The sequence below is a fragment of the Oribacterium sp. FC2011 genome (genome assembly GCF_000701645.1).
Classification (GTDB): domain Bacteria; phylum Bacillota; class Clostridia; order Lachnospirales; family Lachnospiraceae; genus Oribacterium.
In genome coordinates this window covers 4,402-62,072 of sequence record NZ_JNJM01000007.1, presented here as the reverse complement: position 1 = coordinate 62,072, position 57,671 = coordinate 4,402, and the positions used below count along the sequence as shown (strand labels likewise).

Genomic DNA, 57,671 nt, shown 5'->3' with positions numbered 1-57,671 from the left:
CATTCCAAGTAATGAAACTTCAGTTTTTCGCTCATTTGTCGGGAAAAAGAATTATGAAGTTCTTATATCCGAAACTATGTCCGAGATCAAAAGCAGCATTAATGGTCCGATAGTTGATGCGGTACAGGAATATATCCGGACACAGGCGGATGCTTCAGCTAAACTTGATACAAAGTCAAAGCTTGTAGAAGAGTGGCTCGCCCTTAGTATTTACCGGGTTGCGGTAAGTCTTTCCGAGGGAGGAAGCAGAGTATATGTTATGTACTGGGATGAGAAACCGGTACTCGAAAAGCTGGGTTCGGGGTCGGTTGATGCAGTGGCGACACTCCTGGGAAACAGTGAGGCTTTACGTATGTATGGCAGTGTGATGAACAAAGATTTGTCATTGATACTTCAGACATTTTTACTCAAATTTATAAAAGGAGAGTCCATGCAGCTGTATACTAACGAGATCAAGGGGGTTGATGCGCTTAAATGGAAGGCATTTCCCGGGGATCTTACCGTATCGGACGGAAAGATCATGTGTGATTAAGCCCACAACAACGTAGGCAGTCAGGGAATTAAGGTACCAGGTTTTATAAATCAGTGATTATAAAAAGGAAATACGTTAACAATGATCGATGTATCAATTCCATATCTGATTGTGATAAATGTCATTGCCTTCCTGTTGTACGGTATCGATAAGGAAAAGGCACGAAAAGGAAGATGGCGTATCAGTGAGAAAGAGCTTATTCTTGTGGCGGTAATCGGAGGCAGTGTCGGAGCATTTTTCGGGATGCATTTTTTCCATCATAAAACCAGGCATTGGTATTTCCGATATGGTATACCAGCGATAGTTATTCTGCAGATTATATTGGTTACAGTTCTAAAGAAAAAATACTTTTAACCGTTGGAGCATGTCGTAAGGAGGATGATTATGGAATTTAAAAAAGGATTAGGTTGGAAAGCCTGCTATGATGAAGAAAGAAATCTTTATACAGCCGAACGTGGTGGACCGGGCGCCTACAATTTATATGAAATCACAAAGGAAATATATGATCAGCTGGAAGATGGCGCAAGAGAAATTGATGTTTATAAGCTGATCACTGAGGGAAGGCATCTGTATATGGATGTGGATGACAGATGCGGCCCACCATATACGGTAGTATTCGATCACGATTACGAGAAACTATGTCCATGGGCAAATGTTATCTCGAGCGGTAAAGTATGGCCGGATGAACTCACGGATGCGGCGGTAGAGATTTTTGAATCTGAGAAAAACAACCGGGAACAGAGGCGCAAAAGGAGAGAAAATAATACGCCAGAATCCTGAGAGCGAGAATAGTTAGTGGAGGTAATCAACATAATGCAATTAAGCATTTTAAGTAAAACAATTAGTGATACAGCAACAAATATTTCAGATGCTACAGGTATGGGAATCGCACCAGCGCTTATCTGTATGTTGTTATGTTGCTTTGTAGTTTATAAAATCACCAAAAAAGTCATTCACATTATTTTCACGATAATTGTGATTGCCATCCTGTTCACGCTGCTTAAAGGTATGATTTAAAATTTAATTAAAAGTGAATAGAATATGAGAAAGGCGGTTCCCGAAAGGGAACCGCCTTTTTGAACTGAGGTAGGAGAAATTGCAAAAAGATGGAATTGTTTCACGGATTAATTCTTTGAAGAACTATCTTGAGCTGCTTTATCACTGTTAGCTGATGACTGATCTCCGGACTCAGCTGATGATCCGGGCTTTCTGTCGGGTTTACCTGAAGGTTTTTTTCCGTTTTCAGGTTTCGCATGATCGCCGTCAGGTTTTGAACCGGTTTTACCGCTTTCGGATTTTGAGTTGTTACCATCAGGTTTTCCGGATGGCTTTCCTGAAGGTTTTTCACTATTGCCTGACTTCGCATGATCGCCATCAGGCTTGGATCCTTTTTCGCCCTTGCCGGATTTATCTTTCATGTCGGGTTTTTCAGCCTTGCCTGACTTGCCGTTCCTGTCGGAAGAAGAACTCTTGTAAGCTTCAACAGCTGTTCCGGTTGAACTTGTTCCTTCTTCATATGCAGTTCCGTTAACATAAAGTGTAAAGCCGTTAAGGTCGATGGCATCCTCATCACAGGAAAGACTTGTGATATATGAATCACCTGTCAGCTTCCAAGTGGAGTCCTCGGAAATCTCTACGTAAACCGCACCTGCGGCACCGTCGGTATTGATAGCACCTGAGTAAAGAGTGCCGTCATTAAGGTACATATTGAGGGTGGAAATGCTGTCGACAACAGTATTACCTTCGAATTCCTGCTTTGCTGCAGTGAATGTAACCTGTCCGCCGTTTGAGCCTTCTGAACCCCAGCCGGCTTTTTCGATGCGAAGGAAGTCATCACTTGCATAAGTGAAGTCAACATTTTCGATATCTATCTCGGCAGTTGTGTTGTTAACATAGAATATTCCGCCATTCTTGTTAACGAGGGAACCGCCGGTCATCTTAAATACAGCAGTGCCTTCATCGGCATCACCGGACATTGACTGATAGAGCATTACAGCCTGATAAACATCGGATTTCTTACTGTTCTTCTTTGTGTTGTTTGCAGTCATGTTGACATTTTCAAGGGTGACAGAGTTTTTACCCTCCACAACAACACCCTGTGCCACATTTGAAACAAGTTCAGCATTTTTTACTGTGATATCAGCTGTTGAATAAATAGCCGGAGAACCGGAGCCGTTGGTTTCATAGTAACCGCCGTACACGTTTACAGTTCCGCCGCCTCTGTCAGAACGTATTGCCGCCGATGATCCACCCTGGGTGATGATGTCGAGGTTCTCGGCATTCATGGTTCCGCCACCGGTTGTCATGAGTCCTCCGGAGTTGTTGGAGTTGGTTCTTATGGTAGAATCGGAAATATTGACCGTGGTGCCTTCACCGTAACTGAAGACAGCATTGGCATGCCCGCCATCGGTTGTGATCTCGGCATTCTTAATGTTTAAGGTTGCGCCGTTTTCAGCAAATACGGCAGCATTGTCACCATAGAAATCAGCTTCCTCACTTCCGGATTCGCCAGTCTTATTTACTTTGATGTTTTCGTAGCTAATGTCTTTGCCGTCTGCATGTATGGCATGGCCTCCATCTTCAGTGTTTTCGTAGCTTGTCTTTTCAGCTGAATCTTCTGCAGCCTCTTCAGCTTCTGTAGTTTCGGCTTCAGCCGTTGTTTCATTGCTTTCAGTAGTATCTTCGGATGAAGCAACAGGAATTTCTGTCCCTGCACTACAGCCAACAACATTTGTGGCAAGCATAGATGCTGCCATAAGCATAAGTATTTTCTTCTTCATAGTAGTATCCTCGTTTCTTTCGGGAGTGTATCCCATATAGATGTTGTGTGATATGATCCATAACGATTTAAGTGTTTGTAGGATCTGATATTCACTTCCTACATGACGCATAATACCCCTAAAAGCTTAAATGAGTCTGAAATTTATCTGATCGTTTAATAAAGCGGTTCCCTTTCGAAGATGTTCTTTTTCTGTTGGTATTTTTGAGTATGCAATTATTCAATGCAACATTTGAAAAAAATCAAATTCAATATCTATTATCCTTTGAAAAAAATCAAAAATATCACTGTATATCCTTTGAAAAATGTAAATGTATTGATTATACTTTAATACAAGAGAGGTGGTTTCATGCTGAAAAGAGATATTTATAACTTATTAAAAGAATGGAAAAACCGTGAACATCATCCCCTTGTTATCAAGGGATTACGTCAGACAGGTAAGACATACATAGTAAAACAGTTTGGAGCGGAATTCTACGAGAATTGTATATACATAGATTTAAGAGCCAATCAAACGATACATAGTGCCTTTGAAGGTGATTTCAATGTGGACAGGATGGTAATGTCTATAACCGCTGTAGATACCACCGCCAGATTTGTGGCCGGAAAAACTCTTCTGATATTGGATGAGATCCAGGACTGCCCGAATGCCAGAAGTTCACTAAAGTATTGGGATATAGATGGAAGGTATGATGTTATCGCTACCGGAAGCTTTTTGGGTGTTAAAGGATTTCGAGAACCCTATGTGAGGGGAATTCCTGTGGGCTACGAAGAGCAGTTGGATATGTATCCACTCACATTTAAAGAATTTCTCTTCAATACCGGCATTAGTCCCGAGATCATGGAATATGTTTCCAAATGCTTTAAGAAACATGAGAGTGTTGAAAAGACCATACACGAAAGTCTGCGATCACTGTATTTACAGTATCTTATCGTCGGTGGTATGCCTGAAGCAGTGAATTCTTTCTTTGAGACTCATGACTTAAATTTAGTGAAAAGCATTCAAAAAAGAATTCTAAGCTCAATAAGAGATGATTTTGGAAGATATAAAAACTCAGACGGCAATGACAAGATAAACGAAGTATTAAAGCTTAGAGCGGAAGCCTGTCTCGATTCCTTGCCATCACAACTGTCAAAAGAATATAAGAAGTTTAAATATAGTCTTGTTAATGTTAAAGGAAACTCTCCTGAGAAAGCTGATGGATTGCAATATCTGGTGGATGTAGGTTTGGTTGTTCGTTCTTTTAATACCCTGGAGATTTCATATCCTCTTGAAGGGGTTAAGATAGCTAAAGAATTTAAGGCTTTCTTCATAGATACCGGATTATTGGTGTCACAGCTCGGTGATGAGTTGCCTCAGAAAATTCTCGCCGGGGACATCAGCTCCTATAAAGGTGCAATAGCGGAAAATATGGTTGCTTCAGCCTTCGCCGCAAATAGTATAGGGTTGTATTATTATCATGCTCCCAGTGGTTCTCCGGAATTAGATTTCCTGTTCGAAAAGGAAGGTGAAACCACCATAGTTGAATGCAAAGCAACCAATAATAGAGCAACAAGCATGAAATTTGTTCTTGAGCATCAAAAAAAATATGGTGTTCATCCGGCCATAAAATTTGCAGACACCAATGTTGGTGAAGGTAAGGGGTTCTGCACATATCCTTTGTATGCGATAGGATTTATCGAACGAAATATTAAAGACAATATTATTTCACCGGTCGAGGTCAAAAATCTGCAAGTTCCTGAAGACTGAAATTTAAAAAAGTGTCTTCAGGCTGAAAAAACCTGAGGACACTTTTTTATAATACAGGGTCAAATACACTCCTATACTCATATATGAGCTTGTCATATTTTCTATCGCCAACCGTGAGACCATCTTTCTCAGTGAGAACAAGATGCATTCCTGCCTTTTCAAGCACCTGGCACGATCCGATGTTCTCAGATGCGGACCAGGCTGTCACACAGGGAATTCCTTCATTTTCCGTCAGATACTCCAGTACTTTTCTCAAAGCCTCCGTCGCAAGGCCTTTCCCCTGCCAGTCCTTTACAATACTGAAGCCGATTTCGATCCGGTCATCCTGATAATCGTAGGCTCCGATGGTTCCCACCACGACATCGTCAATATCCATCACCCACGAATAGGTGTGTTCATCATCATAATCGGCGATAAACCGTCGCACTGTTTCCTGCGTCATTTCCAACGTAGCATAAGGATTCCATCCTGAGTATTGGGACATCGCCGGATCTTTTCCCAGATACTGGTGCAGCTGCCCGGCGTCTTCCGGATGGTATCTGCGCAAGGTAAGCCGTTCTGTCCACAATTCAACAGTACCATGTACCTCAATTTCATCTATAGCGGCAATCTGCGAATTGTAAATAAGATTGTCCTCTATGAAAAGTCCGTCTTCATCTCCACCGTACTCGTGCATCAGGAACTCATACCCGCCGTATCCCGCTATGCCTGTATAGGTTTCACCATATAAGTCCGTAAGGCGTACGTGCTTTCCATCGTAATTCAACAGCTCCATTGTTCTACTCCTTTTATATTCGCCATCAGCGCTATTTCCCGTTTTTTATGCCATCCGACATTTCCTTTGAACCATCGGTCCTGAACCCTTTTTTAATAATTATACATCAAAGCTGCAAGTATAAAATCTTCCGCTACTATATGGTCTGAATTCAGACCATATGAAAATCTGTTGAGCTATGTTATGATTCTTACGGCTTAGAATAATAGGCTAATTCAGTACTACCTTTTGATTAGGTTGTACTGATTTTATTCAATAACTGGAGAACATATCGGATGAATGACAGAGACATAAATGATTCACAATGGAATAGTTTGTTTGAAATGGCGAAAGATTATGAAGAGCAGGATGACTATGAGGATTATTACGAGGCATCCTCAAATATCACTGAACCTCCGGCCATAAGGGAATTCAAAACTCCCGAAGAGGCGCTGAAAGCATTGTTTGGTTATGATGATTTCAGACCGGGCCAGAAGGGAATCATAGATTCCATTCTTAAGGGGCAGGATGTATTTGCGGTTATGCCCACAGGTGCCGGTAAATCCGTTTGCTATCAGATTCCGGCCATGCTTCTGCCGGGAATAACACTGGTCATCTCTCCGCTCATTTCTCTCATGCAGGATCAGGTGAAGTCATTGAACGAAGCCGGGATACCTTCTGCTTTTATAAACAGTTCCCTTTCCAGAGGTGACTTTTATGAAACCTTACGCAGTGTAAGAGAAGGAGCCTACAAGATCATATATGTGGCACCGGAACGTCTCATGACAGATGAATTTGTGGATCTTGCAAGATCGATCCGGATTTCAATGCTTACAGTAGATGAAGCCCATTGTATCTCTCAATGGGGACAGGATTTCCGTCCAAGCTACATGAAGATCGTAGAGTTCGTAAAGCTTCTTGATGAGAGACCGATCATCAGTGCATTTACGGCAACTGCCACAAAGAACGTCAGGGAAGATATAGTATGCATCCTGGGGCTCAGAAATCCCTATACCCTGGTTTTGGGATTTGACAGAGAGAATCTTTTCTTCCAGGTGGATAAGCCCAAAGACAAAGATAAATATCTTTTGGATTTCATTGCAGACCATCCCGGTGAGAGCGGAATCATTTACTGTTCTACAAGAAAGAATGTAGACAGTGTTTTTGAGATGCTGTTCAAAAGAGGGATATCCGTTGGCAAATATCATGCCGGTATGAATCCAACAGACAGAAAGAAAATGCAGGATGATTTTGTTTATGATTATACAAGTATCATTGTTGCCACCAATGCTTTCGGAATGGGCATAGACAAGTCCAATGTAAGATTCGTCATCCATTACAATATGCCCCAAAGCATGGAGAACTACTATCAGGAAGCCGGAAGAGCGGGAAGAGACGGACTTGAGTCAAAGTGTATCCTTTTGTATTCGGCGCAGGATGTAGTCATTAACAAATTTTTGCTGGAGAAAAAGGAAACAGCCGACATTGATCCCATGGATCTTGAAAACATAAGAGAGCGGGACAACCAGAGACTGCAGTCCATGGAAAGGTACTGCTATACCACGGAGTGCCTTCGTAATTATATACTCAAATACTTCGGGGAGCAGCCAAAGGAGCCCTGCGGTGATTGTGGAAACTGTCTTAGGGAATTTGAAACCATAGATATGACCGAGGCCGCAAAAAAGGTCATCAATTGTGTTTATGAGGCAAAGGAAAGATTCGGAAGAACCATTATCGTTGATGCCGTATTGGGGGCAAAGACCGCAAGATTAAAGCAGATAGGTGCAGATGAATATAAATCCTACGGAGCTCTTTCATCGTCAAACAAAAGCCTTCTCCTGAGACTGGTGGAGCAGCTTATCCTCGAAGGTTATCTTCAGGTCGGTGCATATCAGGTTCTGAAAATGGGAGATATCAGAGGTCTCAAAAATCCCGAGAACAGGGTTCTTGTAAAGATCACAGATGAAGATAAGCGTCCGGCTGTCAAGACAAAGACAGAGAAGAAATCTGTCGGAATCAATTCGCTTACATCCTCAGGATTCAAGCTGTTCGACAAACTTCGCGAGCTTAGACTTGAGATTGCACGTGAAGAAAACATGCCGCCTTATATCATTTTTAATGACAAGACATTGATCGAAATGTCAGTAAAGGTACCGATGTCAGAGATGGAAATGCTGAGAGTTTCGGGTGTCGGTGATCATAAATTCGGAAAGTACGGTGAGAGGTTCCTCGAGACTATCAGGGAATATACTGAATTATATCCAGATCTTCTTACCGACAGGGTTTTACCGGAACAGGAAACAACGGTTTCTGTTTCGAAAGTCAGAAAAAAGGAAACCAAGCAGGAATTCAGTCTCTTTCCGGAGGAAGCTGAAAACTACAATTACGACGGATATAAAACGGTATCGGAAATTCGCGATGAGATGAACCGGATATGTGAGCGGGAAAATGTCAAACGGCTTCCTGCTACCAGACTCACAGAGATTTTGCTGGAGGAAGGCATCATATCAGATGATTTCGAGTCCGACGACACATATTCAAAAATACCGACAGAAAAAGGGAAAAAACTTGGTGTGATCGTTGAAGACCGTATCAGTCAAAAAGGAAATGAGTACCATGTTCTGAAATATTCGACGGATATACAAAGTATTTTGGTTCAGCATTATGTTGAGTGAAAATGATGAAAAAACTCTCGACCGGTTACAATCTGTAACCGGTCGAGAGTTTTTTATTCTAATCTTGAGTAGTAGTCCGCTGCTTCTTCGTATTCCCTGTCATCCTCAATGTAAACCACAACAGGGTTATGTTCAGCATCTTCCTGCACTTCATAAAGGACGCATTTTTTTGAATGATCAAGTTCTTTTTTTTCATTTACCGGAAGCATGGCAAAGTACTCTTTTTCTTTAAATGTAAAATACTTATGTACACCATAATCTGTCGAAGTTCCGTCCTGAAACGAAAGTGTAACAACAAGATCCTCTAAATTCTTTCCTCTGAATTTCATATATTATATCTCCTTTGCCAATGCTTATAATTCTACACGAGAGTAATCAGGGTGCGGGTTTTTCCTTGTTGATAATTCAACAAATCCATTATAATACTATTTGAGCAGAAATCATGGATATAATAACATTTGTAGATTCCGAATATGCAGCTGATTCTGCATCCGGAGCCACAGAACATAATGGTTATGAGGATGTTGGATAAACTATGATATATCAGGATTCGATGAGTGGATGGAGGAAAAACAATGGAATTATTTGACGGAAGGCCGGAGAATGTTGAGGGGCGGCTGCCAAGAGAGGTACGCACTTATGAGTTTCTGGATTCTTTGGGAATAAAATATAAAAGAATGGATCACGAGCATGCGGAAACAATGGAGGCTTGCGAGGAGATAGATAAAATCATGGATGTTGTGATGTGCAAGAATCTGTTTTTGTGCAATCGACAGAAGACAGCATTTTATCTTTTGATGATGCCCGGAGATAAGAAGTTTAAGACAAAGGAATTGTCTTCTCAGATAAATTCTGCAAGACTTTCTTTCGCGGAATCGGAGGACATGCTGAAGTATCTTGACATAGAACCGGGGGCTGTCAGCGTTATGGGTCTGATGAATGATAAAGATCATGCAGTACAGCTTCTGATAGACGAGGATGTGCTGAAGGACGAGTATATCGGATGTCATCCATGTGTGAACACGGCCAGTCTGAAGATGCGCACTGATGATGTGATAAAGAAGTTTCTTCCTGCTGTAGAGCATGAATACATGACGGTTCATTTGGTGGGGGAATAAAACTGAATCGTAATTACAAAAAATTGAACCCGGTTCATTTTTTTCGGTGACTTCAGTAAATGGTAACGGTTCATTCGGTGGCTCTGAATGGTTATATTGTAGTGCTGGATTTATCAGATGTGAAAGAGGCAGTAAGGCTTTTACGTATTAACTCAAACAATCTGAATCAGTATGCCCATAAAGCCAATGCAACTCCTTGATTTAGGGAGTCAAGCTCTTGATATGCAAAACGAAATAATGCAGCTACGCAATGAAAATAAAGAATTGAAAGATGAATTGAATCAAAAGAAGAGAGTTATTCGCCACAAAAATGCATTATATATAACTCTTGGAGGGAAGAAAGTATGACAATGGAAGAATTGGTGGAGAATTTTAATACAACCCCCTTTTTATTTGTGGGTTCCGGAATGTCTAGAAGATATCTAAATCTTCCAGATTGGAAAGGACTTTTAAAGCATTTTGTTAATCAGCTAGGAAAGGACGAATTTGCATATAATGCTTTTGAAAATAAAGCAAAATCTGATGAATGCAAGGCTGGAATTATGCCAAAGATTGCTGAGTTAATTCAAAAGGATTACGATGCAAAATGGTTTGCAGAACCTGCTATTAGAACATCTGATGAACACGCATTAGAAGCGATACATAGAGGGGTATCTCCATTTAAGGTTGAAATCGCAGAGTATATAAGAAACAATTGTCTGAGGCAAGATAGTTATAAAGAGGAGTTAGATGAACTCAGGCAATTGTCTGAAAGGAGTATATCAGGGGTTATTACTACAAATTATGATAAACTTCTTGAACAAATTTTTGGTGGATATTCCACTTTTGTAGGACAAAATGAGCTTATTTTTTCTGCATTACAAGGTGTGGCTGAAATATATAAAATACATGGGGATATAGATAAGCCTGATAGTATAGTAATCAATGAGGATGACTATGTTGAGTTTGAATCTAAAAGCGCATATCTTGCAGCAAAGCTTCTTACGATTTTTATGGAATATCCAATAATATTTATGGGCTATTCTATAAGTGATTCAAATATTATCAATATCATAAAAGCTATAGTTGAATGCTTAAATGATGAGCAGCTTAAAATGTTGGAAGATAGATTTATATTTGTAGAATATAGGGAAAATTTTGTTGGAACTGAAATCACGCCTTATGTGATTATGGCAGGAGATAAGCCTCTTTCAATGAAAAGAGTAATACTGTCAGATTTTATGCTATTATATAAGGCTTTAGAGAACAAAAGAGCAAAATTGCCTGTTAAGATTTTACGAAGATTTAAACAGGAGATTTATGACTATACTATCACAAGTGTACCAACGGGACATTTGAGAGTGGCAGCATTGGACGATAAAAGGGTAGGAGATGAGGAATTAGTTTTATCAATTGGAAAAATGTCGGATTACGGACTCAAGGGACTTAGTGGAATAAGACCAAATGAGTGGTATAGAAATGTCATATTAAACGATCTTGATTTTGCAGCTGATGATCTTTTAGAATATGCATTTCCTTCGTTGATAAAGCAGAACTCAGGCCGATTACCAATAAATAAATACTTAAATGAGGCTACTAAGAAATTCGAGGAATGTGAAAAAGTTGCTGCAGCATTGGACTTTGAACACATCATATCCAATACAATAAAGAGAAATAGGAGATGTTTAGGTCAATATACATCAGTGATGCAAATATGGAATCAAGAGAAATCATCGTTAGAAAGAGCGACAAGATTGATTTCACATCTGCCTGAAGACAAGATAGATGTATCTGAACTAGAAAAAGTATTACAAGAAATTTTTTCTAATGATGCTAATGTATTAGAAACTGCTCCAGATGGAACAAGAAGCCATATTAGAAGACTGATATTGGTGTATGACTATTTAAAGTGGCGGAAATAAAAAGAACTTCACGACTAAAGCATTTGTAAACAAACACCGCTCGTGAAGCCCTTGTAATTCCGTCATCAACGCTTTTGAATTAAGCATCTATAAATAGACACCGAACGCAAAAACGCTATGTAATCTAGTTCTTGTTAATTATACAATTAGGATATGATTATGTAAATATGTTTTTGATATTTGGAGCAGCTTTGTATTCTCAGTAACTTGAATAATGTCTACGGTAAATAAATTGCTTTACATGAACGAAATAATGGTATATGATTCCAAAAGAAACAGATGATTAAATCATCTTTAAAAATGAATATGATCTTCGGGGAAGGTGAAATTCCTTATCGGCGGTAAAGCCCGCGAGCCTTATGGCAGGATCCGGTTAGATTCCGGGGCCGACAGTATAGTCTGGATGGAAGAAGATAGAGAAATCGAAATATCGGTTTTCTTTTTGCTAGGTATATCAACCCCGAAACAGTTATGTTTCGGGGTTTTTTTATGAAAAAACGATTTACTTTAGCTCTTATAAATGAATGTTCAAATAATATTGAAATGTTTCAGGATTTCAATATTTCTTCTTCCTTCTCATCACCTCTTAATGCTGTTTTTCGAGTCTTAATATTTGACATTCAGATGTAAGCTTATTGGCTAATAAAAAATATTTTATGTCTTAAGAATAGGCAGTTCCCAGGATCAGAGAGGAGTCCCATTGGAAAATGAAAAATATATGCGTCGTGCAATTGAGCTGGCAAGGCTGGGAGAAGGATGGTGCCATCCAAATCCTTTGGTCGGAGCGGTAATTATAAAGGACGGAAACATTATCGGAGAAGGGTTTCATGAACGGTACGGAAGTCTTCACGCAGAGCGTAATGCTATAAAAAATCTGTCTGAGAGTGCGGAAGGTGCAACACTGTATGTGACACTGGAGCCCTGCTGTCATCACGGGAAGCAGCCGCCCTGTACCGAAGCTGTTCTGGAGAGCGGGATAAAGAAGGTGGTGATAGGTTCCCGGGATCCAAATCCGAAGGTGGCAGGAAAAGGAGTAAGGTTTCTGAAAGAGAATGGGATCGAAGTGGTGGAGGATTTTCTAAAGGATGAGTGTGATGAACTGAATCCGGTTTTCTTTCATTTTATGACCACAAAAAAGCCTTATGTCACTATGAAGTATGCCATGACCATGGATGGAAAAATCGCAACAAAAACCGGCAGATCCAAATGGATCACGGGGGAAGAGGCGAGAAGGCGGGTTCAGGAAATGAGACATGCTCATATGGGGATAATGGTGGGAATAGGAACTGTTTTGGCAGATGATCCTATGCTGAATTGCCGGATACCGGGAGGAAGGTCACCTGTGAGGATCATTTGTGACAGTCAATTGAGAATTCCGCTTGATTATGAAATTGTAAAGACAGCTGATGATTACAGCACCATCGTGGCTTGTGGTTTTCCCGGGATTCCCGTTGGTGAGTTAGATCCGGAGCACGATTTTTCCCATGATATATCTGAAAACCTGATCATGGGTGATAGTCATGAGGATTCAGGATTTCATGAAGATCTGTGTTTAAGAGATATAGCTTTCAAACTAAAGGAGCTTGGTAAAGCCGGGATCACGGTCATCAATTGTTGTCCGGAAGAAAGGATAACCGAGTCCGGTGTTGATCTCCAAAAACTGATGACTATCCTTGGTGAAAGAGGAATCGACAGCATACTTCTGGAGGGCGGAGGAACACTCAACGAAAGCGCATTGAAGGCAGGAATCGTAAATGAAATTGATGCTTTTATCGCACCAAAGATTTTTGCCGGTAATGCAAAAACTCCGGTCATGGGTTTGGGAGTGGATAATCCAGAGGACGCCTACAGATGCGAGATAAAAGATGTGGAACAAATCGGTGAAGACATTCTGATCAGATATGTAGTTTCAGGTAAAACTGTCAGTTAGACAGACGTTTTAGAATTCCACCGGGGACGGTTTTTGCCGGCGAGAATCGTCCCCGGTGGATAAGGAGAGGGAGCCGGATAGATCTGCATCTGTATGTCAGAAATAAACGGCGAAAAACATGCATTTATAGATGAGGGAGAAATAAGTGTTTACAGGGATAATCGAAGAAAAGGGGTTGATCAGGAACCTTGATATAAACGGAAGTTCCGGACGGACCATCATCAACTGCAGAAAGGTTCTGGAAGGAACAAAAACCAGAGACAGCATAGCGGTGAACGGAATCTGTCTTACGGTGACAGAACTTTATGAGGATGCATTCGCGGCAGATGTCATGGCGGAAACTGTCAGAAGAAGCTCTCTGTCTCGGGCAAGACCGGGAGATCCTGTGAATCTGGAAAGGGCCATGGCGGCAGACGGAAGATTTGGCGGACATATAGTATCCGGACATATCGACGGAACCGGAGTGGTACGGGATATAAGAAAAGAAGAAAATGCGGTCTGGTTCAGCATCGAAGCAGGGGATTCGATTCTTAAATATGTTATCGAAAAGGGCTCTGTAGCCATAGACGGGATAAGTCTCACAGTGGCTTATGTTGATGATGAGATATTTAAAGTGTCGGTTATACCGCATACTCTCAGGGAGACAGCATTGGCATCAAAAAAGGTCGGAAGTCCGGTGAATCTGGAGTGTGATGTCATCGGGAAATATGTTGGCAAGCTCCTGGGAATGAAAACCGGAAATCTGAATAAACAGAATGAGGAGAGAAACGTTTCCGAAACAAAGTGGGTGGACGAAACAAACGGAATAACAGGATATGCCGGCAGCTCAAACGGCGGGATGACCATGGAGTTTCTGGAAACGTATTTATAGAATGGGCGGACCGACTTGAGGCCGGAAACCGGAAGAAATAAGCAGATGAAATCCGAAGTTGGCTCGGAACAGTCTGAAACAGAAAAATATTCTGAAAATGAAATAATAATCTGATTAAAAGGCGGGATGGAGGAAAAAATGGAACGAAAATATGCAAGTATCGAGAAGGCACTGGAGGATTTACGGCAGGGAAAGATCATCCTTTGCTCAGATGACCCGGACAGGGAAAATGAGTGCGACATGATATGTGCGGCAGAATTTGCAACCCAGGAGAATATCAATTTTATGGCAAGTTTTGCGAAGGGACTTATATGTACACCCATGAGTTTGGAAATCGCAAACAGGCTTCTGCTTCCGCCTATGGTTTCCGAGAATACAGACAACCACGAGACGGCATTTACGGTATCGGTTGATCATATAGACACAACAACCGGGATTTCTGCAAAGGAGCGTGGACTCACTATGCGGAAGCTGGCAGCAGGAGAATCAAATGGTACAGATTTCAGACGTCCGGGTCACGTTTTCCCGCTTACTGCAAGGCGCGGGGGAGTACTGGTGAGAAACGGCCACACAGAGGCTACCGTTGACCTCATGAGGCTCGCGGGACTTACGGAGTGCGGCGTTTGCTGCGAGATCATGGCAGCGGACGGAACCATGATGATGACCTCGGAAATCTGGGAGATGGCGGAGAAGTATGACCTTACATTTATCACCATAAAGGATCTGCAAACCTATATCCGCATCCATGAGAAGCATGTGGTGCAGGAAGCCTCGGCAAAGCTCCCCACAAAATTCGGCGAGTTCAGGATGTGTGGTTATGTCAATGACATCACCGGGGAGCATCATGTTGCACTTGTAAAGGGCGATATCGGAACGGGTGAAGATGTGCTGTGCAGGGTTCATTCGGAGTGTCTCACGGGAGATGCATTCGGTTCCCTGAGATGTGACTGCGGACTTCAGCTGGAAAAATCCATGGAGATGATAGAAAAAGAAGGCCGTGGGATACTGCTCTATATGAGGCAGGAGGGCAGAGGAATCGGACTCATCAATAAGATAAAAGCCTATGCACTTCAGGAAGAAGGTTATGACACTGTGGAGGCCAATGTTAAGCTCGGTTTTGCACCGGACATGCGGGAGTACTGGGTGGGCGCGCAGATACTGAGAGATCTGGGAGTGAAGTCCCTGAAGCTTCTGACCAATAATCCGGATAAGGTTTATTCCCTTGAGGATTTCGGTCTGTCCATCAGCGAGCGGGTTCCAATTGAGATCCCGGCACAGAGGTACGATATAAGGTATCTCAGGACAAAGAAAATAAAGATGGGGCATATATTTAATGCCATAGATCTGAAGGAAGATGAAACAGCCTGAGGCAAAACCTAAAGGTGATTCCGTGTACGTTGCTTTCAGAAGAAAACTTAAGAATCATCATTAAATCAGATAAGAGTTATCAGTTATTGGGAAATACAGAAAATTATAGGTAGATGGATATAAGAACAAAGGAGAAGGAAAATGAGAGAGATCAATGTTTTGGAAGGAAAGCTTGTTGCAAAAGAGGGAATGAAGGTTGGTATCGTGGCGGCCAGATTCAATGAGATCATTGTGAATAAACTACTTGGCGGAGCCATTGACGGACTTGTCCGCCACGGAGTGGAGGACGGGAACATTACCGCCGCCTGGGTACCCGGTGCCTTTGAGATACCTGCAGTTGTGAAGCGTATGGCGAAGAGCGGAAAGTACGATGCAGTGATAGCTCTTGGTGCGGTGATCAGAGGACAGACAAGTCATTACGATTATGTTTGTAATGAGGTTTCAAAGGGTGTTGCACAGATTTCACTTGAGACCGGAATTCCCGTTATGTTCGGAATTCTGACAACCGACAACATAGAGCAGGCTATCTCAAGAGCCGGAAGCAAGGCAGGAAACAAGGGCTATGACTGCGCTGTTGGTGCCATAGAAATGGTGAATGTGATGGAGCAGATCTGACGAATCATACTCTGACACTGTAGAATTGAATTAAGGAAAACAATAGAAAGAAGGAACCGTGTTGAACTGACACGGTTCCTTTTTTGACCTATTGTAGTCTGCCTGCTTCTTTGTCATATTTTAAATTTCTGTAGTAAAGCGCTATGTCTATCGATACCAGTAGTATATCTGCCAGGTAGAACCAGAAGGAGTGAAGAAGTTCTCCGGTTCTCAGATATACTATTATCTTTGCGGATATTCCGAACAAATATCCGATGACTACAAGATATTCGTACATCACGCTTTTTCCGAGGGTGGTTTTACTTTTTAGCGATTTCAGTATGTTGATGGGCCATGAACAGCCGAAGATGATCAGCATAATTATTTCGCACAATACTACTATATCCATTGATATTATCTCCTTAAGCTTGATATAAAACCAATTAATATTTTTTTATAAGATTTAATGCATTACCACGACAGACCTTTTCAGCAGTTTCGGGAGAGAGCTTGTCTAAGAGGGAGTAATATTTTGTTACTTCGGCAGGGTAGTTAGACCAGTGACCTACCTTGTCTGTACCTATCATAAAACGATCGGGATATTTCTCAATGAGCACAGCCCACATTTCCGAAAATATAGTCGTTGAATTATTAATATGTTCCATTTTGCTCATCAGGTCTCCTTTTACATAATTCTCAAAGAATACCCAGGATATATCAACGTAGAGATTAGGATGATTGTGAAGAAGTTCTCCCGCAATTATCAGCAGTTCTTCAATCTCGATTCTACGTGAAATACCTATATGAGCCCAGATGATTTTACAGTTCCTGTTGAAGGAAAGAGCCTCCTCCAGTTCATATCTGTATTCGGGTTCAGTGGCATTTTGAGGAGAGATGTTATGATGAACCAGCACGGGCAAACCACGGTCTGCGGCCAGGTCAAAAATCCTTTTGAAAGTCGGATTGTTAATTCGAAGACCTTCTCCGTAGGTCAATGCAGTAAGGTCGTCATGTCTGCTCATGATCTCACCTATGCCTTGCCAGAAATCCGGATACATATCCAAAAGACGCTCTATCTGGTCAGCAGCATATTTGTCTGTGCAGTCAACACCACAGCAGAAGGGATGAAATCTTCTTCTGATTTCTTCCGGCTGACACATAAGTTCATGGGCGAGAATGTGATCGGTTCCCGAATAATAGTAGCATCTGCTGTCGTCGCTCAGATAGTAGAGGGGTGGTTTTTTCATATCATTATTCCATTTCTTGACCAGAGGCATCCCAAAAATGATAGCCTCGGAGACACCACTCATGTCCATGGCACGGGCGAGTTCAGGGAACCCGTCCGAATTCTGGGTAAAATCAAGAAAATGCAGATGGGAATCTACAATTTTGTATTTAAGATCGTTTGTGACAGTTTGAATATCTGTTTTTTTATCGAAAATCATATCCTTGCATATAACCTTTCTGTAATTAACAAAACATAAATATGTTCAGGTATCCCATAATATCGACAGATAATATCATTTGTATAAATCCTGTTCTTAAGGCTGAATGGTGAATGCACGGGATTTTTTCTATTGGCCAAAAATAAAAATTATTTTAAAATGGCTAATAGAATCTTGAAATGGAATCTTAAAAGGAGTTTTGACTATGGGATTATTTGATTCATTAAAATCACAGGCTATATCCACAATAAGAAAAGAAGCAGGTAGTGCAGTTAATAATGCAGTGAATGGTGCGATGCAGAACATTGGAAAGGGACGCAATCATACAGAGACTTTTCAATTTAATGTTCTCCCGCAAAATCTGTCAGAACTTCAGTCTTTGCCGGAGGCATCATTAGACAGTGCGTTTAAGACGGCAGCTCTTGTTATAGTGGCACTTACAAGATATGAACAGGATACGGCTGCATGTTTTGAAATGCTTAACTTCTTAAAGGGACCGGAACCGTTAAGTGAGTTTGAAAAACAATTTTTAAAGGACCGTTTGTCGGGAGCAACCTATAAAACAATGTCGTTCTTTGATGGTGCAATCCCCGGGAACAATTATCAGCCGACGGTTCCTTATACGTTAAAGGTTAGTGAAAATCCGTATTCTTTTGATAATGAAAACTGGGCTGTAATGTATGTTACCAGTGGTGGAGCGGATTCACCGAGACCGATCAAACTACGTAAGAAACCTTCCACAGGACAGTGGTTTTTAAATGAAATTCAATGCCTGTCGGATATACGCACACCTGTAGCGGCGGATCCGTGGGCTTAAAACAAAAATGGCTTTATCGAACATGAAGGCAGCGGAAAAAGCAGCTGAAGATGCCGAAGCCGCAGAAAAATCTATACAGATTTAGCGCATGCAAAAACAGAGTAAATACAAATATGTCAAAAGATATCATTGAGCCGGAATACTATAAAGATTTCAGATGCATAGGAGGGGATTGCTCTTTCACATGCTGTAAAGAATGGAAGATTGCTGTGGATCCGGACACAAAAAAGAAATGGAAATCCATAAAGGCTCCGGAAGGAATGAAAGAACAGGGCAGACTCCCGGAATCTGTCAGTGAAAGCGATATGTTGGATGCTTTCATAGTAAAAGCAGATGACTCGGAAGTGATCGGACTGCTTCCAAATATGAAGTGTCCTTTTCTGGAAGAAGACCGGTTATGCATACTTGTGAAGAATCACGGAGAAGAGGTTCTTTCAAAAACCTGCCATACTTTTCCAAGAGAGAGTCATGTCTATTCTGACCGCGTGGAAAGAGCTTTGGTTTCCTGTTGTCCTGAGGTTGTTGACAAATGGAAAGACATTGACAGTTTGAGTTTCACCGGATTTGATTACAAAGATGTTTCCGTGATCAAAAATCAAAAAGATGTATATAGACAGGTCAGAGATCTCATGATGTATTATCTGGCCGATGATAGGGTGAGTAACAGGATAAACCTTCTAAAGGCTTTCTTTGTTCTTCTGGATATATATTCCAAAAATGACGTCAGGGATCCTGGGGAGTATCTTTCCGGAGAGACTTTAGAGGAGCTGGAAGAAACAATAGAAACACTGTTTGAGGAACCGGAAGAATCAGTGAAAGAACGTAACGAGTTGTTTCTTGATATCACAGAGAACTATGTAAAAGAAGGAAGATATGCAGAGTTCCTTGGTCCTATGATAGATGAGGCAGAGCGATTGAAGGATTGTTCGGACTATGCTGTATTCCGTGAAAAAAACAAAGAATATGAAAAGCTCATGAGAAATTATCTTGTATCCGAGACCTTTTCAACTCTTCTTTTTCCTGATGCGGATATTCCGGATCTCGTAATGCAGTTTGAGTGGATGATGATGGAATATGCCCTTATGGAGCATGCGGTATATCTCAAATGGCGTTCATGTCCGGATAAAACAGTTCCCTACGAAACGGTACGTGACATGATGGTACTTGTTTCAAGGCTGACAGGATATGGCATGGATGATATCGAAGAGTACCTTATCAACAGTTTTGAGGATGCTGTATGGGACTTTGGATATGCGGTTTTTCTGCTGGGATGATTTCTTCTGACAGACAACTGTCACTTTCAAAAAACAAATAATCCGAAGACCATTTTGTGTTATAGTTGCAGTATGATCGTAAGATTATTCTACAGGATGACTATAAGGAGAACTCTGATGACAATTCAAAATCCTAACTATATGTACTATAAGCAGTTGGCAGATACATGGAAGAGTGCTGACGGTTCCATCACAGCCGTCCTTACTGATACCGTGCATATCACTGTAAAATATGGGGATGCAATAATTGATGGTTATTATGATGTGGTTCCGGCAGGCCTTGACATGACGACATCAATGCAGGGATTTATGGGCCTGGGAATGATGGGGGTTTCTGATGGTTTTACATATCAGCATAACTTCGGTGAGGATTTCAGAATAAAGCTTGGTGATACAGCCCTCAAAAAAGGTGATCAGACGATCTACAACATTGCTTCCGCATGGCATGATATTGAAGACAAGCTTCACATCGACCTGATCAATGCTTTCACAGGAGAAAAGATAAGTTTCGTTCTGTCCCGTGACGCAGCAGCTTCTGCTGTAACACTGAAAGATGGCGAAGTTCAATGTGAATGCGGGCAGATTTTCTCCGGTAAGTTTTGCCCAAACTGCGGAGCACAGCGTAAAGAGGAAAATACATTCGTTTGTGAGTGCGGATATAGCGGTCCCATCAGCAATTTCTGTCCGGAATGTGGTAAACCTGTTTCGTCACAATTGCAGAAAATAACTCCGTCACCTTCACCCGCTTCTGCGATACCCCCTGTTGCCTTCAGGATTACTGATGATGGCACCATAGAGCCGGTGTATGATGATGGAACCGATACTTCCGAACAGGAGCAGCAAGCCGGTTGGACATGTTCAGAATGCGGAGCCGATCTTCAGACTGGAGATACATGCACTAAGTGCGGAGCGGAGATTAAAAAAGAGCTGCTTTTTTCGATATCAGAATATAAGTCGACCAACCCTCCCCAGTATGATGGTGTTCAGGTGTGGAAGTTTTCAGATACAAAACTCATAATGCAGAGGGGGAAGCGTTTCCGATTCATACCAATTACAGTCACTGAGCCTGCATTAGAAATCATCAGAAAATACGGCATCGATAATAAGGAGAAGAATAAAAGTCTCATGCCGGGAATCTGCGGAGGTTATCAGACAGTAAGCTTTTGGGACGGAGAAAAGATGGTTGGAGCTTCTACAGACGATATGCCCGGAGCGGCGAGTGCATACTATGAACTTATGGCTTTGTTCATGACGGCAGCTAACGAGTAACTCTTAAGTCGGTGGACCGTGTGGACGGGAATAGTGACACTGGCTAAAGCATTACACTAACGATCAATAATAATAGATTCAACAATATAAATATCCCGGTTCAGTCAAAGGGTGTTTGACTGAACCGGGATATTCTTTTCTGTTTTACAGGGCATCTTCATCCATGGTTTCCAACAGAAAACTGACCGGTCTGAAACCGTCGTTACAGGAAATCATAGCTGATTTCGGATTCTTCATCCAACCGTCATAGAAGTTTTCCCCACCGTGAGCCAAAGCCATTACAAATGCCGACACCGTATCCCAGGCACTTGAGCAAAATCCCTCAGGTTTTTCCCAACCATTGCATATAAAAGTCTGCCCAAGTTCCATAGAGCAGGCATGCTCCAGGGGATTCTCATACTGCTCTATCAGATCGTCATAGTGGGCAATTTTCTTTACTGTAATACGGACCTTTTTCATGGGTAGTCTCCTTTGCTTGTATGATATACTATTAGAGTATATAATTCTTTGCTTTTATACATTATGAGCAAAGACTAATTTCTACATCATACAAGATATTATACATGACGGAATGCTTTATGATTATTATAAAGCAAATGAAATATCCATGAGGACAATTTACGGAGGAGTTAAATGTTTTATCTGATTGAAGAAACATTGAAAGAAATCAAAAAGGAAGATTTAAAAACCACGGACAAGCAATATGTTGCCGTGTTGTCCTCCGAAGAATGGAAACAGGATTTGGATATGTTTGAAATGGGTATAGATATAGGTCCTGATCTGGCTGAGATATTCACTACAAAAGCAGAAGTGAACTATGATTCACTTACAGGTTCATTTTCTATTCCAAACAGAAATGATCTTTCGGGAACGGACAGCAAGTTTGCCTTCGTACTTGACGAAAAAGGAATAGTGTTTATCGATGACAGCGGTAAGGCAGAAGAACTGATAACCAATATCCTGCGTGTGAAAAAGTGGAAGTTTCCGAGTCTTGAAAGATTTATATATGATTTTCTGGATCAGATAGTGATAGATGATTTAAGGCTCATGGAAAAATACGAGTGTGAGCTGGATTCCATGGAAAAGACTATCATGGACGGTAAGGACTCGTTTCCATCAGTCAGACTGAATGATATCAGAAACGATATACGAAACCTTCGTATCCATTATGAACAGCTCCTGGATCTGGGTCAGGAACTTGAAGAGAATGAAAACAATTTCTTTAAGCAAAAAAACCTGAGATACTTCAGGCTGTTTTTAAATCGTGTGTCAAGACTTCATGACTATTCGGCTTCGTTACGGGATTATACTATGCAGCTGAGAGACCAGTACAAGGCACATCTGGATATCAAACAAAACAGCATCATGACGATACTGACGGTTGTTACAACGATCTTTATGCCGCTTACGCTTATAGTAGGATGGTACGGGATGAATTTCCGATACATGCCTGAACTTGAATGGAGGTGGGGATATCCTTTAATAATTGTTGTAAGCATTCTGATTGCCGTGGGTTGTTTACTGTTCTTTAAAAAGAAAAAGTGGTTGTAGTTAAACAGGATGGTGCTCCGGAGCTTTATCAATACATGATGAAAACCATCTATTATTGAAGCAGGATCATCTTTAGGGATTTACAGGGGAACTAAGTATATTTATATGAGAAAAACGGAGGTGAGTTATGATCAATGCTGTCGGCAGGGAAATACCTGATGAGATACTCAGAAAGTACGGAAAAGAACCGTTTAGCGGAGTTCATTACAGAGACAATAAGCCATATAAAAAGGCTGAAGTTACGGCTTGTGGCATGGTTGATCCAATGAGAAACAAGATGGTGTCATCCATAAGGGAAGCGATGGAAAAATGCAACGCCCATGATGGCATGGTTTTCTCATTTCATCATCATTTCCGGGATGGGGATCATATAGTCAATATGGTGATGCAGACTGCCTTTGAAATGGGACTTAAGGATCTGACAGTCTGTGCCAGTTCCCTTGGCGCTGCCCATAGTGTGGTTGCGGATCTAATCGAAAAAGGCATCGTCACAGGCATACAGACTTCCGGAATCAGGGACCGTATAGGAGAGGCCGTATCATATGGAAAGCTTAAGACGCCTGCCATTATCCGTTCTCACGGTGGACGTGTGAGAGCTATTGAGGAAGGTGATGTACATATAGACATCGCATTTATCGGGGCTCCTACAGCGGATGAATACGGGAATTTAAGGGCAGTAGGCGGAAAGAGTGACTGCGGTGTTCTGTCATACTCTATGGTGGATGCAAAATATGCAGACTACACTGTGGCAATTACAGACACTCTTGTACCGTTCCCCAATTATCCGCCATCTATCCCAATGACTGATGTGGACTATGTCTGCGTGGTGGATGAGATAGGAAATCCTGCAAAAATAGCCAGCAATGTAATCCGAATGACTCAGGACGTAAGAGAACTTAAAATGGCGGAAGACTGCGCAAAGGTCATGGCAGCAACGCCGTTTTTCAAAGATGGTTTTTCTTTCCAGACCGGAGGAGGCGGAGCTTCCCTTGCGGTTACACGATTCCTGGAGCCACTGATGGAGGAGAGAAACATTAAAATGTCTTTTGCCATCGGCGGTATAACGAAGCCCATGTGTGACCTTTTGGAAAAGGGTTATATCAGAACCGTTGTCGATGCCCAGTGTTTTGATAAAACAGCTATAGAATCGGTAAAAAATGATCCGAGGCATTATGAGATTTCAACCTCAGAGTACGCAAATCCTCTTAACAAGGGAGCCTTCGTCAATAAGCTGGATTTTGTGATCCTTGGAGCCCTGGAGATAGATACCGGTTTTAATGTAAATGTCACAACAGGCTCAGATGGTGTGCTGCGAGGGGCACCGGGAGGACATCCGGATACGGCAGCCGGAAGCAGATGTTCAATCATTGTTGCGCCTCTTATAAGAGGACGCATACCCACAGTGGTTGAAAGGGTTGTCAATGTCACCACCCCGGGTGAAGCCGTTGATGTTCTGGTTACGGATTATGGTGTAGCCATTAATCCAAAAAGGAAGGATCTTATAGAATGTCTTTCTGCGTCAGGGCTTCGTATCGTGACTATTCAGGAATTGCTTTCGACTGCATTAAACATCGTCGGGAAACCTGAACCCATTCATTTTGAAGATGATATAGTAGGAATAATTGAAAGCCGGGATGGTACAATAATGGATGTGGTCAGACGCATAAAACCGCAAACAGAGATACATGAGATCATAGGGTGATAGGGCAAACGGTGAATATGTAAGGACCATTAATATAGTGTCGGAATTCTCGGAAGTGAAATAAAAGCCACACCCCGTTTCTTCTTAATCAGAAGAAACGGGGTGTGGCTTTAAGTGTTTCAAAGAATATGAAACGATTCGTGATTAATGATTTTAAAAGATTGTATAAACTCTGCCTGGTAGAAACCGTTTTAAGCCCCGGCCTTAAATACCTTGCCGCTGCTTAACCAGCTTCTGATGTCTGATACTCCGAGAAGTTTCTCATAGCTGTTTCCGGATGAGATAACAAGAGTAGGAGCCTGTTTGATTCCAAACTTTTCTACAAGTGTAGGATTTTCCATTGCATCCATGATCTCATAATGTACGCCTGCTTCGTCAAGAAGTGATCCGGCAATCTTGCAGTTAGGACATGTAGGAGTCTTGAACAGCATGATGGTATCTTCGGCAGAAGGAGATGAAATTGTGTTTGTTTCATTTTCCGGCTTGATAGCATTGGTCTCAGCCTTTGGCTTCATCTTAAGTCCTTCGTGAGTCAGCTTGGAATTTCCGAGATTATAAACCTTGCGGTCTTTGTACTCCTGAGCCTTTCCGTCATTCCAGTTGGCGATAGGTCTGTAGTAGCCGGTGATACGGCTGTAAACCTCTGTCTTTGCACCGCAGTGAGGACATACTGTCTGTTCGCCTGTAAGGTAACCATGCTCCTTGCATACTGAATATGTCGGTGACATGGTGTAGTAAGGTAGTTTGTAGTTCTCTGCAATCTTTCTTACAAGGCTGGCAGCTGCTTTCCAGTCAGGAAGCTTCTCACCAAGGAATGCGTGGAACACGGTTCCTGAGGTGTAAAGAGTCTGCAGCTCATCCTGGATATCAAGTGCTGAGAAAATGTCCTCAGTATATCCAACAGGAAGGTGTGATGAGTTGGTGTAGTAAGGAGTTCCGTCCATGTTTGCTGTGATGATCTCAGGATAAAGCTCCTTGTCATGCTTTGCAAAACGATAGGTTGTGGACTCTGCAGGAGTTGCTTCCAGGTTGTAGAGCTCACCGTCATACTGAACCTGATACTCTGACAGGCGGTTTCTCATGTGGTTGAGAACATCCTGTGAGAACTTCTGTGTACGTTCATCAGTCATATCTGCACCGATCCAGTTTGCGTTGAGGCCGACTTCGTTCATACCGATAAGACCTATGGTAGAGAAGTGGTTTGCAAATGTGCCGAGATATCTCTTGGTGTATGGGTACAGACCCTGCTCCAGAAGCTTTGTGATGACCTGTCTCTTGGTGTGGAGTGATCTTGCTGCGATATCCATAAGATGATCGAGTCTCTTATAAAAGTCTGCTTCGTCAGAGGCAAGATATGCTATACGCGGCATATTGATAGTAACAACTCCTATAGAGCCTGTTGACTCTCCGGAACCAAAGAAACCGCCGCTCTTTTTACGAAGCTCTCTTAAATCAAGGCGGAGTCTGCAGCACATTGAACGGACATCTGAAGGCTCCATATCAGAGTTTATGTAGTTTGAAAAATAAGGTGTTCCGTATTTGGCAGTCATTTCAAACAGAAGCTTGTTGTTCTCTGTCTCAGACCAGTCGAAATCACGTGTGATGGAATATGTCGGGATAGGATACTGGAAACCGCGTCCGTTGGCATCGCCCTCGATCATGATCTCGATAAATGCCTTGTTTACCATATCCATTTCCTTCTGACAGTCGCCGTAGGTAAAATCAAGTTCTTTTCCGCCAACAATGGCATTAAGGTTTCTGAGATCGGAAGGAACTGTCCAGTCCAAAGTGATATTTGTGAAAGGAGCCTGTGTTCCCCAACGACTTGGTGTATTTACGCCATATACAAAGGACTGTATGCACTGCTTAACTTCCTTCTGGGAAAGATTATCCACCTTTACAAAAGGAGCCAGATAAGTATCGAAGGATGAGAAAGCCTGTGCGCCTGCCCACTCGTTCTGCATGATTCCAAGGAAGTTAACCATCTGATTGCAGAGAGTAGAAAGATGGTTTGCAGGTGAAGATGTGATCTTACCCGGAATACCGCCGAGACCTTCCATAATAAGCTGTTTCAGTGACCATCCTGCGCAATAGCCGGTCAGCATGGAGAGATCGTGGATATGAATGGCAGCGCTTCTGTGAGCCTTGGCAATTTCATCATCGTATACTTCTGAAAGCCAGTAATTGGCCGTGATGGCACCTGAATTTGAAAGAATGAGACCGCCAACAGAATAGGTGACAGTTGAATTCTCTTTTACTCGCCAGTCATTGATCTTTAAATAGTCATCCACGATATCCTTGTAGTTAAGGAGGGTGGAATTGACATTACGTACCTTCTCACGCTGTTTACGATAGAGAATATATGCCTTTGCAACATCGGAGTAACCGGACTCGGAGAGAACCTTCTCTACACTGTCCTGAATCTCTTCCACGGTGATCTTGCCATCCCTGACCTTGGTCTCGAAATCTGAAGCTACTCTAAGCGAAATAAGGTCGATTACGCTTGAATGATATTCCTTCTCTAAAGCTTCAAATGCCTTTGTGATGGCTGCGGATATTTTGGAAATATTGAACTCGACTATAGCGCCATCTCTTTTAACTACCTGATACATAGGATCCCTCCCCCTGTGTTTTTGTGATAATTTAACGATAACACAAAGGGATCGAAGGTTCAATATGTAGAAGTGCATTGTAAGTAAAACGCAAGATATTGTGGTTAACGACATTTTGAACAGATGGAAAAAGGCATAAAAAAGCGGATATGATACGCAAAAAATGTGTATCATATCCGGTCATCTTTAGTATCCGAATGCGAGTGCGCCGCCGTCGAGTGCATAGTCCTGTCCTGTGATATATTTTCCGTGAGGGCCGATCAGGAAAGCTGCCATTGCACCCAAGTCTTTGGTGTCGCCAAAATCATGTACAGGGATGCGGTTCAGGATCTGTTGTCTGCGTTTGTCATCCATAACCTCATCCAGCATTTTTGAGTGGAACCAGCCGGGAGCAATAGAGTTTACACAGATGTTATCGTTTGCCCATTCTATGGCAAGACCTCTTGTCAATCCACAAACGGCTGCCTTACTTGTGCAGTAGGGAACAACTAGTGAAAATCCAAGGTGTGCACTCATGCTGGAGATATTGATGATCCTGCCTTTGAAAGGACTTTTTTTCAGATAAGGATAACAGAGCTGTGACATAGTGAAGACGCATTTAACATTAGTATCCAGAACACGATCAAATTCTTCTTCGGGTACTTCCTGAGCAACACACTTATAAGTGGTTCCTGCGTTGTTGACGAGGAAGTCAAAATGTCCTTCGTGTTTATCTGCAAGTTCTGCAATAATCTTTGTCATGGCGGCTTTATCGTTAATGTCACCTTTGATATGTATGGTGCCGGCCACACTGTCAGGGAAACCATCCTTAACTTTGCCGGTTCTGGAAATTATGTAGACCGTCGCACCCTGTAAAGCCAGAATATTTGCAATGTCAAGACCGATGCCGCTTGAACCGCCTGTTACGATTCCGGCATATCCTGTAAGTTCACCCATGATTTAATTACCTCCTGATTTGCGAATGATGTATTTTATATGGCGGCACGTTTTGGATTATTACGCTGTGCCACAGACAAAAGATAAGGTTACTTTAATAATTAAAATTCTCTATGTTATAATGACTGCATATTTCTTGATATGAAAAGATTTATATGAAACTTATCCTAAGGGAAAGGAAGTGCATATAATGAATGCCACAATCCGAGATGTTGCAGAAGCAGCAGGAGTCAGCATTAGTTCGGTTCACATCGCACTTAGTGGAAAAAAAGGTGTCAGTGAATCTACAAGAGCTCTCATAAAAGAGGTAGCAGAGAGGCTGGGCTATCAGCCAAACGAAAATGCTGCGTCTTTGAAACGTAAAAGACAGAAGATCCTGATAGTCCTGCCGGGGGTGCAGGGAGATAACAGCTTTTTCTATCCGCCCATGTGGCAGGGAATCCATGACTATGTATCAGCACATATTGCAAATGCTGAATTCATTGAAATTCCATATCATTCACATCAACACGATGAAATAGCGCAAAAGGTACATGAGATGCTGCACACCGGTGAAATCGATGGTTATCTCTCGGCGGGACATCTGGAAGTTGTTTCTGAAAGTGATTGGGAGTTTATCGATAGTAGAGGAATACCCGTGGTGTTTCTGAACTCATATCGTGAAAACACTGATTACCTTTGCTGCGTTGAGTGTAATTACGAGGTCATCGGCAGAACCATGGCGGAACTGATCACTTCCAGGATAATGTCGTATGGTAGTATCTTCCTTTTGGCCGGTAATCCCAAATTCCATTCACATTCTCAGATCGTCCGAGGATTTGATGCATATCTGAATGAGAATAACATCAAAAATCTGGTGTATAAAGATTTCTCGTGGAGTATTGAAAATGCAAATTATCTCCATATCCTCAGAGAAGTTATGCGCCCCGACATCGCTGCTTGTGCATCGGTATTTTCGCAGGGAACCTACCTTTTGGGACAGGCCCTGGAAGAATCAGGTAAGGTTGATATTTTTTCTGTGGGTTCTGACCTTTCTGAAGATACTCAGGAGCGTGTCAGAAAGGGTGTTTTTAATAACGTTATCCAGAAAAATCCTTATGCTCAGGGTTATTACGGTATTCGCGTCCTGACAGACTATCTTGTCAATGGTAAGGAGCCTGAATCCAAAATAGTCTATGTTGGTGCTGACGTGGTATTTAAGAGCAACCTCCCGATGTATGAAAAGAGTAATGTCGGTGCGATGATCTTCTATTAATGATCTTTCGGATTATACTTCCTGGCAGATATAGTTGTGGCAGGCGCTCTTAATGAGATCCCAGTCAAGCTCTGCTCCGACACCCGGTTTGTCCGGAACGTGGATGATACCGTTCTCATCTATGGGGAGATCGCCCTTCATAGGGAGACGGTAATTGTCTTCCGGTACAAAGTATTCAAAATATTTGCAGTTCTTAATAGCACAGCTTACATGAAGATTGGCCATATCCATATAGTTCATTGTTGTAGTATGTATCTCGACATTGAGGCCGAATGCTTCTGCAAGATGTGCTATTTTTAATGTGCCTGTTACGCCGTCTTTCCAGGAAACGTCTGCACGAACAATATCGGCAGCGTGCTGGTTGATGACCTGTGCGACGCCCCAATGACAGCCTCTGGTTGTTTCTGTTGCTGCTATAGGAATATCCAGTGTCTTACACAATTCTGTGTACTTATATAATTCAAAATCACGGAATGGTTCTTCAAACCATTCAAAATTCAGACGTTCCAGTTGTCTGCCGACGCGAACGGCTTCGTCAATGGTGTAATCACCAACAGGATCAGTCATGAGAGCGAAATCCGGACCGACAGCATCGCGGACAGCCTGATGAACAGCCATATCGAACTCTACAGGTCCTGCAGGGTGCATTTTGTACCCCTTCAGACCTTTGCTCTTATAAAGAAGCGCTTCGTCAACATAATCCTGAATTGTAGGAAGGAAGTTGGAGCTGGCATATGCCGGAAGAGAATCTCTGTAAGCGCCAATGTACTTATAAAGAGGAAGATTCGCTTCCTTGGCACAGATATCCCAAAGTGCTACATCTACAGGTCCTGGAAGGAATACCGGGAAGAATGCTTCGTGTCTGTCTATCACCCAAAGCTCCTGGAAGATTGCCTCTCTGTCGTGGGGATCTCTTCCTAATACAACCGGTGCAACAGTTTCATTTAAATAAGACTCGGAAACAGCTCCTGATCTGGCAGCCATGCAGGTGGCGATTCCTTCGATGCCGGTATCTGTAGTAAGCTTGATGACAAGAACGTCCCAGCCCATTTTTGCGCCTCCCTGACGCTTTTCATCAAACAGGCATTTGCCTCGTTCTACCCACCAGCTTTCAAATTTTTTGATAATCATAGGTCTCCTCCATATTTCAAGGAATTTCAACATAAACGTACTACTAAAACGTTTTGTTTAAGTATATCAGAATAAATAAAAAACACTATTAAGCGAACAAAATTAATAGTATTTTCTTCCGAATTACCAAAAAAGATAACCTGTGTTGAGTGAAAATGTACAAAAAATTTTACTAAAACAACTAAAATGTGAGTAATTATTGACACTTCATTAATACGGTGATAGTTTAGATGCAGAAATAAACAAAAACGTTTTATCTGATATACAACAAGTTTTAACGTGTTTGTTCAATAACGTATTTTTGGTCCAAAGACAGGATTACAAAAATAGTCGTGATCATTTTAAGGAGGATTATGAAATGAAGAAAAATGTATTGTCTGGAGTTTTGGCAGGCCTGATGGTTATGTCTCTTGCAGGATGTGGTTCCGGATCTCAGCCGGCAGCAACCACGGCGGCAAAGCCTGCAGAAACAGCAGCACCTGCAGCATCAGCAGAAGCAAAGCCTGCAGAGGCAGCACCTGCAGCTGATTCACTTGTACTTCAGTGGTCAGAGGTAAACGGCGATGAGTACGGTGCAACAGTAGGTGCAAAAGCATTCGCAGAAAAGATAAATGAAGTTTCCAACGGTCAGATCACTATCGACCTTTACACAAATGGAACACTTGGAGATGAGAAGACTTCCATGCAGGGAATACAGATGGGAACACTCGATATTTTCCGTGGTAATGCATCTTCACTTTCCAACTATGGTGCTCCAACAATTGCTCTTACAGGTCTTCCTTATCTTTTCAAGGATATGGAGCAGTTCCATGATATGGCAGTTTCTGATCTTGGTCAGCAGATGCTTGATTCTGTAGATACAGATGATTGTGGTTATGTAGCTCTTGGCTGGCTGGTTGAAGGCCCAAGATCAATGTTCATCACAGAGGATACATATAAGAAGCTTGGATCACCGAGTGAATTTACTCTTGATATGATGAACGGACTTAAGATCCGTGTTCCTGAGACAGACCTCATGGTAAACACTATGAATGCTCTTAAGTCTTCTGCAACTCCTATAGCATATTCTGAACTTTATACATCTCTTCAGTCAGGTGTAGTAGACGGTGCAGAGAATGGTGTTACATCCTATCTTTCAAACTCATTTAATGAAGTTGCTCCTTACTTCATCACAGATGCTCACACATTTGGATGCGGCGTTATCCTTATGAATAAGGATAAGTGGAATTCTTTGACAGATGAGCAGAAGGGTTGGATGAATGAGGCAGCAGAAGCAGCTTCAGCAGCTTGCTATGAGTACAATCAGAAGCAGGAACAGGCAGCATTTGATTCATTTGCTGACAAGGGTGTTACAAGGATTGATGTTGCAGATCTTGATAAGTGGCAGGAGGCTTGCCAGAGTGTATATGCCACATACTCAGAGGCTGAGCAGGAGACCATCAAGAAGTTAGCAAGCGGTCAGTACTGATAAGGTATGAGTGTCATATGTCTTCTTCGGTGTGCATTTGCACATTAGTGGGAAACATAATTCGTGGCACGCCCGTATGAAGTACGTAAATATGCATTTTGCGCGAGGGAGGGCTGTGAGGAATCGCGCCCTTCCCTTTTTCTGTAAGAACAAAGTTGTTGGTCTATGACCGGAGGCGTTTTCATGAAAGATTTCGTTCGATTATGGGAAAAAGTTGACGCTTTTGTCTTTAAATTTCTCAAGTATCTCTGCGCCGCTATGCTCGGCGCACTTATCTGTATTGTTTTTTATATATTCCTTGGAAGATACGTATTGCATAACTCACCTATGTGGGGCGAGCCGCTTTCTCTTTTTCTTTTAACCTGGATGAGTATCCTTGGATCTGCTCTGGTTGTACGTTCCAATGAGCACCTGAAAGTAACCATGTTCGATGAAAAGATGTCAAAAAAGGCTCTTATTGCAACTGATATTCTTGGTGAAATCTGTATTCTGATATTTGCCATATTTATGATCGTGTATGGAATGCAGCTTATGAAACAGTCAAGAACCAATACAATGGCCGGTATCAATATCAGATATGCATATATGTATCTTTCACTTCCTGTTACGGGAGTGTTTTACATATTCGCACTGATTTCTCAATGGGTAAGGAGGTTTGATCAGAAATGAGCACAACAGCAATAGCAACATTTCTGCTTATAGCGATTTTTATAGTTCTGATTTTTCTTCGTGTTCCTATCGTATATGCTATCGGATTTGCTTCTCTTGTAGACTTTTTCTACTTAGGGATCAATCCGATGCAGATGGCACTGAAGTTTGTATCAAATCTGAATTCATATACACTGCTGGCTGTCCCGTTTTTCATAACTATGGGTGAACTTATGAGTGCAGGTGGTGTAACAGACAGACTGATAGATTTTTCCAAGGAACTGGTTGGTTGGGTGAGAGGCGGAGCCGCAATGGTTAACGTTGTATCTTCATTTTTTTTTGGAGGAATCTCAGGTTCTTCTTCCGCTGACTGTGCATCCTTAGGACCCATCGAGATAAAGATGATGGAAGAGCAGGGTTATGACAGACCATTCTCAACAGCACTTACAATGGCTTCTTCCGTAGAGGGAATTTTGGTTCCTCCATCTCAGAACATGGTCATCTATACACTTGCGGCAGCAGGTGTAACAACTGTTTCCATAGGACAGCTTTTCCTTGCAGGTTATGTGCCCGGTGCGGTTCTTTCTGTAGTTCTGATGATTTATTCATGGTATTACTCAAAGAAAAATAATATCCCTGTAACCGGAAGATTTTCTCCCAAGGCTTGCGCAAAATCCTTTATCCGTGCTATCTGGGGACTTGCAGCAGTTCTGATTGTTGTAGTCGGTGTCGTAGCAGGTATTTTTACTACAACAGAATCTGCGGCAGTAGCTGTTGTATGGTCTATGGCAGTTGGACTCTTTATTTATAAAGGATTCAAGTTTAGAGATATTCCACGCATCTTCAATAATGTAACCATGATGCTTGGTAAGGTCCTGATCCTTATAGGTGTATCCGGAGCGTTTACGTATCTTCTTACATATCTGAAGATTCCAACAATGGTTACAAACGCGCTGTTCTCATTTACAACAAATAAGATCATGATACTTGTTCTTCTGAATATTTTGATGCTCATCCTTGGATGTCTGATCGAGATGGCTTGTCTGATTCTAATGCTTACACCGGTCATTCTTCCTATTTGGATTTCTCTTGGACTGTCACCTATTCATCTTGGTGTTGTTATGGTTCTGAATCTCGGTATCGGGCTTCTGACACCTCCGGTAGGATCAACATTATTCATTGGTTCTGCGATTTCAGGTATCAGTCTGGAGAGGCTGTCGAAGGCAATGATTCCCTTCTATCTGGTAATGGGTATCGCACTTCTTATCCTCACATATTTCCCGCAGTCCTTTATGTGGCTGCCAATGTTGGCATATTAATGGAGGCATAAAATGGCTAAGCTTTGGAATAACGATGAAGAAATGTTTACGCTGATGAAGGAAAAACTATATACACCCGTTGTGGGAGATATATTGGATCAGATGGGTTACAAGCATCAGTTTTTACCTGCAAACATTCGTCCCTTGGAGGCTCTTGTACCGGCTGACGCATATATAGACAGAACACAGCCGGATAACAGACTTAAGGTTGCAGGATACGCATGTACAATTCTTGAAAATGATGTGTTCGAAGCTCCGAAGAAGCCGTTTGGACTTCTTACAGAGGCATTGGACCAGCTTAAACCAAATGAAGTATATGTGGCAACAGGTGCGCATAATTCCGCACTGTGGGGCGAACTTCTCACTGCAACGGCTAAAACAAGAGGGGCAGCAGGTGCGGTACTGGACGGATACACAAGAGATACACCTCAGGTTCTGTCGCAGAACTTCCCTGTATTTGCAACTCAATGCTGGGCCCAGGATAGTTCTGTTCGTACTTATGTTTGTGATATGAGATGTACGATTGAGATTGGTCAGGTTACGATCCATGACGGAGATCTGGTTTTTGGTGATATTGATGGAGTTCTGATCATCCCTAAGGAAATAAAGGATGAGGTTCTGGAAAAGGCTTTGGAAAAAGCTATGGGTGAAAAGAAGGTAAGAAAAGCCATCGAGGGCGGTATGTCAGCGACAGAAGCGTTTAAAGTATTCGGTATCCTTTGATGGATTCGTTTTCCTTCAGCATATGGTCGTAAAGACAATTGAGCATGGTGAGTAGAATGAATGAAAAAGTTTTTCAGGTAAACCTGCAGGATAATGTTGCGGTAGCTCTTACAGCTCTTGAGGCGGGTAGTACCGTTCCTTTAATAGGTGATACTGAACAGAAAGAGATAACAGCCGTAACTGATATCCCGGTAGGACATAAAATTGCTCTTCGTGACATAAGCGATGGAGAAGACATCGTAAAGTATGGAGTGGTGATCGGTCACGCCATAAAGAATATCCCTAAGGGATCATGGGTGCATCTTGAAGAGATGGCATCGAACTACGATGAGCGTTCAAGCCATCTGGATGCTATTACAGGTGCTCCGAAGGATATGAGTTACAAATAACCGAAAGGCATGGTACAGAGCTGTGAAACTGGAAGAATTAACCTTTAGAGGATATCAAAGAAAAAACGGAAGACCCGGTATTCGGAACAGGGTATTGGTTATCTACACAGTAAAATGTTCGGAATTTGTAGCAAGACAGATTGTTGAAAGGACAAATTCTCGGGATGTGGAACTTGTTGGATTTGATGGATGTACTGATAATCAGTATGCCATCAATATGCTGATCAGTATGATCCGTCATCCTAATGTTGGCGCAGTCCTCGCTGTCGGATTAGGCTGCGAATACATTCAGCCTGAATGGCTTGCGGATATCGCTACACAGGAAGGAAAATTATCTTCCTGGATGTTTATCCAAAAAGAAGGTGGAACAAGGTTATCAATACAAAAAGGCGAATCCTGGGCTTCCTGGGCAATTCGTGAACTCAGGAGCACTCCTACAGTGCCTATGACCTGGAAGGATCTCGTTATCGGTGCCGAGTGCGGAGGTTCTGATTATACATCAGGGCTTGCCGGTAATGCTGTTGTCGGCCGTTTTTTTGACAAACTGACAAGTCTTGGGGGAACGGCAATTTTTGAAGAGATTGTTGAAGCCGTCGGACTTAAGGATGTACTTGTGAAACGCGGAGCTACAGAAAAGGCAAAAGAAGAGATTGCATATACCTATGATAAAGCACTGGAGTATTGTAAGTCGGTAAATCAATATTCGGTAAGTCCCGGCAACTTTGCGGGTGGGCTTTCAACCATCGAAGAGAAGTCCATGGGTGCTATTGTAAAAAGTGGTTCCGGTAAGATTCAGGGTGTGCTGAAAGTAGCACAACGCCCGGAAAAGGAAGGATTATGGCTTCTGGATTCAACACCGGATCCTTACTGGATGCAGTTCGGTATCACCAATCCGAATGACAATGAAGGCCTGATGGATCTTATAAGCTGCGGTGCACATATGGTTTTTCTTGTTACGGGTCGGGGCAGTGTTGTCGGAAGTGCAGTTGGTCCCTGTGTGAAGATAACAGGTAACCATGAGACTTTCGAGCGTATGTCTGAAGACATGGAGTTTGATGCCAGTCCTATTCTGGAAGGCACAAAGAGTATGGCAGAAATGGCAGATGATCTTGCAAGATATGTTGCTGAAATTGCTGACGGAAAAGAAACTAAGTCTGAAGCATTGGGACATAAAGAATTCTTTATTCCCTATAAATATCAAGAGAATACTGTTGCCATCCACAGAAAATGTGAGGAAGGCTAACGAAAAAGAGGGGTAATAAAAATGGCTGCATTTACAGAAGAGGAAATAAATGGATTTCACATGAACGAATGGTACGATCTTGACGGTGAAGTTGCGATCGTAACCGGTGGCGGTACAGGATTGGGTCTTGCTATTACAAGATGTCTTGTATCTGCCGGTGCAAAGGTTGCTGTGGTCAGCAGAAAGTATGAAAAGGCACTGGAAGAGTTTGGTGATAATGTTAGATTTTACGAGCATGATATTTCCAATACAGAATATGCTCCGGAGCTTGTTGAAAAAATAGTGAAGGATTTTGGCAAGGTAACGATACTTGTGAACAATGCCGGAAATCACTGTAAGAAGTTTATATGGGATATGACTGTTGATGACTACAAGAGTGTTCTTGATGTGCAGCTTGTAGGTTCTTTCTCAATGACAAAGGCAGTTGTTCCTTATCTGAAGGAACAAAAGCACGGACGTATCATATTTCAGGCTTCAATGACTTCTTATATCGGACAGCCTCAGGTATGCGGATATGCCACAGCCAAAGCAGGGTTTCTTGGTATGATCCATGTTTTGACAGCAGAACTTGCAGAGTTTGGCATAACTGTAAATGCGGTTGCACCGGGATGGATTGACACCCCCATGTTCCATAAAGCGGTTGATACTGATCCTCAGCGACTTGCAAAAATTATGGGCAGAATACCGGCTAAGACGGTTGGAGATCCAATGGATATCGGAATGGCATGTGCCTTCCTGTGTTCCAGGGCAGCACGTTACATTACCGGTTCCTGTATCCCGGTAGATGGTGGTGCATTGATTGGTTTTTGATTTCTATGAGAGAGGCATTAAAAATGAAATTAAACAATAAGTTTTCAGAAGAACTATTTCTGACAAATGAAACAGGAAGAGAACTTTATCACAAATATGCTGAGCCCATGCCTATCATTGACTATCATTGCCATATTTCTCCAAAGGCAATGTATGAGAATCATGAATTTGAAGATCTTGGTGAGATGTGGCTTGAAGGTGATCATTATAAATGGCGTGCAATGAGAACTTTCGGTATTGAGGAGAAATACATCACAGGAACAGAAACAGATTTTCACGAGAAGTTTCTTGTATTCGCTAAGGTGTTGCCCAAGATGGTCGGAAATCCGATTTTTATATGGTGTGCTCTTGAGCTGAAAAGGTATTTTGGCATTGACGAACCTCTGACAGAGGAGAACGCCGAGGAAATATATCAGAAGACAAAAAAGATGATACATGAGAAGCACATGACGAGACAGTGGTGCATGGAGCATTCAAATGTAAAGCTGGTATCTACAACGGAAGATCCTGTTGATGATCTGGAGTGGCATAAAAAACTGAATGAGCAGAAGACAGCCACAAGAGTCATTACTGCGTTTCGTCCGGATAAGGCGATGTTTATCGAATTGCCTACATTTGACTCGTATTTAAAGCAATTATCAGAGGCGGCAGGAATTGAGATCACATCTTTTAAAACCATGCTTGATGCCCTTGATAGACGACTTCAGTATTTTAAAGAAGTTACAGGCACAACCGTATCCGATGATGGTATCCCTCACTTTACATTTGCTGATTACACTCAGGAGGAAATCGATACTATTTTTGAGAAGGCTCGAAAGAATGAAACTCTGACAGCCGGAGAAGTGGATCAGTATCAGAGTGCGTTCCTTATAGAGATGGGCAAGCTTTACAACAAAGAAGGATATGTCATGCAATTGCATATCGGCACGTATCTTGATGCCAATACTACCGGAGTTCAGAATGTGGGACAGTCTACAGGTTATGACTGCTGTGATGATCAGGCCGGTGTAACTTCTGTTGGTGAGATTCTTAACAGACTGACAATTGCGGGTGAACTTCCAAAAACTATTTTATATCCTCTTGACGGAACAAAAATAGAAACCTGGGCTATACTGGCAGCCGGATTCTGCGATAACGGTACAAAGTCCAAGGTTCAGCTTGGTGCTCCCTGGTGGTTCAATGATCAGCAGTTTGGCATTGAGCGACAGTTTAAGGCATGTGCAAATCTGTATCCGGTCTCATTGTCCGTAGGTATGTTAACTGATTCCAGATCCTTTATTTCTTATCCCAGACACGAACTCTACAGAAGAGTCTTCTGTAACTACCTAGGTGAATTATGCGAAAGAGGTGAGTATTTTGGTTCAGAGGAAAATCTGAAAGAAATCATAGAGGACGTCTGCATTCGGAATACAAACGAGTTCTTTGGATTTGGAGTTGAAGTATGATAAGCAGTATCAAAATTGATGAAACCGGTGCGGAACTTTTATATGAAGAAATGACCGGTAAGCCCAAAGGTTCTGTCGTGATATGTCCCGGAGGAGCTTACCTCTGGCTAAGTCCCCGGGAAGGATGGCCTGTTGCAAGAGAGTTTGAGAAGGCCGGGTATCAGTGTTACATTCTGAATTATTCTGTAGGAATGGAGAATGCTCCGCTTGGAAAAACACCTCTTAAGCAGTTGGCTTTGGCTGTTTCCAAGGTCAGAGAGATTGCAAAAGATAAAGGAAATAACACATTTACAGCAGTCTGTGGTTTTTCTGCCGGTGGACATCTTGCGGCATCATTGGGGGTTCATTGGAATGACCAGACTTTGGGTCTTGGTCTTACTGCAGAAACAATAAGACCGGATGCGATGATCCTTTCATACGCAGTGACGGAATTACATGATTTTGATGGGCATGAGCTTGTCAAATGCCTGTGTGGCGATGATGAAGAAATGTTCGAATACCTTGAAGTGGCAAAATACATTACCGGTGACACCCCTCCTTCATTTCTTTGGCACACAGTAACAGACGAAGAAGTATCTGTTCAGGCGTCAATGAATTTTATGAATGGACTTATAAGGAATGGAGTATTTGCAGAGCTCCACTTATATCCACAAGGAGTTCATGGCTTGAGCCTGGCAACACCTGCTGTGGAGGATCCTCAAAAAAACAGGATTGCTGATCCACACGTTGCAAGTTGGAGCGACCAGTGCAAACAGTGGCTGGATATTGTTAATCGTTTATGGACGGAGAAAATATTTTATTCCTGATAAATTGTCCATAAAATATTAATGATGTAAAATATTCTTTATCACAGGTTTTGTTTTCGGGACAATTTAATAAGGAGGCAATATGGCTGGATCAAAGGTATATTTTACGGATTTCAGGACGACTGTTGGAACGTCATTGACTGTTAAGATGCAGAGGCTTATTCGCAAGGCAGGTATAGGCAGCATCGATATGGACGGGAAGTTTGTAGCAATCAAAATGCACTTTGGTGAACTTGGAAATCTTTCATATTTAAGGCCCAATTATGCAAAGGCCGTAGCTGATGTGGTTAAAGAACAGGGAGGCATTCCGTTTTTAACAGACTGCAATACGTTGTATCCGGGCTCACGTAAAAATGCTCTTGAACACATGGATTGTGCCAATATCAATGGCTTCAATACCATCACTACAGGATGCCAGATAATCATCGGAGACGGTCTCAGAGGAACAGATGATATAGAAGTTCCGGTGCCAAATGGTGAGTATTGTAAAGAAGCTTATATCGGAAGAGCGGTTATGGATGCCGATATCTTTATTTCGCTTACTCACTTTAAAGGTCATGAGTCTACCGGTTTCGGGGGAGCAATCAAGAATATAGGTATGGGATGCGGAAGCCGTGCGGGTAAAATGCAGCAGCACAACAGCGGTCATCCAACAGTTCATGAGGATATGTGTCGCGGCTGCGGAAGATGCGCGAAGGAGTGCGGCTCAAATGCCATATACTATGAAAATAAAAAGGCTCATATCGACCAGGAGCTTTGTAAAGGATGTGGACGCTGCATAGGCGCCTGCGGATTTGATGCGATTGAAAATATGAACTGGGATGCAAACGAGATACTGGGTCGAAAGATGGCGGAATACAGTGCGGCAGTGTGCGCCGGCAGACCGTGTTTCCATATCAGTCTCGTTCGTGACATTTCCCCTAACTGTGACTGTCATGGTGAAAATGATGCTCCTATTCTGCCGGACGTGGGATTTTTTGCCTCGTTTGATCCGGTTGCCCTTGACCAGGCGTGTGTGGATGCATGTCTCAGATCAACACCTATGCCTAACAGCCAGCTTTCCGATAATTTAAGTAAACCCGGCTGGCATCATCATCACGACCATTTCTTTGATTCCAATCCGAATGTCAGATGGAAAGAGACATTGGAACACGCAGAAAAGATCGGACTTGGAACCCGGGAATATGAATTGATAACCATGTAAAGGATACAGAAGCCATAAAGATATGCATCTGTATGTCAGATATTACGGATGAAAAACAGCGTTGTTAGATGAGAGGGTGAGAGTATGAAAAGTGATTCAATAAAGAAAATGGTTCTTACGGCAATGTTTCTGGCAATAGGTTTGGTGCTTCCATTCCTTACAGGTCAGATCCCTCAGATCGGAAGCATGTTATTGCCGATGCATATACCGGCGTTCTTGTGTGCGCTTATCGTTGGAGAAAAGTGGGGTACACCCATGGCATTTATTCTGCCGATTTTAAGGTCGATGATTTTTGGTATGCCACCGATGTATCCGACTGCCATAGGTATGGCCTTTGAACTTGCAACCTATGCTTTTGTGGCAGGTTATCTTTACAGTCATTCCAAGTGGAAGTGCACGGAGGCTTTATACAAGTGCCTCCTTATAGCAATGGTTGCGGGCAGAGTTGTATGGGGTATTGTCCAGACAGTACTTCTGGGACTTAAGGGTAATGCTTTTACATTCCAGGCATTCATGGCAGGAGCATTGCTTAAAGCCATACCGGGTATTGCTCTTCAGCTTATATTGATTCCTGCGGTAATGATCGCATTAAATCGTACGAAACTTGTTCCGTTTAATTCAGGTGAAAAGGAAAAAGCACATCAATAAGCGTAAACCGGAGAAACCCACCGGGGACGGGGGCGCCAATTAGCATTTAGAACTTCCTTGACTAAAGTACATAAAAGTATATAAAAAAAAGAAAAGTATATAGAAGTATATAAAAGTATATATCTTGATAAAAAGTATATAGAAGTATATAAGCGTGTCAGGGAAGGTGGTTTAGTATGGAAAGAAATCCTTTTGCCATAAATTTTGGAATGGTTCCCAAACAGTATATAAGCAGAGATATTTTGATAGATGAAATTACAGAGGAGCTGATGTCTTTTATCATTCAAAAGGAGCAGATGCCTGTATCAGAACTTCTCGAACTGACAAAACAGAAAAAGAATGAATTCTCACAATATCGGGTTCGCCTTAAAGAAAAAGGGCTGATAAACACAGATACACATGGATTGGTCGGTTTTAAGCTTCCAAGGTTTGACGTATTTGTAAAAAATGAGATGATAAAGATATAGATATTTATTTTAAGTATGAAAAAAATTCATTAATATGCTGAAATATATACGCCATTTGACACACGTCAAATGGCGTATTACTTTTCCGCCGGAAAGAAGTATATTTGACGGGAGTCAAATATACTAATAGATGCAAGGATGGGTTGACCCGGTTAATTCAGGTATCAAGTCCTGCCTTATGCGCCTGGGAATGCTGCATAGGTCTGGGAATGTTGTAAATCTTTCCATCTTTCAGAAGTTTAGCTCCGGTTTGGTGATAGTAAAATGAGATGCCGTTTTCTACACACCGGGCGTGAACATCCTCTACCCAGGCATAGTCACAGATTCTGGCATTTGGTCCGGATTCACCGCCCACAGAAACTGATTCTATGACAGGAGTCCCATCGGAGGCTCTGTAGTTATCTATATATGGGCGGAGATCTACGGCGCTAAGCATTGGCTCTATCATTACAGAATGATGGAAAATCGGCAGCGAAAGATATATGGGCAGTCTCTTGTCGATCATGTCCTGATTCTCACAAGTTACCGCTATGGTTATATGCTCCCAGCCCTTTCCCCAACCGGACGGAAGATGTTCCTCTATCCGTTCCGGTCTTTTCGTGATCATGAAAAAAGTACAGTCGGAACGTTCATACATCATCTTCCAAGCATCATCACGCCACTCGTCCGCATCAGGATGAAAGAAATCCGAAGAAAAGCAAGTATAAATATGGGATCCAGCCGGGATTTTGTATCTTCCTTTATTAGGGCCGGATCTGAGAATCCTGACCGGCAGGTTGAAGCTGTCGGTCCTCTGCACAACTGAAGGATCTTTACCGATTGCTTCGTCCCGACGGTACATATAGCAATTAAGGCAGCCCGCACTGACTTTAGTGCAGCCGTGCCACAGATTCCAGTTAACCGTCATGGGAGTTCTCGGATCTATATTCTGTTCAGGGAAAAGTGATAATTGATTCATGATGGATATCTTAACACTGCCTTTTATGTATAGCAAATCCGCCTTTATGTGAAATACTTACAAAAGTACGAATATATATGCAGGTATGCAGACTGTTATATATAAAATGTTTATTTTTATTGCAAAGCTCGGGAAGTGCGGATATACTTTATCACTACAAAGTAATGAAATAGGAGATATAAACAAAATGAATAACGAATTTAAGCCTTATATCCCTGCGGATAAGGTGGTTCCCGAGATGACACCCACATCCATTATCATGGGTCTCGTCCTGGCAGTTATATTTGGTGCTGCCAACGCATATCTGGGTCTCAGAGTAGGTATGACAGTATCTGCATCAATACCCGCTGCGGTTATTTCAATGGCCGTAATCAGAGTTATCATGCAGAAGGATTCAGTTCTGGAAAACAATATGGTTCAGACTGTTGGTTCTGCAGGTGAATCACTTGCTGCAGGTGCTATTTTCACCATGCCGGCTCTTTTTATCTGGGCAAAGGAAGGTGTGATGGATAAGCCTTCACTCATTGCCATCACGGTTATCGCTCTGTTCGGAGGACTTTTGGGAGTATTCTTCATGGTTCCTCTTCGTAATGCACTTATCGTTCAGGAGCACGGAGTTCTTCCTTATCCGGAAGGTACAGCCTGTGCCGAGGTTCTTCTTGCCGGTGAGGAAGGAGGTTCTTCCGCAAAGGCAGTATTCATCGGTATGGGACTCGGCTCTCTTGTAAAGTTTTTGGTTGACGGTCTCATGGCAGTACAGAGTGTCTTTGTACTCAAGCTTGAAGCTCTCAAGACAGAGTTTGCAGCTGAGGTTTATCCTGCACTTATCTCTGTTGGATACATATGTGGGCCACGCATATCTGCGTATATGTTTGCCGGTGGTATCCTTGGATGGTTTGTTCTCATTCCTGCCATTGTGACTTTTGGCGGTGACATAGTCATGTATCCTGCAAGTGTTTCCGTAAGCGAGCTTTATGCTTCAAGCGGCGCATCTGCAATCTGGTCAAATTACATCAAGTATATCGGTGCAGGAGCCGTTGCATCAGCGGGTATCATCAGTCTCATCAAGACTCTTCCGCTTATAGTAAGAACCTTTATGGCCTCCATAAAAAGCATCTCCAAGGCAGGACAAGTTTCTTATGAGCGTACAGCTCTTGATATGGATATCCGTATCGTGCTTGGCGGTATCGCTGCAATCATTGTTGCCATCTGGCTCACACCGGCGGTACCTGTTACCTTCCTTGGTGCATTGCTTATAGTAGTGTTCGGATTCTTTTTCAGTTCAGTTTCATCAAGAATGGTGGGACTGGTAGGAAGTTCCAACAACCCTGTTTCAGGTATGACCATCGCAACTATCCTTATTGCAACTATCTGTCTTAAGATATCGGGTGATGTAGGAGTACACGGTATGCAGGGTGCCATAGCCATCGGTTCCGTTATTTGCATAGCTGCATGTATGGCCGGTGATACATCACAGGATTTAAAGACCGGATATATCCTCGGTGCAACACCTATAAAGCAGCAGATCGGAGAGATTCTCGGAGTTATTGCCGCAGCTCTTGCAATCGGTGGGGTTATGATCCTTCTTGATAATGCTTACGGATTTGGTTCAGACAATCTTGCTGCTCCTCAGGCAACCATGATGAAGATGATCATCGAGGGTGTTATGAGCGGAAATCTTCCGTGGTCCCTCATTTTCATCGGTGCCTTCATCTCAATTACGGTTGAGATTCTCGGAATCGCTGCACTTCCTGTATCCATAGGACTTTATCTTCCTCTTGAGCTCTCATCAACCATCATGCTTGGCGGACTTATCAAGCTGTTTGTTGATAAGAAGTTCGGTGCCGAGAATGGCGAGTCAGGAAAGGGCATTCTTTTCTGTTCAGGACTTATTGCCGGAGAAGGTATAGTAGGTGTGCTTCTTGCAGTACTCACTGTTGCGGGTCTTACAGAGAAAATGAATCTGAGCGCTGTTATCCCTACAGGAAACCTTCAGGCACTTATCCTTATAATTATTGTTTCTGCAGCTGTTCTTAAGGCTGCAATCGGAAATAGGAAATGAATAACAAAGATAATTTCTTAGATTACATATTTGAGATAAACAGTGACCTCAACCGGACGCGTTCTGCGTCCGGTGAGGTCATTGTTGAAATGGAGAATAAGGGCTTTACCAACAGGATAGCCCAGAAGTTTTTTAAAAAGCCTGCAGTATCCCACATTCATCTTCCGGGTATGGGAAGTTTCATATTCGGATGTATAAACGGCAAAAGAACCGTGTTTGAAATCGGAGCTTTGCTGAAGGATGAGTATGGAGACGAGGCGGAACCGCTTTATGAGAGACTCAGTCTCTATATGAAGCAGTTACAAAATTCAGGTTTCATAAGACAGGTTTCTCCGCTTCATGAACTACCAGCTGATTGAACGGGATCTCGATGTTGTTCCGGTCAAAAATCAGCTTTATCTCCCGATTAAGGGCACGGACAGCAGGAAACTTCAGGTTGCCTTCGACAAACATTGCAATGGTTAAAACGATACTGCTTTCATCAAAGGAGCTGATTCCGGTGTACGTAGGTCCTTTCCGAAGACCCGGGATCTGTTCCGGACCTATCTTAGAAAGTTCTTCTTTCAGAATACGTTCGATTTCCTCAAAATCCGCATCGTAGGAAATGCCTATCTTCACACTTTGTCTTACTACTTCTTCAGAGCAGACGATATCCCTCAGAGAGGAATTATTAAACACTTTGACATCTGTAACGAATTTTACCTTGGTGGTGCGAATGCCTATTTCCGTCACAACTCCTTCCCATCCGCCTACCTTTATATAGTCACCGACCTTATAGGTGCTTTCAAATATGATGAAGAAACCGGCAAGTATATCACTTACCATATCCTTGGCTCCCAGGCTGACCATCAGTGACAGGATTCCTGCAGATGCAAGCAGAGTCTGTGTTTTTGCTCCGAACTGTGACAGACCGTAATAGATAAATATTATTACGCATACGTACTTTATGGCATTCTTGATGAGAAGACATATCGTTTCAACCTTTGCATCGGAAGCCCTTGCTATCTGATACAGAATGGCATCTACCAGTACCGATCCCACATACATAGCACAAAGCAGGAAAATACAGGATGTAAATGCAAATATATTTACTCCCTTCTGCCACCTGCCGGAAATCATATATGAAAGATTGCTCAGCTCACTTATTTTTGAATCGGCATTGATTCCGATAAAAAGTGTAGGAAGCAGGATGAACAGACAGAATAGCAACAGGATACGATAGATGATCACCATGATTCGTCCTTCCGGACTCTGATAACGTTTGGCTCTGGTGTTAACCTTCCATCTTTCCTCGAACCCGCTCTTTTCTCTGAAAAGGGTACGATTTTTGAGACCTGCGAAAAGTCCCGGAACCTTAGCTTCTTCGTCATCCACATCATCGTCATCCGGGTCAACACCGGTTTCTTCTTTGGGTGCCGCATCTATAACCTCTTCCTGGAAATTGAAGAGTGTAAGAAGGGTTATGATGAGTAAAATGCAGGCGGCCTCCAGCATCAGCTTACATGAACTGCTGAAGATTCCGTTATTTCCGCTTTGGTGCATAACCGGAACAATATAGTAATCTTCCGAGGCGCTGACACCCGCAAAGTGTACTATCCCATCCACCTCAACGAATCCGCTGAATTTCTGCTCCAGACTTTCAGGGGAGATACCAAGCTCCGTTACGTTTTCTCCCACATATCCAAGACCGTTGGTGGCAACGATTTCAAATGTCTGCTTGTCTACTGCCAAGGCATATTCCGGAAGTCCGATAACAAGATTGTTGAGAACTTTATCAAGCTTTAACGCATCCAGAAGTTCATCCCTCAAAGCAGGGTCTATACCGATCAGCACAAAACCGTCACACAGATCTTCTTTGCTTCTTACACTTACTCCGATATATTGGAGATATTCATTGTATCTTTGATCCCGCATCGGAGGCAGTATGACGCTGTCTGCTCCTTCCAAAAGTACCCGGAAATCATAGAATGGTTCCTCCGGCTTGCTGCCGACCTTCAGATGATCGTAATTTGAATTTGTAACTGTCACATTTCCGTTTTTATCAAAAAGAAACAGATATTTTGCATTAAGATAATCTGCATATACCTGCATGGTATGGCGGTCAGGGGTACTCTTTCTGTTGCGTATCATGCGTGAAGCCAGGCGGCACTGGATCTCATAGAAGGAATCCAGCCAGTCTCCAAGCTTTTTGCTCTGCTTCTGATAGGTCTCCAATGTTTCCACTGCCACTTCCGCATGATGCGTCATGGTTTTCAGATCATCCGCAACATTGGTAAGTGTCTGTAAATATACGGAAACACCAAAAGAAATCAGACATACCACCATGGAATAAGCTATCAGCTTATTTCTCATGGTTTTCGCTGTCTCACATCTCTGGTTAATGACAAGGCATATCCATTTGATAACGAGCCAGATCATCACAAATGTGAAAACTGTTACAAAAAATGCATTTGACAGGAAGGAAAGCCTCTCGTAAAAAGAGATACCGCAGACGATATAGTAATCCTCATACTCTATGGCACATCCGTATAAGGACCTGTACAGATAGTTATCAATGTCACGGAAGTCCTCTGAATCTTTATCCTCAGGAAAGTCCAGCTCAAAAAGAATGAAATGGGCCTGCAGGTCTTCTGTCCGGGTGTTTTTTGTGATGGATCTCAGGTTTAGTACATTATCCGTTGTAAGAGGTACATCCGGATTCAGACGTATACCAATTGATGTTGCATCAGGATGAGCAATCACTGTCATGGTTGACTTATCCAAAACCGCCACACATCCGTCACGCCCTACCTTCAGCTTTGTAACCCGGTCCATCCATGAAAGGGTTTCTCCTATGAACTCATCAAGCTTTGATTTTGTGTCAGGAATATCATAATTGGATTCATCCAGTTCGCTGTCGGCTGCTATCCTGTCCCAGCTGCTGTTCATCTGGTCACAGACACGTCTTAAAGCCAGCTCACTTTCTTCAAGCTGAGGTATGATCTGTGCCACCTGCAGGACTGCCCGTCGTATCTGTGGCTGAAGACGATCTCTATAGTTATCGCTGTAAATATCGATATTAACAAACAAAACAACAAAAAAACTAATGATCAATACGGCATGCAGAATGAACTTTCTTATCAATATGCGGTTTCTGTATTTCTTATATTCAGGTGTTTTTATCATAACTTAATTCTCTTTCCCCAAAATATCACTACTGATTGTTCCACGTATATGTGAGATATTTCGACCACCTTACATGTATTCATAAGGTAAAAACAGTGGTATGCCATGCCCGTTGCTGTGAAAACGGTATCTCGTTTTACTGTAAAATTATCCTCTTATGAATATAAATAATGTGGTCGAAGTATCTTATATGTACGTGAAAAACCCCGGGTGCCGGGGTTCGATTTTATGCATTATGAATTAGTGATGAAAACTTCATGGAGGTCGTGAATGAAAAGAAAAAAACTCAATGGAATTTTGGCTTCGGCGATTACAGCCGGTATGATACTTGCAGGATGCAATGCTACTGCTACGCCTGAGATCGGTGCTGCTGAAACAACAGAAACTTCTGTACCGGAAGAAAAACAGGAATCTTCGGCAGCAGAAGAAGAGAAGCAGGAAACTTCTGCGCCTGAGGAAAAACAGGAAGAAGAGAATAATGAAACCTCAGCACCTGATGAGAAAAAGGAAACTTCGGCACCAAAAGAGAAACCGGCTGGAGGGGAACACGAAATCACAAGTGAGTCATATCCTGTTTATGCAATGACTGAACCGCTTGGAATGGATATGAAACTTTACTTCCTTGACGGAGTGAAGGATCTGCCCTATATCGAGTCCGAAGAGATTCTGTTTCTGATCAATGATGCCCTGCTTGGTGATGAAGCATCAGGCATAAACTTTACAATGGAAAAGAATGGATCGATCATAACCTATACCCGTCATCATAACGAAGAGAAAGCTTTTGATGATAACATTCCTTTGACATTTGATTTTGATAAAGACACTATCGATTTCATGGATTTTGATCTGTTCTGTAAGAGTCCGGGAAGCTCAACATTACTTGATCTTACAGCTATGCATGTTTTCAATGACAAGGGAGAACCAGCTGTATTTCAAAAGGTAGACAGAGGTTCATATGATCGTTACGGTGACAGTCTGGTCCTTCCGCTCGGAGAATATGGCATAGATATGATAATGCAGGATGGCCTCTATCTTGTGCCGCTTCAGACAATTAATGACTTCCTGATTACTGCCCCAAGCGGTGCTAACCTGTTTTTTAATTGTAAAAATCTGATTTTAACAGCAAAGGCAAGCGAATGTGAAGATCTGTACTACGAAGGAGAAACAGGTGAGAGAAGTCCTGCTCTTCAGGAGTATGGATACAAAGAGCTTTGTCTTATGATGGATTATCTATACGGTCTCAAGGAGCCTCATGAGATCGAGCACTTTGCCCAGCTTTTTCATGAAAACGGATTTGAAGCAATGCTTAAGTCATCTGATCCGAAGAATGCAGATATAGCAATATATCGTACAATAACAGATTATCTTGATGACGGTCATTCCCAGTTCGGATCTTATTCGTACTTAACCGGTAAAAATGATTATAAGGCACCAAAGGGAGCTTCCGAGTATAGATGGAACGATCATTATGAGAGATATACAAAAGCCCGCGAAAAATTCTACCCGGATGGTATTCCGGGATATGAGGAAGTAGGAAATACTGCATATATCACATTTGATCAGTTTTACATGGAAAGCGTAGAAGGAGAAGAGTACTATACAACAGATCCTAAAGATTTCTCTGACCAGGATACCATCGGGCTTATCATGAAGGCGCACTCCATGATCACACGTGAGAACAGCCCTATCAAAAACGTAGTTATCGATCTAAGTTGTAATCTGGGCGGTATGGCGGACACAGCTGTATTCACTCTCGGATGGTTCCTTGGAGAGGCTTCCATCGGAATGAAGAATACTATGACCGGTGCGATGTGCAGTTCTACATATCGCTGCGATGTAAACCGCGACCGTAAGTTTGATGAGAAGGATGAACTGGGAGACAGGAGACTGTTCTGTCTGACATCACCGGTAAGCTTTTCATGCGGAAACCTCGTTCCTTGTATTTTCAAGGAATCAAATAAGGTTACACTGTTAGGAAGAACTTCAGGAGGCGGAAGCTGTGTTGTTGAACCTGCTTCATCAGCCTGGGGAACATCATTCCAGCTTTCAGGAATCAAACGTCTGTCCTTCGTTATGAACGGTGCGTTCTACGATATTGACAGAGGCGCTGATCCGGATTACGCCATCAGCACACCTGAACAGTATTATGACAGAAAAGCACTGACAGAATACATTAATTCTATTTATTGATATAAACATAAGAATGCCGGCTCACCCGATCAAGGTGAGCCGGTATTTTGATATATAAATCAGCTTTTATCTTTTGCTTTTTTTCTTTTGGCAATAAAATTATACAAATTGGGTGCCGCCAGGCTCAGGGTACCAAGGAAGCCGAGAGCCATGGAAATAGCGATGGCGCTGAGGGTACCAAGTACCGGACCCTGAAATACCTTAAAACCATCTTCCAACGCATAATAGTTCTCCTGTATGTCTTTTGCTTCCAGATCTTTGTCTTTTGCCAGTTCAACAAGTGTAACGATTTTCTGACTGTCAATGACTCTGAAAAGGATGCTTATGGTAAAGTATACCATCACGGCAAAGACTACATTCTGATTCAGTATGAGAAGAATGATAGCAGCACCGCTGACAGTGAAGGCTCTGACCATGGACTGGAGCGGAGTAAGCTTTTTGAAAAGAACAGTGATTCCCTCTCCAAAATAACTGGCAGCATTGACAAGTACACCTATACTTGAAAGCATAATGCTGGATAAACCGGAATTCTCAGAGAACAACGGGAACAGATACTCTTCATAACCATACAGGAATGAAACCGAGAGTACTACAAGCACTATATACAAAAGAGCCTTTGGAGCTGCAAATGCTTTCCATACCTGCAAGGTCTTTACATTTTCTTCCTCTGTATCTCCTCCGCTGAGAATTGCGAAAGAAAGAGGAATAAGGGTAGCACACACAATGGCTCCAAACAGATAAAGAACAGTATAGCTTGTATACTCTGCGATGACACCGGCCACCATAAGAGAGATCATGATAGCTGCCTGTGTTGAGCTCTGACTTTCCAGAATCTTCTTATTTCTGTATGCCTCATCTTCGATTTCATAAGGTATTCCCTCGGCAAGAGAGAACAAAATACTCTCAAGGAAGATACCTTCCACAAATTTACATCCGGCGATCAGGTAAATGTTTTTCTGCATTATAGCAATCATTATTCCTACGAATGATAATGTGCTGAGAACAGATGAAAGAATACCCATTCGTTTCTCGCCAAACTTACCAAGAAGCGGAGAAGTTATCACTGATCCGATCCATGAACCTACCCTGTATGCTGTAATGGGAATCGCAAAAACCACAGCCAGTTCAACACCGCTATCGGTGTTGATGGAAGAGATGGCCTTGATCAAAAGCAGTGAATCAAGGTACATCAGTCCTGAAACGATAAAGTCATAGGTATTGCTGAGACTGTTCCTTGCTCTAACGGGGTCTGTCTTTCTTGTCTTGAAGAAATCCTTGATCTCGGCAGAATACTTGTCTGTAACATCCAAAAGGATATACAGGAACATGATGAAAGCAAGCAGCTGTAAGAATGACTCAATAACCTGCATCATCACGTGATTTCTGATCCTGTCATACCTGCTTCCCATTTGGAAGAAACCTATAGATTCATCTTTTAAATTATAGATAGGATAATTAATGTAGCTGTAGGTTCCGTCTATGGACTTTTCTATAATGTATTTTTCCAGAAATGAATCAGGGTTTTTGAGATCATACTTGTAGTCTCCGAACAGGTAGGGGGTACCTATGGGGAATTCATCATAGGTATCAACAAGAAGTAAAGGAGTTCCGTCATCTCCATAAACATATATCTGAAGGTACATGCCCATTTCAATTCCTGCGTTTGCACAGGACATCTTAAGATATGGGTTAATGTTGTTTATCCACTCCCTGGATTTGTCTGATTTGTATATTTCCAGGTTGCCATATTCAGCATCCTCCAGATCATCTAAAAGATAGAATGAAAATCCCTGATCTACTAATCTGGCGGAAGCGATTACTCTTTCCTTGACGTCTTTATCATATTCGTCCAGGCTCTGCCTTGTGTAAAAGAAAACAGCGATCACGAAAAATGACAGGAATATAAGGTACTTTCTGTAAGGCTTCAGTACTCCGGTCCTAAGCAGCAGGATCAATCCGACAAAAAGTGAAATGCCAAGGATTATTATCCCTGCGAAGTACAAAACATCCAGCACTTTTTGTTTTCCGGAAATAAAGATCTCTGACCTTCCAAAAGGCTGTATCACATTGGTTTCGATCAATTCGGGATGATAACTGGTTTCCTTTGTATTGAGATCATAGTAATATGTTTCACCAAAACGGTTGAACATAACCATTCTTTCATTTTCGGGTTCGTATCTTGCCCATAGGATAAAATCCTTTGTTTCAACACTGTCTTCTTTCTTCGGTTTTGGAAGTTCATTCTGTGGTTCGGCAGGAACAGAAATAAGGTCGGTTTGATAGTACCTTGAATCGGTGATATAAGCGGTCCCGTCTATGACTTTTAAATCCGTCATGTAATTACTGTCAACCAGATACTCTTCACCACATGGTCTTACAATCAATTCTCCAAGATAATCCCCTGAAAAAGAGTACTTCTCTATGCGTTCGCTGTCGTAATAGCTGTATTCCGGCATGTAGGTTCCGAGATTTACGTAAATACTTTCATCGTCGGTAAAAATCACTCTGAGATCACAGTCGGCCCCGTCAAATTTTGGTGTTATGGCTTTTATAAGCTCTCCGTTGGGCGCAGCAAACAAAAGGGTCTGGTTCCAGATGGCAACAAACCCTTTTTGGGTGTCCACATAAGATGTGACATTATTCTCATCAATATGTATGGTTTTGTTGATAGGGTAGTAATGTTCCTGACCTGTGCCTAAGAAAACAAAAAATGCAGCAAGAATCGGAATTATGAGCCAGAACTTTTTATTCATAAGTTGAGTCCTTATAAGATTATTGGATTAGAACAGACTGCGATGAATCTTTACAAAGGGATTTTCGGATGAGACATCAAGCTCATCCGAAAATCCGTAAAATCAGTGAGAGAGTTCTGTCACTTATTCTTTTTTCGTCTCGCTGTCAGTAGCTATATTATCCTTTTTCTTCAGATCGCTTTCGGTCGCAATAATTTCTTCTCTATCGAGTTCGCTTTCTGTTGCCACATCCACATCCTCGGGAGATCCTGCGATAACCGGGAATCTCATCTCCAGAGCTTCGTTGTCGATGTTGAAAGCATAGGTATATGAAGAATCCACAGAGTCTGTTATCAGACCGCTCTTGAAGTCCTCATCAAGGATGTCATTGTATGGATCCCAGCCGGTGATGATGAGCACTGCCTTGTGACCAGGTTCGAAAGTGTAGGACGTAGGCATGAGATAGATGGTGTAGTCATAGTACTCGCCTGCGTTCATCTCTTCTGTACGCTTTCTGTAATCCTTGCCTTCGTATCCGCCGCCCGGATTCTTGAGATCGGTATATCCGAAGGTGATAAGCTTTGCTGTGGTATTGCTCTGGACATATTCCTTAACCTTAGTGTAAGGCAGTCCACCACCGGTTTCTGCAGCTCCCAATGTCTTGGTCGGAAGGGTATCATAAATCCTGTGCTTAGTCATATAAGCTTTGAAACTTTCTTCGCCATCGATGGTATCAAGAAGCATTGCGGAAACCACCAGTCCGTCCTTGTCAACATCCTTCGTTGAAAGCTTCAGATGTACTTCAGGAACACCTGAGAAGATATAGTTATCAGGAACTTCATATACATACTTCGCATGTACGCTGTCCGGTAATGACAGGTAGTAATTGTCTCTTATGCTCTCTCTTCCAAACTCATCAGTACTCTCATAGTACTTGGCAAAGGTTGATCCTATGGCAGTAGTATCCACGTGATTGAAGTTGTCCGGATTAACTTTCTTATCATATTCAAATGTATGGTACTTGAAATCATCCCATGTATCATATGTCCTGAAGGAACCGTCAACATTGCTCTGAACGGAAACCTTTGGCATATCTTCTATGCCGTTATCAACGTCATAGAGGTAATGAGACAGCCACTTATTCATGATATTTTCCCAGAGGGTATCATTTATGAGCATTCCGTCAAGTGTGGAGTGACCATTCTGATGGAGTATCAGCTTATATGGCTGTCCTGCGCTTTCGAAGGCTCTCGCCATGAGATCAGACTGCTTGGTAGTAACATTAAAATCATTCATTCCATGAACTATGAGAGCAGAGCAGTTTATCTTTGATGGATCAAGAGTATAATCCAGCCTCTCCCAAATATCGTCATAATCTCCGTTAGTGGCTTCCTGATCCTCGGAGAACTGCCACAGGAAGGATGCATAATCATCATTTATCACAGTCCACTGATCATCCAGGAAGGCTGCGCCACTGTTAAAGGATGCAAGTGAGTACGCATAGGCCGCGTCATTTGCCTTGGGCACACCTTGGAAATTGGTGTAGTCATACCATGAAGCAATACCCGCAAACGGAATAATGGTCTTCAGTCCCTCAACTCCGGATGTGGCTACCTCAAACGGAAGAGTACCTCCATATGAACAGCCTGTCATGGCAACATTTCCGTTTGACCAGTCTGCCTTTATGGTAATGTCATTGTACGGATCTGTATAAGCGGTCCTCTTGCCTGTCAGCCATTCCACAACACATTTGTGTGAGTCTCTCTCGAGATCGAAGCCACAGAGTTCAAAGCCCTCCGAACCATAGGTGCCGATACCGCCGGCTTCAACAACCGCAAAGCCTCTTACAAGATAATAATCGTAAATTTGTGCATAGGTATATCCGATATCGCCTGTAACGGGAACACTGTAATTCCAGCATTCCGGAGATGCGATTTCGGCTGCCTCAAGAGTTGTCATACTACCTTTAGGCTTACGCTTTTGTCCGGGCTCATAAAGCTTATCGTAATCAAACGGAGTCTTGTTTAAAAGCATTTTACTGTTTTGCTCGGTCTCGTTAACCGTACCGGCGCCATAGGGAGTAGGATCGTAAATGGTGGCAGCCTTGAAATCACCCTCGGCAGCAGCCCTCGGAACCTGAACCAAAGCTTCCACAAGATCTGCTTTTCCGTCACCGTCAGTGTCATGATCGGTCTCGATATAAACACAGAATCTCAGGATGTCACTGCCGTCATTTGTATAATCGCTGTCTCTCAGGTTCGTGTAAGTGAGAATAGGCTGAGCCATGCCGTCTTCAAAGACTAATGCTTTCTTCTCACGTTGTATCGTTTCCATCCAGTTAACGTCAGTTTTTTTGGAATTGGAATCCGGCTTTACTTCCGCAGCAGGTGAGTAATCATTGGAAGATTTATCTTCATCGGCTTCTTTGGTTTCTGCGGCTTCCGATTCTGCAACCGATTCTGCAGCAGGTTCTGCCGGCGGGTTATTCTGTGCCGGTTTGGGAAAACAGGAAATAAGTCCGGTCATAAGGGCCAGTGTGGTCAATAAAGCAATGTGTTTTCGAAACATTATACTCCTCCTTCAGTAAATATTTTTAATCTGTCACGACCGCTTAATACTCCGGAATTTTCCGGAGAATTTCAAACATACTATGTATAAAATTTCGACCACGACGCATTACTTTATAACAGAAAGATGAAAGAAATATTACATTTTTATAACGGTGGATCACTTTTGATTATATAAAAACATTACTACCGCGGCTCCGATGATCAGGAAGTATCCTACTACGCTCCAAACATCCGGGATATCACCGAAGAGGAGGAACCCGAAGGCAGCAGCCCAGAGCACCTGGGTGTAGTCATAGACGGAAATTTCCTTTGAAGGAGCATGGCTGTAGGCGGCGGTGACAGAAAACTGTGCCGCTGTTGCCGAGGCTCCTGCCAGGAGGAGCATGGCAAGCTGATGCAGGTTCATTGGATGATAATTAAATGCAGTATAGGGAAGCACCGAAAGGCAGGAAAATGCCGAGAAAAACAGCACTATGGTAGCGCCCTTTTCGCCCCGGAGACCTGCCAGTCTTACCAAAGTGTATGCAAGCCCGGCGGAAATCCCGCCTATAAGTCCTGATAAAGAACCTACCAGATCCATATTGTCGGGTGAAGGCTTCACTACAAAAAAGCATCCGGTAAATGCAATCAGAATGATCAGGAAGTGTATGGGCTTCAGCTTTTCTTTCAAAATGAAATAGGAAAAAATGAGAACCATGAAGGGTGCCATTTTATTCAGGATGGAAGCATTAGCCAAAGGCAGATGATCCACTGCATAAAAGTTACAGAGTATTCCGATGGTTCCGAAAAAGGATCTTCCCAAAAGGATGGGGAGATTCTTTTTTTGCGGGTGGAAACCCTCGCCGCTTTTTATCAGCATAAAAAACGCTACAAACACGGCAACCAGATTGCGGAAAAAGCTTTTCTGTATGCTTGGCACGTCGCCTGAGAGACGTACAAAAATGTTCATGAGATTAAAGAAGAATGCGGATGAACAGATATATAGTATTGCCTTTGATTTCTTCTTTTCCATAAGACCTCCGGAAGGATAAATATTGTGTAGCACATTATCCCACGGGTTTTTATCAATGTAAAATTCTTTTCTGAAAACACCGGGTTTTATTATTACTATAGTTGGTGATTTTACTCATCCAAATGCTATTCCCAGTATTGCTGCGAAAATAATAAGATGTATCGGAGAAGCCTTACTTTTCAGGAAGCGCTTGTGCAGAAGCATAAACATTATCAGGATGAGGGTTATCAGGATATTCACATAGTTAAGGCCTTCGCTGGAATGGCAGTTATTTATGATCATATTCAGTCCTGTTGATATGATGATACCTATGATGCAGGGCTTAATGCCACGGAGCACCGCCTGGAAATGCGGATTTTCTGCAAAATTCTTGAGTATGGTTGAAACTATGAGAATGATGATAAATGACGGTAATGCGACAGCGGTGGTTGCTATGACGGCACCCAAAATTCCGCCCTGGCTGCTTCCTATATAGGTCGCCATATTCACCATGATGGGTCCCGGAGTGCTTTCGCTTACTGCTATCATATAAGTGAGCTGATCTTCGCTGAGCCATCCATAGCTCATGACCACATCACGTATAAGCGGAATCGCACCATAGGCTCCGCCAAATGCAAACATTCCTATCTGCAGAAATCCCAGTAATAATTCAAGATATATCATAAGTTGTCTTCTCTTTCTTAAATGCAGGTTATAAGTAGGAGCCAATTAAATCTGCATATGTATGTCAATTAAGGCTCCCAAAAGCAGCGTTAATAGAGCAGGGTGTTAGGATCTGACACTGAAGGGTGCGGGGCTCCATAACACATCACTTTTTTACCTTCTGTAAACTGTTGTATATGAGACCGATAAGGCCGGCCGTCATCATCATGATAACTGTTGAGACCTTGAATCCCGAAAGCTCTGAATAAAGCATCAGCAGCATTGATGAAGTAAAGATAATGATAGGAAACAGCTTCTTTTTCATTTTTGAAAGCATTCCGATTCCGGCGTTAAATATCAAAAGTCCCACTGCAAGCTTAATGCCACGGAAGGCATCGGCAACTATTTTTATCTCCATAAAATTGCTCAGAAAACAGGAGATGATATATATGATCAGGAATGAAGGAAGGATGACGCCAAGTGTTGCAGCAAAGGCGCCTTTTAACCCCTTTATCTTATAGCCCACGAAGGTGGCGCAGTTTATGGCTATGGGTCCCGGAGTAGACTCTGCGATGACGGTCATATTCATCATTTCATCATGGGTTATCCATTTCTTTTTTGTTACGCAAATGTCTTCGATGAGGGAAATCATGGCATACCCGCCGCCGAAGGTAAAGCTTCCGATTTTTGCAAATGTCAGGAACAGTTCAAGCATTTTGACTCCTTGTGATTTTTTTGATGATTAGCCGCCGCACACTCGTGACTTTAGTCGTGAGTAAGGCGGCTTTTTTAATTGCAGGACGTGACCACATGCCGCGCGCTGCTTCAAGTTTTGCCGGCAGCAAAACGATCAAGCGCGTGGCACACAAAACCACCCGCTAAGCGGGTGGGTGTTCAAGTTATACA

50 protein-coding genes and 1 riboswitch (1 of these 51 running past the window's edge) are annotated in these 57,671 nt (G+C 42.4%); of the genes, 34 read left to right on the top strand and 16 right to left on the bottom strand.

The features are described 5' to 3' along the window. The 3 genes from T357_RS20130 to T357_RS0107135 all read left to right on the top strand — a co-directional run. Nucleotides 1–532, top strand: the final stretch of a protein-coding gene (locus tag T357_RS20130) for a carboxylesterase family protein (protein ID WP_049962325.1). It extends 1,394 nt beyond the left edge of the window; the window shows 532 of its 1,926 coding nt (coding positions 1,395–1,926); its start codon lies off the left edge, out of view; the stop codon is at nucleotides 530–532. Between the two features lie 81 nt (nucleotides 533–613). Then, complete coding sequence (locus tag T357_RS0107140) at nucleotides 614–886, top strand: DUF1294 domain-containing protein (RefSeq protein ID WP_031550266.1); 273 nt, start codon at nucleotides 614–616, stop codon at nucleotides 884–886. 30 nt (nucleotides 887–916) lie between these two features. Then, nucleotides 917–1,312 (top strand): hypothetical protein, encoded by a 396-nt coding sequence (locus T357_RS0107135; protein ID WP_031550263.1) that lies wholly within the window; start codon nucleotides 917–919, stop codon nucleotides 1,310–1,312. Nucleotides 1,313–1,656: 344 nt separating this feature from the next. On the opposite strand, the gene T357_RS0107125 is transcribed toward T357_RS0107135, so the two are convergent. Further along, entirely contained in the window at nucleotides 1,657–3,312 is a 1,656-nt protein-coding gene (locus tag T357_RS0107125; protein WP_197027311.1) for an autotransporter outer membrane beta-barrel domain-containing protein, read from the bottom strand. Between the two features lie 348 nt (nucleotides 3,313–3,660). Between T357_RS0107125 and T357_RS0107120 the strand changes: the two genes are divergently transcribed. Next, the gene (locus T357_RS0107120; RefSeq protein WP_031550255.1) at nucleotides 3,661–5,061 is read left to right on the top strand and encodes an ATP-binding protein; all 1,401 of its coding nucleotides are present in this window, start codon (nucleotides 3,661–3,663) and stop codon (nucleotides 5,059–5,061) included. 46 nt (nucleotides 5,062–5,107) lie between these two features. On the opposite strand, the gene T357_RS0107115 is transcribed toward T357_RS0107120, so the two are convergent. Next, nucleotides 5,108–5,836 carry a GNAT family N-acetyltransferase gene (locus tag T357_RS0107115; RefSeq protein WP_031550251.1) on the bottom strand — a complete coding sequence of 243 codons (729 nt, stop codon included), beginning with the start codon at nucleotides 5,834–5,836 and terminating at the stop codon, nucleotides 5,108–5,110. A gap of 275 nt (nucleotides 5,837–6,111) precedes the next feature. Between T357_RS0107115 and recQ the strand changes: the two genes are divergently transcribed. Next, a complete protein-coding gene (gene recQ / locus T357_RS0107110) occupies nucleotides 6,112–8,490 on the top strand; it encodes a DNA helicase RecQ (protein WP_242840076.1) in 2,379 nt (792 codons plus the stop codon). Between the two features lie 53 nt (nucleotides 8,491–8,543). Here the strand turns inward: recQ and T357_RS0107105 are convergent, their stop codons facing one another. Beyond that, nucleotides 8,544–8,819, bottom strand: a complete 276-nt coding sequence (locus tag T357_RS0107105; RefSeq protein ID WP_031550244.1) for a DUF1292 domain-containing protein — start codon at nucleotides 8,817–8,819, stop codon at nucleotides 8,544–8,546. A 246-nt stretch (nucleotides 8,820–9,065) separates the two neighbouring features. On the opposite strand from T357_RS0107105, the gene T357_RS0107095 reads away from it, so the two are divergent. The 8 genes from T357_RS0107095 to ribH all read left to right on the top strand — a co-directional run bounded on the left by T357_RS0107095 (nucleotide 9,066) and on the right by ribH (nucleotide 16,293). Continuing rightward, complete coding sequence (locus tag T357_RS0107095) at nucleotides 9,066–9,608, top strand: prolyl-tRNA synthetase associated domain-containing protein (protein WP_031550240.1); 543 nt, start codon at nucleotides 9,066–9,068, stop codon at nucleotides 9,606–9,608. A gap of 59 nt (nucleotides 9,609–9,667) precedes the next feature. Then, on the top strand, nucleotides 9,668–9,808 hold the full coding sequence (locus T357_RS21130; RefSeq protein ID WP_197027310.1) for a hypothetical protein: 141 nt from the start codon (nucleotides 9,668–9,670) through the stop codon (nucleotides 9,806–9,808). 22 nt (nucleotides 9,809–9,830) lie between these two features. Further along, on the top strand, nucleotides 9,831–9,956 hold the full coding sequence (locus tag T357_RS21970; RefSeq protein WP_255342808.1) for a hypothetical protein: 126 nt from the start codon (nucleotides 9,831–9,833) through the stop codon (nucleotides 9,954–9,956). After that, entirely contained in the window at nucleotides 9,953–11,509 is a 1,557-nt protein-coding gene (locus tag T357_RS0107085) for an SIR2 family protein (RefSeq protein ID WP_031550237.1), read from the top strand. The genes T357_RS21970 and T357_RS0107085 overlap by 4 nt, the downstream gene beginning before the upstream one ends. 305 nt (nucleotides 11,510–11,814) lie before the next feature. Further along, nucleotides 11,815–11,928: riboswitch (FMN riboswitch) on the top strand. Between the two features lie 281 nt (nucleotides 11,929–12,209). Next, nucleotides 12,210–13,439, top strand: a complete 1,230-nt coding sequence (gene ribD / locus T357_RS0107080) for a bifunctional diaminohydroxyphosphoribosylaminopyrimidine deaminase/5-amino-6-(5-phosphoribosylamino)uracil reductase RibD (RefSeq protein WP_031550233.1) — start codon at nucleotides 12,210–12,212, stop codon at nucleotides 13,437–13,439. Nucleotides 13,440–13,584: 145 nt separating this feature from the next. After that, nucleotides 13,585–14,310, top strand: coding sequence for a riboflavin synthase (gene ribE, locus T357_RS0107075; protein ID WP_031550231.1), 726 nt, complete (start codon nucleotides 13,585–13,587; stop codon nucleotides 14,308–14,310). A gap of 138 nt (nucleotides 14,311–14,448) precedes the next feature. After that, a complete protein-coding gene (locus T357_RS0107065; protein WP_044916388.1) occupies nucleotides 14,449–15,678 on the top strand; it encodes a bifunctional 3,4-dihydroxy-2-butanone-4-phosphate synthase/GTP cyclohydrolase II in 1,230 nt (409 codons plus the stop codon). A 141-nt stretch (nucleotides 15,679–15,819) separates the two neighbouring features. Beyond that, complete coding sequence (gene ribH, locus T357_RS0107060; RefSeq protein WP_031550225.1) at nucleotides 15,820–16,293, top strand: 6,7-dimethyl-8-ribityllumazine synthase; 474 nt, start codon at nucleotides 15,820–15,822, stop codon at nucleotides 16,291–16,293. An 88-nt stretch (nucleotides 16,294–16,381) separates the two neighbouring features. Here ribH and T357_RS0107055 read toward each other — a convergent pair whose 3' ends face one another. Together T357_RS0107055 and T357_RS0107050 are read right to left on the bottom strand one after the other, a co-directional pair. Beyond that, a complete protein-coding gene (locus tag T357_RS0107055; RefSeq protein ID WP_049962324.1) occupies nucleotides 16,382–16,681 on the bottom strand; it encodes a hypothetical protein in 300 nt (99 codons plus the stop codon). Between the two features lie 34 nt (nucleotides 16,682–16,715). After that, a complete protein-coding gene (locus tag T357_RS0107050) occupies nucleotides 16,716–17,717 on the bottom strand; it encodes an amidohydrolase family protein (RefSeq protein ID WP_044916386.1) in 1,002 nt (333 codons plus the stop codon). A 205-nt stretch (nucleotides 17,718–17,922) separates the two neighbouring features. Between T357_RS0107050 and T357_RS0107045 the strand changes: the two genes are divergently transcribed. From T357_RS0107045 to T357_RS0107035, 3 genes are all read left to right on the top strand, one after another. Further along, nucleotides 17,923–18,534, top strand: a complete 612-nt coding sequence (locus T357_RS0107045; RefSeq protein ID WP_031550216.1) for a DUF6935 domain-containing protein — start codon at nucleotides 17,923–17,925, stop codon at nucleotides 18,532–18,534. A gap of 113 nt (nucleotides 18,535–18,647) precedes the next feature. Beyond that, on the top strand, nucleotides 18,648–19,808 hold the full coding sequence (gene fliB / locus T357_RS0107040) for a flagellin lysine-N-methylase (protein ID WP_155991298.1): 1,161 nt from the start codon (nucleotides 18,648–18,650) through the stop codon (nucleotides 19,806–19,808). 117 nt (nucleotides 19,809–19,925) lie between these two features. Then, entirely contained in the window at nucleotides 19,926–21,077 is a 1,152-nt protein-coding gene (locus T357_RS0107035) for a zinc ribbon domain-containing protein (RefSeq protein ID WP_031550210.1), read from the top strand. A 144-nt stretch (nucleotides 21,078–21,221) separates the two neighbouring features. Here T357_RS0107035 and T357_RS0107030 read toward each other — a convergent pair whose 3' ends face one another. After that, nucleotides 21,222–21,536, bottom strand: coding sequence for a TIGR04076 family protein (locus T357_RS0107030; RefSeq protein ID WP_031550207.1), 315 nt, complete (start codon nucleotides 21,534–21,536; stop codon nucleotides 21,222–21,224). A 174-nt stretch (nucleotides 21,537–21,710) separates the two neighbouring features. On the opposite strand from T357_RS0107030, the gene T357_RS0107025 reads away from it, so the two are divergent. Continuing rightward, entirely contained in the window at nucleotides 21,711–22,628 is a 918-nt protein-coding gene (locus T357_RS0107025; RefSeq protein WP_031550204.1) for a magnesium transporter CorA family protein, read from the top strand. 127 nt (nucleotides 22,629–22,755) lie between these two features. Further along, nucleotides 22,756–24,330 carry a citrate lyase subunit alpha gene (gene citF, locus T357_RS0107020; RefSeq protein ID WP_031550201.1) on the top strand — a complete coding sequence of 525 codons (1,575 nt, stop codon included), beginning with the start codon at nucleotides 22,756–22,758 and terminating at the stop codon, nucleotides 24,328–24,330. Nucleotides 24,331–24,521: 191 nt separating this feature from the next. Here citF and T357_RS0107015 read toward each other — a convergent pair whose 3' ends face one another. Together T357_RS0107015 and T357_RS0107010 are read right to left on the bottom strand one after the other, a co-directional pair. Beyond that, complete coding sequence (locus tag T357_RS0107015; protein WP_031550198.1) at nucleotides 24,522–26,942, bottom strand: ribonucleoside triphosphate reductase; 2,421 nt, start codon at nucleotides 26,940–26,942, stop codon at nucleotides 24,522–24,524. A 186-nt stretch (nucleotides 26,943–27,128) separates the two neighbouring features. Then, nucleotides 27,129–27,878, bottom strand: coding sequence for an SDR family NAD(P)-dependent oxidoreductase (locus tag T357_RS0107010; protein ID WP_031550195.1), 750 nt, complete (start codon nucleotides 27,876–27,878; stop codon nucleotides 27,129–27,131). 190 nt (nucleotides 27,879–28,068) lie between these two features. On the opposite strand from T357_RS0107010, the gene T357_RS0107005 reads away from it, so the two are divergent. Then, nucleotides 28,069–29,133 (top strand): LacI family DNA-binding transcriptional regulator, encoded by a 1,065-nt coding sequence (locus tag T357_RS0107005; RefSeq protein WP_031550192.1) that lies wholly within the window; start codon nucleotides 28,069–28,071, stop codon nucleotides 29,131–29,133. A gap of 12 nt (nucleotides 29,134–29,145) precedes the next feature. On the opposite strand, the gene T357_RS0107000 is transcribed toward T357_RS0107005, so the two are convergent. Then, nucleotides 29,146–30,264: an enolase C-terminal domain-like protein gene (locus T357_RS0107000; protein WP_031550189.1), complete on the bottom strand. Its 1,119-nt coding sequence runs from the start codon at nucleotides 30,262–30,264 to the stop codon at nucleotides 29,146–29,148. A 358-nt stretch (nucleotides 30,265–30,622) separates the two neighbouring features. Here T357_RS0107000 and T357_RS0106995 point away from each other — a divergent pair, with 358 nt between their 5' ends. From T357_RS0106995 to T357_RS0106940, 12 genes are all read left to right on the top strand, one after another. After that, nucleotides 30,623–31,732, top strand: a complete 1,110-nt coding sequence (locus tag T357_RS0106995) for a TRAP transporter substrate-binding protein (protein WP_031550187.1) — start codon at nucleotides 30,623–30,625, stop codon at nucleotides 31,730–31,732. A gap of 183 nt (nucleotides 31,733–31,915) precedes the next feature. Next, nucleotides 31,916–32,401, top strand: coding sequence for a TRAP transporter small permease (locus tag T357_RS0106990; protein WP_242840075.1), 486 nt, complete (start codon nucleotides 31,916–31,918; stop codon nucleotides 32,399–32,401). After that, nucleotides 32,398–33,699, top strand: a complete 1,302-nt coding sequence (locus T357_RS0106985) for a TRAP transporter large permease (protein ID WP_031550181.1) — start codon at nucleotides 32,398–32,400, stop codon at nucleotides 33,697–33,699. The genes T357_RS0106990 and T357_RS0106985 overlap by 4 nt, the downstream gene beginning before the upstream one ends. Before the next feature lie 12 nt (nucleotides 33,700–33,711). After that, nucleotides 33,712–34,422: an RraA family protein gene (locus tag T357_RS0106980; protein WP_031550178.1), complete on the top strand. Its 711-nt coding sequence runs from the start codon at nucleotides 33,712–33,714 to the stop codon at nucleotides 34,420–34,422. Between the two features lie 56 nt (nucleotides 34,423–34,478). Continuing rightward, entirely contained in the window at nucleotides 34,479–34,811 is a 333-nt protein-coding gene (locus T357_RS0106975) for a UxaA family hydrolase (protein ID WP_031550176.1), read from the top strand. 22 nt (nucleotides 34,812–34,833) lie between these two features. Next, entirely contained in the window at nucleotides 34,834–36,054 is a 1,221-nt protein-coding gene (locus T357_RS0106970) for a UxaA family hydrolase (protein ID WP_031550173.1), read from the top strand. Between the two features lie 21 nt (nucleotides 36,055–36,075). Continuing rightward, nucleotides 36,076–36,864: an SDR family NAD(P)-dependent oxidoreductase gene (locus tag T357_RS0106965; protein ID WP_081828081.1), complete on the top strand. Its 789-nt coding sequence runs from the start codon at nucleotides 36,076–36,078 to the stop codon at nucleotides 36,862–36,864. A gap of 23 nt (nucleotides 36,865–36,887) precedes the next feature. Beyond that, nucleotides 36,888–38,309: a glucuronate isomerase gene (uxaC, locus tag T357_RS0106960; RefSeq protein ID WP_031550167.1), complete on the top strand. Its 1,422-nt coding sequence runs from the start codon at nucleotides 36,888–36,890 to the stop codon at nucleotides 38,307–38,309. Then, a complete protein-coding gene (locus T357_RS0106955) occupies nucleotides 38,306–39,115 on the top strand; it encodes an alpha/beta hydrolase (RefSeq protein ID WP_044916384.1) in 810 nt (269 codons plus the stop codon). The genes uxaC and T357_RS0106955 overlap by 4 nt, the downstream gene beginning before the upstream one ends. A gap of 82 nt (nucleotides 39,116–39,197) precedes the next feature. After that, nucleotides 39,198–40,319: a DUF362 domain-containing protein gene (locus tag T357_RS0106950; protein ID WP_031550162.1), complete on the top strand. Its 1,122-nt coding sequence runs from the start codon at nucleotides 39,198–39,200 to the stop codon at nucleotides 40,317–40,319. Between the two features lie 84 nt (nucleotides 40,320–40,403). Further along, nucleotides 40,404–40,967, top strand: coding sequence for an ECF transporter S component (locus T357_RS0106945; protein ID WP_031550160.1), 564 nt, complete (start codon nucleotides 40,404–40,406; stop codon nucleotides 40,965–40,967). A 176-nt stretch (nucleotides 40,968–41,143) separates the two neighbouring features. Beyond that, nucleotides 41,144–41,434, top strand: a complete 291-nt coding sequence (locus tag T357_RS0106940; RefSeq protein WP_031550158.1) for a hypothetical protein — start codon at nucleotides 41,144–41,146, stop codon at nucleotides 41,432–41,434. 157 nt (nucleotides 41,435–41,591) lie between these two features. On the opposite strand, the gene T357_RS0106935 is transcribed toward T357_RS0106940, so the two are convergent. Next, entirely contained in the window at nucleotides 41,592–42,392 is an 801-nt protein-coding gene (locus tag T357_RS0106935) for a DUF5131 family protein (RefSeq protein WP_330373096.1), read from the bottom strand. A 187-nt stretch (nucleotides 42,393–42,579) separates the two neighbouring features. On the opposite strand from T357_RS0106935, the gene T357_RS0106930 reads away from it, so the two are divergent. Both T357_RS0106930 and T357_RS0106925 read left to right on the top strand, forming a co-directional pair. Next, nucleotides 42,580–44,454, top strand: coding sequence for an OPT family oligopeptide transporter (locus T357_RS0106930; protein ID WP_031550154.1), 1,875 nt, complete (start codon nucleotides 42,580–42,582; stop codon nucleotides 44,452–44,454). Beyond that, nucleotides 44,451–44,813, top strand: coding sequence for a PqqD family protein (locus tag T357_RS0106925; RefSeq protein WP_031550152.1), 363 nt, complete (start codon nucleotides 44,451–44,453; stop codon nucleotides 44,811–44,813). Before T357_RS0106930 ends, T357_RS0106925 begins: the two co-directional genes overlap by 4 nt. On the opposite strand, the gene T357_RS0106920 is transcribed toward T357_RS0106925, so the two are convergent. Beyond that, nucleotides 44,770–47,619, bottom strand: coding sequence for a mechanosensitive ion channel family protein (locus T357_RS0106920; protein ID WP_031550149.1), 2,850 nt, complete (start codon nucleotides 47,617–47,619; stop codon nucleotides 44,770–44,772). The genes T357_RS0106925 and T357_RS0106920 overlap by 44 nt on opposite strands. 270 nt (nucleotides 47,620–47,889) lie before the next feature. Here T357_RS0106920 and T357_RS0106915 point away from each other — a divergent pair, with 270 nt between their 5' ends. Then, on the top strand, nucleotides 47,890–49,809 hold the full coding sequence (locus T357_RS0106915) for a S41 family peptidase (protein ID WP_031550146.1): 1,920 nt from the start codon (nucleotides 47,890–47,892) through the stop codon (nucleotides 49,807–49,809). A 59-nt stretch (nucleotides 49,810–49,868) separates the two neighbouring features. Here T357_RS0106915 and T357_RS0106910 read toward each other — a convergent pair whose 3' ends face one another. The 5 genes from T357_RS0106910 to T357_RS0106890 all read right to left on the bottom strand — a co-directional run bounded on the left by T357_RS0106910 (nucleotide 49,869) and on the right by T357_RS0106890 (nucleotide 57,480). After that, nucleotides 49,869–52,562, bottom strand: a complete 2,694-nt coding sequence (locus T357_RS0106910) for an MFS transporter (RefSeq protein ID WP_031550144.1) — start codon at nucleotides 52,560–52,562, stop codon at nucleotides 49,869–49,871. A gap of 123 nt (nucleotides 52,563–52,685) precedes the next feature. After that, nucleotides 52,686–55,109 (bottom strand): CocE/NonD family hydrolase, encoded by a 2,424-nt coding sequence (locus tag T357_RS0106905; protein WP_049962323.1) that lies wholly within the window; start codon nucleotides 55,107–55,109, stop codon nucleotides 52,686–52,688. A gap of 159 nt (nucleotides 55,110–55,268) precedes the next feature. Then, nucleotides 55,269–56,123, bottom strand: coding sequence for a DMT family transporter (locus T357_RS0106900; RefSeq protein ID WP_031550139.1), 855 nt, complete (start codon nucleotides 56,121–56,123; stop codon nucleotides 55,269–55,271). A gap of 114 nt (nucleotides 56,124–56,237) precedes the next feature. Beyond that, nucleotides 56,238–56,786 carry a chromate transporter gene (locus tag T357_RS0106895; protein WP_031550137.1) on the bottom strand — a complete coding sequence of 183 codons (549 nt, stop codon included), beginning with the start codon at nucleotides 56,784–56,786 and terminating at the stop codon, nucleotides 56,238–56,240. A 145-nt stretch (nucleotides 56,787–56,931) separates the two neighbouring features. Continuing rightward, the gene (locus tag T357_RS0106890; RefSeq protein WP_031550135.1) at nucleotides 56,932–57,480 is read right to left on the bottom strand and encodes a chromate transporter; all 549 of its coding nucleotides are present in this window, start codon (nucleotides 57,478–57,480) and stop codon (nucleotides 56,932–56,934) included. Nucleotides 57,481–57,671: the final 191 nt, after the last annotated feature.

Bases quoted from the DNA above. Each gene is read 5' to 3' on its own strand.
- T357_RS0107140 (WP_031550266.1), top strand. From the start codon at position 614: ATGATCGATGTATCAATTCCATATCTGATTGTGATAAATGTCATTGCC.
- T357_RS0107135 (WP_031550263.1), top strand. From the start codon at position 917: ATGGAATTTAAAAAAGGATTAGGTTGGAAAGCCTGCTATGATGAAGAA.
- T357_RS0107125 (WP_197027311.1), bottom strand. From the start codon at position 3,312: ATGAAGAAGAAAATACTTATGCTTATGGCAGCATCTATGCTTGCCACA.
- T357_RS0107120 (WP_031550255.1), top strand. From the start codon at position 3,661: ATGCTGAAAAGAGATATTTATAACTTATTAAAAGAATGGAAAAACCGT.
- T357_RS0107115 (WP_031550251.1), bottom strand. From the start codon at position 5,836: ATGGAGCTGTTGAATTACGATGGAAAGCACGTACGCCTTACGGACTTA.
- recQ (WP_242840076.1), top strand. From the start codon at position 6,112: ATGAATGACAGAGACATAAATGATTCACAATGGAATAGTTTGTTTGAA.
- T357_RS0107105 (WP_031550244.1), bottom strand. From the start codon at position 8,819: ATGAAATTCAGAGGAAAGAATTTAGAGGATCTTGTTGTTACACTTTCG.
- T357_RS0107095 (WP_031550240.1), top strand. From the start codon at position 9,066: ATGGAATTATTTGACGGAAGGCCGGAGAATGTTGAGGGGCGGCTGCCA.
- T357_RS21130 (WP_197027310.1), top strand. From the start codon at position 9,668: ATGGTAACGGTTCATTCGGTGGCTCTGAATGGTTATATTGTAGTGCTG.
- T357_RS21970 (WP_255342808.1), top strand. From the start codon at position 9,831: ATGCAAAACGAAATAATGCAGCTACGCAATGAAAATAAAGAATTGAAA.
- T357_RS0107085 (WP_031550237.1), top strand. From the start codon at position 9,953: ATGACAATGGAAGAATTGGTGGAGAATTTTAATACAACCCCCTTTTTA.
- T357_RS0107065 (WP_044916388.1), top strand. From the start codon at position 14,449: ATGGAACGAAAATATGCAAGTATCGAGAAGGCACTGGAGGATTTACGG.
- ribH (WP_031550225.1), top strand. From the start codon at position 15,820: ATGAGAGAGATCAATGTTTTGGAAGGAAAGCTTGTTGCAAAAGAGGGA.
- T357_RS0107055 (WP_049962324.1), bottom strand. From the start codon at position 16,681: ATGGATATAGTAGTATTGTGCGAAATAATTATGCTGATCATCTTCGGC.
- T357_RS0107050 (WP_044916386.1), bottom strand. From the start codon at position 17,717: ATGATTTTCGATAAAAAAACAGATATTCAAACTGTCACAAACGATCTT.
- T357_RS0107045 (WP_031550216.1), top strand. From the start codon at position 17,923: ATGGGATTATTTGATTCATTAAAATCACAGGCTATATCCACAATAAGA.
- fliB (WP_155991298.1), top strand. From the start codon at position 18,648: ATGTCAAAAGATATCATTGAGCCGGAATACTATAAAGATTTCAGATGC.
- T357_RS0107035 (WP_031550210.1), top strand. From the start codon at position 19,926: ATGACAATTCAAAATCCTAACTATATGTACTATAAGCAGTTGGCAGAT.
- T357_RS0107030 (WP_031550207.1), bottom strand. From the start codon at position 21,536: ATGAAAAAGGTCCGTATTACAGTAAAGAAAATTGCCCACTATGACGAT.
- T357_RS0107025 (WP_031550204.1), top strand. From the start codon at position 21,711: ATGTTTTATCTGATTGAAGAAACATTGAAAGAAATCAAAAAGGAAGAT.
- citF (WP_031550201.1), top strand. From the start codon at position 22,756: ATGATCAATGCTGTCGGCAGGGAAATACCTGATGAGATACTCAGAAAG.
- T357_RS0107015 (WP_031550198.1), bottom strand. From the start codon at position 26,942: ATGTATCAGGTAGTTAAAAGAGATGGCGCTATAGTCGAGTTCAATATT.
- T357_RS0107010 (WP_031550195.1), bottom strand. From the start codon at position 27,878: ATGGGTGAACTTACAGGATATGCCGGAATCGTAACAGGCGGTTCAAGC.
- T357_RS0107005 (WP_031550192.1), top strand. From the start codon at position 28,069: ATGAATGCCACAATCCGAGATGTTGCAGAAGCAGCAGGAGTCAGCATT.
- T357_RS0107000 (WP_031550189.1), bottom strand. From the start codon at position 30,264: ATGATTATCAAAAAATTTGAAAGCTGGTGGGTAGAACGAGGCAAATGC.
- T357_RS0106995 (WP_031550187.1), top strand. From the start codon at position 30,623: ATGAAGAAAAATGTATTGTCTGGAGTTTTGGCAGGCCTGATGGTTATG.
- T357_RS0106990 (WP_242840075.1), top strand. From the start codon at position 31,916: ATGAAAGATTTCGTTCGATTATGGGAAAAAGTTGACGCTTTTGTCTTT.
- T357_RS0106985 (WP_031550181.1), top strand. From the start codon at position 32,398: ATGAGCACAACAGCAATAGCAACATTTCTGCTTATAGCGATTTTTATA.
- T357_RS0106980 (WP_031550178.1), top strand. From the start codon at position 33,712: ATGGCTAAGCTTTGGAATAACGATGAAGAAATGTTTACGCTGATGAAG.
- T357_RS0106975 (WP_031550176.1), top strand. From the start codon at position 34,479: ATGAATGAAAAAGTTTTTCAGGTAAACCTGCAGGATAATGTTGCGGTA.
- T357_RS0106965 (WP_081828081.1), top strand. From the start codon at position 36,076: ATGGCTGCATTTACAGAAGAGGAAATAAATGGATTTCACATGAACGAA.
- uxaC (WP_031550167.1), top strand. From the start codon at position 36,888: ATGAAATTAAACAATAAGTTTTCAGAAGAACTATTTCTGACAAATGAA.
- T357_RS0106955 (WP_044916384.1), top strand. From the start codon at position 38,306: ATGATAAGCAGTATCAAAATTGATGAAACCGGTGCGGAACTTTTATAT.
- T357_RS0106950 (WP_031550162.1), top strand. From the start codon at position 39,198: ATGGCTGGATCAAAGGTATATTTTACGGATTTCAGGACGACTGTTGGA.
- T357_RS0106945 (WP_031550160.1), top strand. From the start codon at position 40,404: ATGAAAAGTGATTCAATAAAGAAAATGGTTCTTACGGCAATGTTTCTG.
- T357_RS0106940 (WP_031550158.1), top strand. From the start codon at position 41,144: ATGGAAAGAAATCCTTTTGCCATAAATTTTGGAATGGTTCCCAAACAG.
- T357_RS0106935 (WP_330373096.1), bottom strand. From the start codon at position 42,392: ATGAATCAATTATCACTTTTCCCTGAACAGAATATAGATCCGAGAACT.
- T357_RS0106930 (WP_031550154.1), top strand. From the start codon at position 42,580: ATGAATAACGAATTTAAGCCTTATATCCCTGCGGATAAGGTGGTTCCC.
- T357_RS0106925 (WP_031550152.1), top strand. From the start codon at position 44,451: ATGAATAACAAAGATAATTTCTTAGATTACATATTTGAGATAAACAGT.
- T357_RS0106920 (WP_031550149.1), bottom strand. From the start codon at position 47,619: ATGATAAAAACACCTGAATATAAGAAATACAGAAACCGCATATTGATA.
- T357_RS0106915 (WP_031550146.1), top strand. From the start codon at position 47,890: ATGAAAAGAAAAAAACTCAATGGAATTTTGGCTTCGGCGATTACAGCC.
- T357_RS0106910 (WP_031550144.1), bottom strand. From the start codon at position 52,562: ATGAATAAAAAGTTCTGGCTCATAATTCCGATTCTTGCTGCATTTTTT.
- T357_RS0106905 (WP_049962323.1), bottom strand. From the start codon at position 55,109: ATGTTTCGAAAACACATTGCTTTATTGACCACACTGGCCCTTATGACC.
- T357_RS0106900 (WP_031550139.1), bottom strand. From the start codon at position 56,123: ATGGAAAAGAAGAAATCAAAGGCAATACTATATATCTGTTCATCCGCA.
- T357_RS0106895 (WP_031550137.1), bottom strand. From the start codon at position 56,786: ATGATATATCTTGAATTATTACTGGGATTTCTGCAGATAGGAATGTTT.
- T357_RS0106890 (WP_031550135.1), bottom strand. From the start codon at position 57,480: ATGCTTGAACTGTTCCTGACATTTGCAAAAATCGGAAGCTTTACCTTC.